We start from the raw sequence: 43,090 nt of genomic DNA on the forward strand, positions 1-43,090 counted from the left end.
CGAGGTCGAGGCCTGGATGGCGTCGCTGAAGAGCTGATACGGGTCCGACGGCCGGGTACCCGCGGGTGCCCGGCCTTCCTGTGCCGGGGCGCGGGTCCCGGACGTGCATTCACGTACCTAGGGGGAGGGTTCTCGTGGAGGACTTCTGGTCCGGTGCCGGGTTGGACCTGCATCTGGAACCGGACGCGGCGGCGGGCCGCCGGGCGGGGCTGGAGAAGGCGCTCCGCGACGCGGTGCGGGACGGGCGGCTGTCGCCCGGGACACGGCTGCCGGCGACCCGCCGGCTGGCCGCCGAACTCGGCATCTCGCGAGGCACCGCGAAGGCGGCGTACGACCAGCTGGTCGCCGAGGGCTATCTGACGGCGCGACAGGGATCGGGCACCCGGGTCGCCGCCCTGCCGGCCGTCGACGCGCAGGAGCCGGGAGCGGCGGCACGCGCGCGTGCTCCCCGTTTCGACCTACGGCCCGGCAGCCCGGACGTCGGCACCTTCCCGGCGGCGGCCTGGCTGCGGGCACTGCGCCGGGCCATCGCGACGGCACCCTCGCTGACGTACGACTACGGCGACCCGCGCGGCCGGATCGAGCTGCGCACGGCGCTGTCGGGCTATCTGGGGCGGGCGCGCGGGGTGATCGCTCCGCCCGAGCGGATCGTCATCACCTCGGGGTACGTGCAGGGGCTGGCGCTCCTCACCCGCGTACTGGACGGGGCCGAGGTCGCCATGGAGGACCCCGGGCTGCCCTTCCACCGGGAGGTGGTGCGGCGGGCGGGCGGCAGCGTGGCGCCGGTCCGGGTCGACGAACGCGGTGTGTGCGCCCAGGACCTGGGCGAGCAGAAGGCCGTCGTCGTCACCCCGGCGCACCAGTACCCGACCGGCGTGACCCTGCACCCGGAGCGGCGGCGGGCGCTGACCGACTGGGCACGCGCGCGTGGAGGGCTGATCGTCGAGGACGACTACGACGGCGAGTTCCGCTACGACCGCCAGCCGGTGGGCGCGCTCCAGGGCATGGCGCCCGGTCAGGTCGCCTATCTGGGCACCGCGTCCAAGACCCTCGGACCGGCCCTGCGACTGGGCTGGATGGTGCTGCCGCCGCACCTGGTCGACGCGGTGGCCGAGGCCAAGCTGCACAGCGACCACCACACCGAGACCATCGGCCAGTTGGCGCTCGCCGAGCTGATCGACAGCCACGCCTACGACCGGCACATACGCGCGTGCCGTCTTCGCTACCGACGCCGCCGGGACCAGCTCCTGGACCGCCTGGGCCCCCGCCGGGTGCGCGGGATCGCCGCCGGTCTGCACGCCCTGGTGGACGTCGCCGACGAAGCGGAGACGCTGGCCCGCGCGGAGGCGGTGGGCCTGGCGCTCGGCCGTCTGGCCGACCACTGGCACGCCCCCGGCGAGGGCCACCCCCAGGGCGTGGTCGTCGGCTACGGCACCCCCCGGGAACGGGTCTACCCCGAGGCCCTGGAGGCCCTGGCGAAGCTCCTGGCCGACGCCTGAGGGGGTTACGCCCCGCCGCCCGACCCGGGACACGCCCGCACTTCCGGCCGACGTCTCGCGCGGCCCTGCACCGCGACCGGCCGCGTTACACCGCCGCCAGCGGGGCGTCCTCGCGCCACTTGAGGATCTTGTCGAAGCTCACCACCGCGCCGCCCCGGCCCGGCCTGTTGCGGATGTGGACATGATCGGCGAGTTCCTGGATGAGATACAGGCCGCGGCCGTGCTCGGCCTCGGCGCGCGCGGCGCGGACCGGGCGGCGGCGGCCGCGGCCCGCAGGCGGGAAGCCGGGGCCCGCGTCGGCCACCTCGATGCGGCACTTCTCTCCGTCGAGAAAGGCGGTGACGCGGTACCCGCCGGAGGATTCGGTGTCCCCGCCGTGCTCCACCGCGTTCGCGCAGGCCTCGCTCAGGGCCACGGACAGGTCGTAGGAGATGTCGGGGTCGACGCCCGCGGTCTCCATCGTGCCGAGCAGCAGGCGCCGCGCGAGCGGCACGCTCGCGGCGTCACGCCGCAGATGGAGTGACCACCAGATGCTCATGCTCCAGCCTCCCGGCGCGGCTCGACATACCGTTACGTATTGCCCCGAGTGCCCTGCCATAAGCACGGCGTTGACACGACACGGTCCGATCGGCGGACGCGGCGGGGCGGGGAATCGGTGTATGTGCGGGCCGACGGCATCAGAACGTGACCTTCCGGATCTACCGCATCTTGTGGACCTGCCATACGGCGGGCCCGGGTCCAGTGGGATGATGAGGCCGTCATGTCTGCCCCCCGCCCGCGCACGGCACCCGCCGGACGCGGTCTCCGGATCTTGCGGGCCGCGGTGTTCGCCGCGGTCTGCGTCGTGCTGGCCGCGGCCGGGCACACGCTGGCCTCCTGCGCCGCGGTGCCGCTGTGGACGCTGGGCGCGGGGTTCCTGGGGGCGCTGGTCGTGGTGGCGCCCCTCGCCGGGCGCGCGCGTTCCCTGCCGGGGATCGCGACGCTGCTCGTGGTCGGCCAGACCGTGCTGCACAGCCTGTTCGGCATGGGGCAGAGCGGCATGGGCGCCATGGCCTCGGATGCCATGACCATGGGTTCCACGGGATCGACGGGACCGACGGGTTCGCCCGTGCTGTCCGACGCCGAACTCGTCCAGCAGGCCGCCCGGTACGTGTGCGGGGCGACCGCCGCCGCGATCAGCCCGGCCCAGGCCTACCGGATACTCGTCGACGCACACGCCTACGGCGGCGTCGGCACGGGCCCGAGCGCCCCGCACCACCCGGGGGGCTCCCCGTTCCCCATCGGAGCGGCCGCCGCGCTGCTGCCGTCCCTGCCGATGCTGCTCGTCCACGTCCTGGCCGCCGTCGCCACGGGCTGGGTGCTGCGGCGCGGCGACCTGGCCCTGCTGCGGCTGATCGAACTGTCGGCGCACGGAGTCGCCGAGGCCGCGCTCGTACGGTCCCTGCGCGGGGCGCTCGCCCTGGTGCGCGCCCTGTGCGCCGGGCTGCCCACGGCGGCCGGCACCGGCCCGCGCTTCCGGCGCACCGCCGACTCCGGGCCGCTCACCCCGCACACCACCGCACTCCAGCACACGGTGATCCGCCGCGGCCCGCCGGCCGCCGCCGCACTCGTCCTCGCTGCCTGACGCGACGCGACCACAGCCCACCGAGCGGGTTTCCGCCGGGGGAGCGGCCGCCGTCGTGCGGCACGCGCGCGTGCCCGTCCGACGGGAACACCGGGAGCACCGGTCCCGCCCCGCACGCGCACCCCCCAGACACCGGAACTCACCCGAAGCGGAGTGCACCCCTATGAAGGCTTCTCGACTCGTCGCCACCGCCGCCGTCGCCGGCTCGGCCGTCCTCGCCCTGTCCGCCCCCGCGTTCGCGCACGTCAGCGTCCAGCCGGAGGGCCCCGCCGCCAAGGGCGGCTACGCCGTCGTCGACTTCAAGGTCCCCAACGAGCGCGACAACGCCTCCACCACCAAGATCGAGGTCAACTTCCCGACCGACCACCCGCTGGCCTCCGTGATGCCGCAGCCGATGACCGGCTGGAAGATCGACGTCACCAAGTCCCAGCTGGACAAGCCGCTGGAGATGCACGGCAAGAAGATCTCCGAAGCCGTCACCAAGGTCACCTGGACCGCCGACGGCGACGGCATCAAGCCCGGCTTCTTCCAGAAGTTCCCGGTCTCCATCGGCACCCTGCCCGAGGACGCCGACCAGCTGGTCTTCAAGGCGATCCAGACGTACTCCAACAAGGAGGTCGTGCGCTGGATCGAGGTGCCGCAGAAGGGCCAGGCGGAGCCGGACAACCCGGCGCCGGTGCTTCAGCTGACCGCGGCCTCGGAGGGTGACGGACACGACGCGTCGGCCAAGGACGCCGCCGACACCAAGCCCGCCGCCCAGACCACCGCCGCCGACACCTCCAAGAGCGGCAGCGACACCACCGCCCGCGTCCTCGGCATCCTCGGCATCGTCGTCGGCGCGGCCGGCGTGGCCTACGGCGTACTCGCCGGCCGCAGGCGCACCACCGCCTGATCCGGCTCGTCCGTCACGCGCTCCGGGGGTCGTGCGACTCTCGCATACGGCCCCCGGCGCGCGCCGGAGTTCTCACATCTGGGACATTTCTCTATGCGCAACAAGACCTTCGTCGCGGCCGCCCTGCTCGCCGCGGCCACCATGACCCTCTCCGCGTGCGGCAGCGGCAGCGACGGCGGGAAGCCCGTCGCCGTAGTCTCCGAGGACACCTCGCAGAAGGCCGCGACCGTCCTCGACCAACCGTTCGAGAAGCCGGACCTGGTCCTCACCGACACCCGGGGAAAGCAGTACGACCTCCGCAAGGAGACCGCCGGCCACCCGACGCTGGTCTACTTCGGGTACACCCACTGCCCCGACGCCTGCCCGCTGACCATGAACAACATCGCGGTCGCCAAGAAGGCGCTGCCCAAGGCAGAGCAGGACGACCTGCGCGTGGTGTTCGTCACGACAGACCCGGACCGCGACACCCCGGCCGAGCTCGGCAAGTGGCTCAAGATGATCGACCCGCAGTTCATAGGACTGACCGGCGACTTCTCCACCATCCAGGCCGGCGCGCGCACCCTGGGCATCTCCATCGAGCCGACCTCGAAGGACAAGAACGGCAAGCTCGTCTCGATGCACGGCACCCAGGTGATCGCGTTCTCCCCGAAGACCGACGCCGGATACGTCCTCTACGGCGAGGACGCCACCGTCGACGACTACACAAAGGACCTCCCCAGGATCGTCAAGGGGGAGAACCCGTGAGGCGGCCGGCACCGGCGGCGGCACTCGTGGCCGCGGCCCTGACCGGTACCGCCCTGCTGACCGGTTGCGGCGCGTCCTCCGGGACCGGCGACGCGAAGGCCGAACTGTCCGTCCACTCCGCCTACATGCCCCAGCCGATGTCGGACGCGATGGCGGCAGGCTTCCTGACGATCGAGAACAAGGGCGGCGCCAAGGACGAACTCACCTCGGTCACCAGCGCCGAGGCCGAGGACGTCACCGTGCACCAGACCGCCGGCGGGGTCATGACGGAGGCCGGTCCCCTCACCGTCCCCGCCCACGGGCGGCTCGTGTTCGAGAGCGGCGGCAACCACCTGATGTTCGACAAGCTGAAGCGCGCGCCCCGGCAGGGCCAGACGGTCCTCGTCGAACTGCACTTCGCCGAATCCGGCACCGTCAAGGTCGAGATGCCGGTGAAATCGGCCACGTTCAACCCCGCGACCGGACACTGAGGGAGGGACCACCTTGTCGCAGACCATCGCCCCACGCTTCCGGGCCCTGATGCTGCTGTTCATGGCCGTCGCCGGCGTGCTCCTCGCCGGAGCCGCCCCGGCCTCCGCGCACGCCGCGCTGACCGGCAGCGATCCGCAGCAGGGGGCGGTGGTCGACAAGGCGCCCGCCCAGGTGTCGCTGACCTTCTCCGAGCAGGTTGCCCTGAGCAACGACTCGCTGCGCGTCCTGGACCCCAAGGGCAACCGCGTCGACACCGAGAAGCCCACCGAGGTCAGCGGGACGACGTACGCGGTGCGCCTGCGCAGCGGGCTGCCGGACGGCACCTACACCGTCGCCTACCAGGTGGTCTCGGCCGACAGCCACCCCGTCGGCGGTGCCTACACCTTCTCCATCGGCGCTCCCTCCAAGACGACCGCCGCGGTCGGCGACCAGACGGCGGGCGGCGGGATCGTCGGCGGGCTCTACGGGTTCGGGCGGTACGTGTCGTACGCCGGCTTCGTCGTCCTGGCCGGCGGTGCCGCCTTCGTACTGGCCTGCTGGCAGCGCGGCTCGGGAGTGCGGGCGGTGCAGCGGCTCGTCGTCTCCGGCTGGGTCGCGCTCACCGCGGCCACACTCGCGCTGCTGCTCCTGCGCGGCTCCTACACCTCCTCCGGAAAGATCGGGGACGTCTTCGACCTGACGCTCCTCGGGCAGGTGCTCCAGACCAAGACCGGGGCGGCCCTCGTCTCCCGGCTGCTGCTGCTCGCCGCGGCGGCGCTGTTCGTCGCGGTGCTCTTCGGGGAGTACCAAAAGCGCACGGACGACGAGAAGCGCGATCTGACCTTCGGGCTCGCGATCGGCGGCACCGTGGTCGCCGTCGGACTCGCGGCCAGCTGGGCCATGTCCGAGCACGCCTCGACGGGGCTCCAACCGGGCATCGCGATGCCGGTCGACGTCGTGCACCTGCTCGCCGTGGCCGCCTGGCTCGGCGGTCTCGTCGCCCTCCTGGTCGCGCTGTACCGGGCGCCCGCCGAGACTCCGGTCGAGACCGCGGCCGTACACCGCTTCTCGCAAGTCGCCTTCGGTTCCGTCCTCGCGCTGGTCGCGACCGGCACCTATCAGTCCTGGCGCCAGGTCGGCTCCTGGTCGGCACTCACCGACACCCGCTACGGACAGCTGCTCCTCGTCAAGATCGGTCTGGTGGCGCTGATGGTCGGCATCGCCTGGACCTCCCGCCGCTGGACGGGCCGACTGGCGCAGACGGCCGCCGCGAAGGCCCCGGCCAAGGCACGGGCGAAGGTCGCGGCGACCGCGGGCAAGAAACCCGGCCCGGACGCGAAGGCCGGGACCGGGAAGACCGGGGCCGGGAAGACCGAAACCGGGAAGGCCGGCGGCAACAAGGCCAAGCCCGGTGGGAAGGCGGCGAAGGGGGAGGCCGCCCGGCGGGCCGCCCAGCTCGCCCGGCAGCAGGCCGCCGTGGACACCGCACGGCAAAAGCGGCTGCGGGACGCCGACCCCCACCGCTTCGGGCTGCGCCGGTCCGTACTGATGGAAGCGGGTGTCGCCGTCGTGCTGCTCGCCGTCACCACCGTGCTGACGCAGACCGAACCGGGGCGCACGGAGACGGAGGCCAGGACCGCCACATCGTCGCCCACGTCCTCGTCCTCCGGGGTGGGCGCGGTCACCCTCGACATGCCGTTCGACACCGGCGGCAAGGACGGCAAGGGCGTCGTACGGATCGACATCGACCCCGCGCGCGTGGGCGGCAACGAGTTGCACATCTTTTCCCTCGGGCCGAACGGGCGCCTCCGCGACATCACCGAGCTCAAGATCGCCTTCACGCTGGCCGCGAAGGACCTCGGACCGCTCCCGGTGAACCCCGAACACGTCACCACCGGACACTGGGTGGCGAGCGGAGTGCAGATCCCCATGGCGGGCGACTGGCAGGTCGCCGTGACCGTGCGGACCTCCGACATCGACCAGGTGACCGTCACCAAGAACGCGCAGATCGGCTGAACCGCACCATGACCGACCAGTCCACCCCGGAGGCCACCTCCCCGACCCCCTCGCCCGTCGCGACGTCCACGCGGGCCGGCACCGCCGCAGGAGCGGCCGTGTCGCGCCGGCGGCTGCTCGGCACGGCCGGTGCCACCGGGCTCGTCCTCGGCGCGGCCGGCGCGGGCCTCGGCTACACGGCGGCGCCCGCCGGTGCCACCCCGCTCACCTCGCTCGGCGCCGACCGGGCGATGTTTCACGGGAAACATCAGCCCGGCATCACCGACGCCCTCCAGGCCCGCGGCCATGTCGTCGCCTTCGACCTCGCGCCCGGAGCGGGTCGCAAGGAGGCCGCCGCGCTGCTGCGCCGCTGGTCGGCGACGGCCGAGCGGCTGATGGCGGGTGAGCCCACCGCGCACGACGACACCGCCGTGGCACAGGACGCGGGCCCCTCGGCGCTGACGATCACCTTCGGCTTCGGCCACTCCTTCTTCGACCGGACGGAACTGCGCCGGCAGCGGCCCGGTGCTCTCGACCCGCTGCCCGACTTCTCCTCCGACCGGCTCGACAAGGCCCGCAGCAACGGTGATCTCTGGGTGCAGATCGGCGCGAACGACGCGCTGGTCGCCTTCCACGCCCTGCGCGCCCTCCAGAAGGACGCGGGCGGCGCCGCCCGCGTCCGCTGGCAGATGAACGGCTTCAACCGCTCCCCCGGAGCCACCGCGCGGCCCATGACGGCCCGCAACCTGATGGGGCAGATCGACGGCACCCGCAACCCGAAGCCGGCCGACCCGGACTTCGACCAGCGCCTCTTCGTGCCCGCGAACGGCGATCCGGCCTGGATGGCGAACGGCTCCTACGTCGTCGTACGCCGTATCCGGATGCTCCTGGACGACTGGGAGAAGCTGTCGCTCCCCCAGCAGGAGAACGTCATCGGGCGCCGCAAGTCCGACGGGGCGCCGCTCGGCGGCTCCACCGAGACGACCGCGATGGACCTGGAGAAGACCGGCAAGGACGGCACCTACGTCGTCCCGGTCAACGCCCACGCCCGGATCACCCGACCCGAACAGAACGGGGGCGCTGCCATGCTCCGGCGCCCCTTCTCCTACCACGACGGCTTCGACGCCGACGGCGCCCCGGACGCGGGCCTGCTGTTCATCTGCTGGCAGGCGGACCCGCTGCGCGGCTTCGTACCGGTGCAGCGCAAGCTGGACCGCGGCGACGCGCTGTCGGCGTACATCCGGCACGAGGCGAGCGGTCTGTTCGCGGTCCCGGGCGGGGCGGCGAAGGGCGAGTACGTGGGGCAGCGGCTGCTGGAGGGGTGAGCACGGCGGGAGCCGGCGCGATCACACCCGTCACACCCGGTTCACCCGGGGGAGGGGCTTCCGTGAGACACGCGAGCCGGGTCCCCCCGAGGCCATTAGGGTGAGGTCATGCCAGCGAGCTATGCGTATCTCGGCCCCGAGGGCACCTTCACCGAAGTCGCCCTGCGCACCCTTCCCGAGACGGCCACGCGGGAACTGGTCCCGTACGTGTCCGTGCAGTCGGCGCTGGACGCCGTCCGGGCCGGAGCGGCCGAGGCCGCTTTCGTGCCGATCGAGAACTCCGTCGAGGGCGGCATCACCACCACGCTCGACGAGCTGGTCGCGGGCCAGCCGCTGATGATCTACCGCGAGGTGCTGCTGTCGATCACCTTCGCGCTGCTGGTCAGGCCCGGCACGACGCTGTCGGACATCAAGACGGTCACCGCCCACCCGGCCGCCCAGCCGCAGGTGCGCAACTGGCTCTCGGCGAACCTCCCGGACGCCGTCTGGGAGTCGGCCGCCTCGAACGCGGACGGCGCTCGACTGGTCCAGGAGGGCCGCTACGACGCCGCGTTCGCCGGTGAGTTCGCGGCCGCGCGGTACGGGCTCGTGCCTCTGGAGACGGACATCCACGACGCGGAGAACGCGCAGACCCGGTTCGTGCTGGTCGGCCGGCCCGCACGGCCCGCCGCGCCGAGCGGCACGGACAAGACGTCCGTGGTGCTGTGGCAGCGCGACGACCATCCCGGCGGGCTGCGCGACCTGCTGGGCGAGTTCAGCACCCGCGGTATCAACCTGATGCTGCTGCAGTCCCGCCCGACGGGCGCCGGCATCGGCAACTACTGCTTCTGCGTCGACGCCGAGGGCCACATCAACGACCGCCGGATGGCGGAGGCCCTGATGGGCCTCAAGCGGATCTGCCTCCAGGTGCGCTTCCTGGGCTCGTACCCGCGGGCGGACGGTGACACGGCCGACGTACGGCCTCCGCTGACCGGGACCTCGGACCAGGAGTTCGTGGCGGCGGCGGACTGGGTGGCACGCTGCCAGGACGGCCGTTTCTAGCCGGTCGTGCCGCTTCCGGCCGGTGCTGCCCGCGGTCTTGGTTGTCCACAGAAGTTATCCACACCCTCCTCTCTCGACCTGGGGACAAGTCGACACCCAATGGGGGCTCGGTCGACAAATCGCCCTTCGGCCCTCAAGATCGGTCGAGGCCCCACAGGCCACCCTTCGTCCACTCGTCTCCTTTGGTTCATCTTTTGGGGCGACCCCTTTCCACCGAAAGTGGGCGTCTGGGCACTTCAAGACAGGAATTCCTCCCTCCGCACAACGCTTCCGGAGTGATCAATTCCGAAATCCACAGATCTTCCACACAGCCTGTGGATAACTCTCCGGGGGTGTGGATTCCTGTGGACAACCTGGCCTCAAGTCCCCTTCCGCACAAGGGAATCAGGTCAACCCGGCACCCGCCGCCTGCCTCGTTCCAGGGAGGCGAGGTCTCCCCCATTGACACCGGAAGCGATTCCCCCGTAGCGGCACGTAAGCCATGGTTCGGAATACTGGGTCGTGGGGTGGAACGTCGCACCGGTAGCCTTGACCGCGTGATTGACCTTCGTCTGCTCCGTGAGGACCCCGACCGTGTGCGCGCCTCGCAGCGTGCCCGTGGAGAGGACGTCGCGCTCGTCGACGCCCTCCTGTCTGCCGACGAGCGGCGCAGGTCGTCCGGCGTCCGCTTCGACGAGCTGCGCGCCGAGCAGAAGGCGCTGGGCAAGCTCATCCCCAAGGCCTCCGGTGACGAGAAGGCCGAGCTGCTGAAGCGTGCGAGCGGGCTCGCCGCCGACGTCAAGACCGCCGACGCCGAGCGCGACGCGGCCGACGCCGAGACCCAGGAGCTTCTCCTCCGGCTCGGCAACCTCATCCACCCCGACGTGCCCGTCGGCGGCGAGGAGGACTTCGTCACGCTGGAGACGCACGGCACGATCCGCGACTTCGCCGCCGAGGGCTTCGAGCCCAAGGACCACCTGGAGCTCGGCCAGCTCCTCGGCGCGATCGACGTGGAGCGCGGCGCGAAGGTCTCCGGCTCGCGTTTCTACTTCCTCACCGGTGTCGGCGCCCTGCTGGAGCTGGCGCTGGTGAACGCGGCGATCGCCCAGGCCACCGCGGCCGGCTTCACGCCGATGCTGACCCCCGCGCTGGTCCGCCCCCAGTCGATGGCGGGCACGGGCTTCCTCGGCCAGGCGGCCCAGGACGTCTACCACCTCGACAAGGACGACCTGTACCTGGTCGGCACCTCCGAGGTGCCGCTGGCGGCGTACCACATGGACGAGATCATCGACGCCGACCGCCTGCCGCTGCGGTACGCCGGGTTCTCGCCGTGCTTCCGCCGCGAGGCCGGCTCGCACGGCAAGGACACCAAGGGCATCTTCCGCGTCCACCAGTTCGACAAGGTCGAGATGTTCTCCTACGTCACCCCCGAGGAGTCGCAGGAGGAGCACCGCCGGCTGCTGGAGTGGGAGAAGCAGTGGCTGACCTCGCTGGAGCTGCCGTTCCGCGTGATCGACGTCGCCTCGGGCGATCTGGGCGCCTCGGCCTCGCGCAAGTTCGACTGCGAGGCATGGGTCCCGACCCAGGACAAGTACCGCGAGCTGACCTCGACCTCGGACTGCACCGAGTTCCAGTCGCGCCGGCTCCAGATCCGCTTCCGTGACGGCAAGGCGGTCCGCCCGCTGGCGACGCTCAACGGCACGCTGTGCGCCGTCCCGCGCACGATCGTCGCGATCCTGGAGAACCACCAGCAGGCCGACGGCTCCGTGCGGGTGCCGGAAGTGCTGCGTCCCTACCTCGGCGGCCGGAAGGTCCTGGAACCGGTGGCCAAGTGAGACCCGCCGCCGGGCCGTTCCCCTACACGCTGATCGCGACCGACCTCGACGGGACGCTCCTGCGCTCCGACGGGTCGGTCTCCCAGCGCACCCGTGAGGCGCTCGCCGCGGCCACCGCGGCGGGTGCCGCGCACCTCGTCGTCACCGGCCGCGCGGTGCCCTGGACCCGGCACGTCCTCGACGACCTCGGCTACCGGGGCCTCGCGGTCTGCGGCCAGGGCGCCCAGGTGTACGACGCCGCGGAGCACCGCCTGCTGACCTCGGTGACCCTGGACCGGCAACTGGCGGCGGTGGCCCTGGCCAAGATCGAGGCGGAGGTCGGTCCGCTGTACCTGGCGGCCAGCCGCGACGGCCTGGACGGCGAGGTGCTGGTCGGTCCCGGCTACGCGGTCGCGGGCCCGCTTCCTGCGACGCCGTTCACGGACGTCGCGGACCTGTGGAGCGCACCCCTCAACAAGATCTACGTCCAGCACCCGGACCTCACGGACGACGAACTGGCCGACGTGGCCCGCCGGACCGCCGGCGGTTTCGTCTCGGTGACCATGGCCGGCGAGGGCATCGTCGAGCTGCTGCCGCTGGGTCTGTCGAAGGCGACGGGGCTCTCGCTGGCCGCGCGGCGGCTGGGCCTGAAGGCGGCGGACGCCATCGCCTTCGGCGACATGCCCAACGACGTCCCGATGTTCTCCTGGGCGTCCCACGGCGTGGCGATGGCCAACGCCCACGAGGAACTGAAGGCGGTCGCCGACGAGGTGACGGCCTCGAACGACGAGGACGGCATCGCGGTGCTGCTGGAGAAGCTGGTGGGCTGAGCCCTCAGTCTCTGCGGAGGATGCACGGATCGAACGTGCGCGGGGGTGACCCCGACCGCGGCTTGAACCAAGCCGGTGCCTTGCCACTCGGCCAATCCTCCGGGTGGGCGGCCCACGCGAAGGAATTCGCGTGCTCGAAGCGGCCGCCCCGGGCAGCTCCCCGTGCGAGGCGGGCTCGACGGAGCCGGTAGTTACTCCGGAGCCCGCCGCGGGCTGCCCTGAAGGGAGCTCGGCGTACTGCCGTGCATCGACATCGCCCAGCTCCTCTCCCAGAACGTGGCGCCGATTCGGTCCGGCGCGGTGAACACCACCACTGTGCCGCTACGACGGCTTCGGTGCCACCGAATTACCGGGCGCCCCGGGCCCCTTCACCGCCGCCGCCACCGACGCCGGCGGGCCTTGCTGAAGAACCATCCGGCGGGCGGTTCGTCGGAGCGCCACGGCTGGGGCTCGGGCTCCTCGCGGCGCCAGCGCGCGGCGAGCATCCGTGCCCGGCCGGACGGCTCGGCGGTCCCGGCGGCGCGTATGAAGTCGGCGTCCAGGACGACGTCGTCCCAGGTGTCCCAGGTGTCCCCGGTCGTCCCCCGGCCCTCGCTCTCCGGCACTTCGCCCGCCATCACGCCCTCCTGCCGCTTCATCCGCTTTGCCCAGTGTGCCCGGGTGAAGGTGAAGCCTCCGTCAAGGCCGGGCAGGACCGCCCGGCCTCGATCGGATGCCTCACTCCTCGCCGGCGAGGGTCAGCGACCGCAGTTTCTGCCCGGCGTACCAGGTGGCCAGGACGGTCACCACCACCAGCAGCACCGTCGCCGTCGGCAGCCCGACGTCGGAGGTGACCATGTCCCCGCCGGCGACCTTGTGCGCCACGGCCAGCGCCCACTGCTGGATGCTCAGCGTGCGCGCCCCGGGCACCAGGGAGCCGAACAGCGCCTCCCAGACCAGCGCGTAGACGAGCCCGAAGACCACCGCGTGCCGGGAGACCGTGCCCAGCAGGAGGAAGAGGGCCGCGTAGGCGATGGAGGCGACCAGCGCGGCGACGGTGTAGGCGATGGCGATCTGCTGCCCGTTGCCGTTGAGGATCAGCCCGGCGACCAGGGTCGGCACCGCGGAGAAGACCATGGTCACCGCGATCGCCACGATCAGCTTGGTGAAGATGATCGTCGACCGCTTGAGCGGCTTGGACAGCAGGTACACCACCGAGCCGTCGTCGATCTCCGGCCCGATTGCTCCGGTGCCGGCGATGACGCCGATGATCGGCACCATGGTGGCGAGCGCGAACCCGCCCAGGACGTTCACCGCGGTCTGGTCGTCGGCTCCGGCGAGGGCGCGGACGGCCGCGGCGATCACGATGAGCAGCAGCGGCAGCGCGCCGAGGATGAGGGCCCGACGGCGGCCGAGCAGGGCCCGGTAGGTGAGCCGGGCGACTGTGGGGTCGTACATCTTGGGCCTCCTACGCCGCGACCAGGTACGAGAAGACGGACTCGAGGGACTCGTCGGAGGGCGAGACCGTGTGCAGCCGGATGCCGTGGTCCCGGGCCACCCGAGGGAGCAGGGTCGTGAACCGACCGAAGTCGACGGCCTGGATGCGCAGCGCGCCCTCGGCGAGGTCGACCTCGATGCCGGACGTCGACGGGTCGGCGATCAGCGCGGCCGCCAGGGCACGGTCGTCGCTGGAGCGCACCAGGTAGCGGTGCGGCCGGTCGGTCATCAGGCGGCGGATCCTGCGGAAGTCGCCGCTGGCGGCGTGCCGTCCGGCGACGACGACCTCGATGTGCCAGGCGAGCTGTTCGACCTCCTCCAGGATGTGGGAGGAGAACAGCACGGTGCGGCCCTCGTCGCCCATGCGCCGCAGCAGGTCCATCAGCTGCATGCGCTGGCGCGGGTCCATGCCGTTGAACGGCTCGTCGAGCAGGAGCAGCGAGGGATCGTGGACCAGCGCGGACGCCATCTTGACGCGCTGGCGCATGCCCTTGGAGTAGGTGGAGATCTTCCGGTCCTGCGCGTACTCCATCTCGACGGTGGCGAGCGCCTTCTGGGCGGCCTTGGCGCCCAGGCCGTGCAGTTCGGCGTTGGCGACGACGAACTCGCGGCCGGTGAGGAAGTCGTACATCGCCTCCCGCTCGGGGACGATGCCGATGTGCCGGTAGATCTTCTCGTTGCGCCACACCGGCTGCCCGTCGAGGGTCACCGTGCCGGTGGAGGGGGCGAGGAAGCCGGCCATCATGTTGATCAGCGTGGACTTCCCGGCACCGTTGGGGCCGAGCAGCCCGGTGACGCCGGGGCCGATCGTCATGGTGATGTCGTTGACGGCGACCACGTTGCCGAACCAGCGAGAGACGTGGTCGATGCTGAGGGTCGTCACAGTCCCACCTTCTTGTAGCGGCGCAGCAGGAGGCCGTATGCGGCGGCGATGAGGCCCAGGACGACGAGGACGTAGACGACGCCCTGTCCGCTGCCCGGGCCGGCGGCGCCGGGTGCCGAGGAGGTCGCGCCCAGGAAGGCGGTCTGCACGCCGTCGACGAGGGTGACCGGTGAGAACAGGCCGATCCAGGGGATGGCGCCGGAGTTGTTCCGGGCCTCCGCGATGGCCTGGAGGGTGGAGACGGCGCCGTAGGAGATGACCAGTACCGCGATCACGGCGGCGATGCCGAAGCCGCGGCGCGGGGTGACGGCGGCGATGACGAGGCCGATGCCGGCGAAGAGCAGTGAGAGCAGTGCCACGGAGACGACTCCCTGGGCGAATCCCTTGGTCTGGTCGGCGAAGTCCATCTTGGCCAGCAGCGCGCCCACGTAGAGCACGAGCAGCGGGGCGGCGGTCAGGATGAACAGCGCGGAGGCCAGCGCCGCGTACTTGGCGCGCACGTAGTCGGCGGTCTCGATGGGCCGTGAGAAGTACAGCGGCACGGTCTTGAAGCGCAGGTCGCGCGAGACGGACTGGGGTGCCTGCGAGGCGATGTACAGGCTGATGACGCCCTGCATGATGATGGCGTAGCGCGTGTACTCGATGGGCAGGCCCTTGGCCTTGGTAGCGACCGCGACGGCGACGATGATGGCCGCGGGCACGCACATCACCACGAACAGCAGTATCGGCAGCACCTTGGACTTCACCGAGCGGCCGAGGCCGTAGGCGCCGCGCAGGGACTGCGAGTACAGCGAGCGGCGGGCGTAGGCGCGGCCGAGGCGGGGGCCGTCGTAGCTGCGGTAGCCGATGTTGTGGATGCGGGTCTGGTCACCCTTGGGCGCTGCCGCGGTGGGTTCAACCGCCATGGCCGACCGCCTCCTTCCCCTGTGTCTCGCGCTGTTCGTCGCTGTCCCGGAAGACCTCCGAGATGTGGTGCCGCCGCTGCTCCATGCGCACCAGGCCGAGGCCGAGGTCCGCGATCACGTCCCGCACCAGGTCGTACGTCTCCTCGCCCTGGGCGGTGAGCAGCAGGACGTGTCCCGCGCCCGGCAGCCCGGTGCCGTCCTGGGTCTCGACCCCGCGCGCGTGGAGCGCGTCGCGCACCGCGCGGGTGCCGTCCGGGTGCTCGTCGCTGTCGGTGACCTCGATGGCGAGGGTGGTCGTGGTCTGGGTGAAGTCGGTGGTGGAGCTGGAGCGCAGGAGCTTGCCGCCGTCGATGACGACGACGTGGTCGCAGGTGCGCTCCAGTTCGCCCAGCAGGTGGGAGGTGACCAGGACGGAGATGCCGAAGTCGGTGTGGATGCGGCGGATCAGGCCGAGCATGTCGTCGCGGCCGACCGGGTCGAGGCCGTTGGTCGGCTCGTCGAGGAAGACCAGCTGCGGATCGTGCACCAGGGCCTGGGCGAGCTTCACGCGCTGCTTCATACCGGTGGAGTAGCCGCCGATGGGGCGGTAGCGCTCCTCGTACAGGCCGACGTGGCGCAGGGTGTCCGCGGTGCGCTCGCGGGCGGCGGTCGGGGGCAGACCGGACATGCGCGCCATGTGGACGACGAACTCGGTGGCCGAGACATCGGGCGGCAGGCAGTCGTGCTCCGGCATGTAGCCGACGCGCTCACGGATGGCGGCGCCCTCGGTGGCGACGTCGAGGCCGAGCACCTCGGCGCTGCCCTCAGTGGCGGGGGACAGACCCAGCAGGATCTTGATGAGTGTGGACTTGCCGGCTCCGTTGGCACCGACGAGTCCGGTCACACCCGGTCCGACGTCCACGGAGAGCCGGTCAAGCGCGGTCACCCGTGGGAACCGCTTGCTCAGGCTTTCGGTCGCGATCACAGTCACGTCTTCGACGGTAGTGATCCGGACCACGCCGGTCGTCAGACCCCAGAGCCGTCTTGGAGTCCGCCTCGAGTATTACGGGGACCTTAGGGGTCGGACCCCTGAGGGCCGGGCGGCCTGCGGGATTCCGGCATCCGGACCACACTGTTGACGACTGGTCTAACAACTGCCACAGTCGCCAGCGTCACAGCACAGGCACGTTCGGCAGCCGTGTCCGACCTCGGTGGAGGAGAGCGGAGGAGAAGTGACGACGCTGAAGGGCGCGCGGGAGCGCCGGGTGCGCACGGGCGGGGTCGAGCTGTGCGTGGCCGAACTGGGCGACGCACAGCGGCCCACGGTCGTCCTGGTGCACGGCTATCCGGACAGCAAGGAGGTCTGGTCGGAGGTCGCCGAGCGCCTCGCCGGCCGCTTCCACGTCGTGCTCTACGACGTCCGTGGCCACGGCCGCTCCACCGCGCCGCGGCCCCTGCGCGGGGGCTTCACCCTCGACAAGCTGACCGACGACTTCCTGGCGGTCGCGGACGCGGTGAGCCCCGGCAGGCCGGTGCACCTGGTGGGGCACGACTGGGGCTCGGTGCAGTCCTGGGAGTTCGTCAGCGTCCGGCGCACCGAGGGCCGGATCGCCACCTTCACGTCGGTGTCCGGGCCGTCCCTCGACCACTTCGGCCACTGGATCGCCAAGCGCGTCAGGCGCCCCACCCCACGCCGCGTGGGCCAGCTCCTCGGCCAGGGCGCCAAGTCCTGGTACGTGTACCTGCTGCACACGCCCAAGCTGCCCGAGCTGGCCTGGCGCGGTCCGCTCGGCAAGCGCTGGCCGGGCATTCTGAGGCGTGTCGAGAAGGTCCCCGGCGACGACTACCCGACCTCGTCGCTGCCCCGGGACGCGGCGCACGGCGCCTGGCTGTACCGGGACAACGTGCGGGCCCGGCTGCGCAGACCACGGGCGGACGCCCACGCGCACGCGCCGGTGCAGCTCATCACCCCCCTCGACGACGCCTTCCTCTCGGAGAGCCTGTACGACGACCTGGAGCAGTGGGCCCCCGGCCTGGTGCGCCGCACGCTCCCCGCCGGGCACTGGATCCCGCGCACCCGGCCCGACCAGCTGGCGGCCTGGATCACGCAGTTCGTCACGGCCACCGAGGACGGGCAGCCGCGGCCGGCCGCCACCGGGAGGTACGCCGAACGCTTCGCCGGGCAGCTCGTGCTGGTCACCGGCGCGGGCAGCGGCATCGGACGGGCCACGGCGTACGCCTTCGCCGGGGCCGGCGCACGGGTGGTGGCCGTCGACCGGAACGCCGAGGCCGCGGCCCGCACCGCCGAGCAGTCCCGGCAGCTCGGGGCGCCGGCCGCCTGGGCCGAGGCGGTGGACGTCTCCGACGAGCAGGCCATGGAGAAGCTGGCCGAGAAGGTCGACGCCGAGTACGGCGTGGTGGACGTCCTGGTGAACAACGCGGGCATCGGCCTGTCCGGCTCGTTCTTCGACCACACCCCCGAGGACTGGAGGAAGGTCCTCGACGTCAATCTCTGGGGAGTGATCCACGGCTGCCGGCTGTTCGGGAAGCGGATGGCCGAGCGGGGACAGGGCGGCCACATCGTCAACACCGCGTCCGCGGCGGCGTACCAGCCCTCCAAGGCCCTGCCCGCCTACAGCACCTCCAAGGCGGCGGTGCTGATGCTGAGCGAGTGCCTGCGCGCGGAGCTGGCCGGGCAGGGGATCGGCGTCACGGCGGTCTGTCCCGGCTTCGTCGACACCGCCATCACGTCCACGGCGCACTTCGCGGGCGTCGACGCGGAGGGGGAGAAGCGCCGGCGGCGCCGCGCGGCCCGCCTGTACGGACTGCGCGGCTACCCGCCGGAGAAGGTGGCCGACGCGATCCTGCGCGCGGTCGTGCACGACGAGGCGGTGGTACCGGTGACGCCGGAGGCCCGTCTCCTCCGCGCGATGTCCCGCTTCACTCCGCGGGCGCGGCGCCGGCTCGCACGGGCGAAGCCGCCGCTGGGTGCCGCGGATCCGGGCCAACACCCCTGAATCGGAGACCAGTTGTCCACAGCTTCGCACCTCTTGCCTGTGGACAACATCACTTGGCTGTGGATCAAACCTCCCGGGCGAAATTGACCTGCGTGATCCGCGTCTCTCCCGGCACGCTGGTGGCATGGACGAAAGACGCACCGTGAAGGTGTCGAAGTACCTCGCCAAGCACCTTCGCCACCAGCCCGAGAGGATCGGGCTCACGCTCGACGAGGGCGGCTGGGTCGAGATCGACGCGCTGATCGCGGCGGCGGCCGCGCACGGCTTCCGGTTCAGCCGCGGGGAACTGGACCATGTGGTCGCAACCAACGACAAACGGCGCTTCGCGGTCGAGGGCAGCCGTATCCGTGCCAGTCAGGGCCACAGCATCGGGGTCGACCTCGGATTGCCGGCCGCGACCCCGCCGCCGTACCTCTACCACGGGACCGTGGCCCGCAACCTGGAGGCGATCCGCAGCGAGGGGCTGCGGCCGATGAACAGGCATGACGTGCACCTCTCGCCCGACCGCGAGACCGCGACCCGGGTCGGCGCCCGCCGCGGTCGCCCGATCGTCCTCGCGGTGGACGCGGCCGCCATGCACCGCGACGGCCATGTCTTCCATGTCAGCGCCAACGGTGTGTGGCTGACGCAGTCCGTGCCGCCCCGGTACCTGCGGTTTTCCGAGGCCCGTTGATCCACTTCAGTCCATGGCCGCCGGCCGGCTGCGGTGACCGTTTCACGTGAAACAGCCACGGGTGTTTAGGCTCGGGGTCATGAGTCTGCGTCTGAGCACCGTGATCCTTCCCTACCGCCGCTGGCACGAGGGCGGCCGTTCGGCATGGACACGTGCCGAACAGCTCGGCTTCCACGCCGCCTACACCTACGACCACCTGTCCTGGCGCAGCTTCCGGGACGGCCCGTGGTTCGGGGCCGTGCCGACGCTGACCGCCGCCGCGGCCGTGACGGACCGAATGCGGCTGGGAACCCTGGTGACCTCGCCGAACTTCCGGCATCCGGTCACCCTCGCCAAGGAGCTGATCTCTCTCGACGACATCTCCGGGGGCCGGATCACCCTCGGCATCGGCGCGGGCGGCACCGGCTTCGACGCCACCGCGCTGGGTCAGGAGCCGTGGACGCCGCGGGAGCGGGCCGACCGCTTCGCCGAGTTCGTTCCGCTGCTCGACCGGCTGCTGACCGAGGACACGGTGTCGTACGAGGGCGACTTCTACTCGGCGCACGAGGCGCGCAACATCCCCGGGTGTGTGCAGCGGCCCCGGCTGCCCTTCGCCGTGGCCGCGACCGGGCCGCGCGGACTGCGGCTCGCCGCACGGTACGGGCAGGCCTGGGTGACCACGGGTGATCCGAAGCTGTACGAGAACGGCACGCCGGAGCAGTCCGTTCAAGCCATTCGCGCCCAGACCGAGAAGCTCGCGGACGCGTGTGCCGCGGCGGGCCGTGACGCCTCTGCGCTCGACAAGGTCCTGCTCACCGGATTCACCCCCGACCGCGGTCGTCCGCTCGAGTCCCTCGACGCATTCGTCGACTTCGCGGGCCGCCACCAGGAGCTGGGTTTCACCGAGATCGTGATCCACTGGCCGATCCCCGACTCGGACTTCGCCGCGGACCAGAAGGTCTTCGAGCGGATCGCCATGGAAGCCCCCTCCCAGCTGACGTGACCGAGACAACCCCTCAAATGTGCGAACTCTCGCACGATCGTGCGGACATATAGATGACAATGACGCGGTGACCTCAGCGACTCGACGGCCCGAGACCCCGGCCTCACCCCAGCTCTCGACCTCGTTCGAGCCGGGGGGCACTCCCGGCGTTCCGCCTCGGCTGATCGCCACCGATCTCGACGGCACCCTGCTGCGCGACGACAAGTCGCTCTCCCCGCGCACGATCGCCGCCCTGGCCGCGGCCGAGGAGGCGGGCATCGAGGTCTTCTTCGTCACCGGCCGCCCGGCCCGCTGGATGGACGTGGTCAGCGACCATGTGCACGGCCACGGCCTGGCGATCTGCGGCAACGGCGCCGCCGTGGTCGACCTGCACGGCGGTTCCGGCGCCCACCGCTTCGTGAAGGTGCGGGAGCTGGCCCGGGAGAACGCGCTGGACGCCGTGCGGCTGGTGCGCGAGGCGGCACCGGGCACGGTGTACGCGGTCGAGCAGACCTACGGCTTCCATCAGGAGCCGGTCTATCCGAAGCTGCACATGGAGATGGCCGACGTCCTCGCGCCGGCCGAGGAACTGCTGGCGCCGGACGGAGCCGGAGCCGGCCAGCCGATCCTGAAGATCCTCGCCTACCACCCCACGCTGGATCCCGACGCCTTCCTCACCGTCGCCCGCCTCGCCGCCGGCGAGCACGTCACCATCACCCGGTCCAGCCCCAGCGCCCTGCTGGAGATCAGCGGTCCGAACGTCTCCAAGGCGAGCACTCTGGCCCTGTGCTGTGCCGAGCGCGGCATCTCGCAGGAGGAGGTCGTCGCCTTCGGCGACATGCCGAACGACGTGGAGATGCTCACCTGGGCAGGCCGGTCCTACGCCATGGGCAACGCGCACCCCGCCGCGATCGCCGCGGCGTCCGGACGGACGGTCGCCAACAACGAGGACGGGGTCGCGATCGTCATCGAGCGGCTGCTGGGGGAGCGTCCGTAGCGGGCGGACCGCCCGCCGGGGGAGGCCACGAACGGGTCGCTACGGCGCGCCCACCAGCAGCTCCGTCTGCGCCTCCCGTTCGGCCATCCGACGCAGCGGTCCCGGCAGCGCGGCCAGCTCGGCATACGGTCCCCGCTGGACGACGCGCCCCTCGTCGAGGACGATCACCTCGTCCACGGCCGCCAGCCCGGCCAGGCGGTGGGTGATGAGCAGCGTCGTACGGCCCTCGGTGGCGGCCAGCAGATCTCCGGTGAGCGCGTCGGCGGTCGCCAGGTCGAGGTGTTCGGCGGGTTCGTCGAGCACCAGCACCGGGAAGTCGGCGAGCAACGCGCGGGCCAGGGCCAGTCGCTGACGCTGTCCGCCCGACAGCCGGGCACCGTGCTCGCCGACGAGCGTGTCGAGTCCGTCGGGCAGGGCGTCCACCCAGCCGAGCAGCCGGGCCCGGGCGAGGGCGTCCCGCAGTTCGGCCTCGGTCGCGTCCTTCTTCGCGAGCAGCAGGTTCTCGCGGACCGAGCTGTCGAAGAGATGCGCGTCCTGGGCGCACAGCCCGACCAGCCGCCGTATGTCGTCGCCGTCCACAGCGTGGGCGTCGACGCCGCCGAGGGTGTATGTGCCCGTCTCCGCGTCGAGGAAGCGCAGCAGCACCTGGGCGAGCGTCGTCTTGCCGGAGCCGGACGGCCCGACCACGGCGACCCTGCGGCCCTCCTGGAGCGTCAGGTCGAGTCCGGCGAGCGCCGCCCGGTCCTGCCCCGCGTACCGCGCCGTCAGGTTCCTGACGGCAAGCGGGAACGGCGAGGCGGGCGCCTGCCGGGGCCGCTCCGGTTCACGGACGGGCTCGGGGGCGTCCAGGACCTCGTACACCCGCTCCGCGCTGCGGCGTACCCGGTGCCGGTAGCGCACGGCGAGCGGCATGCCGAGGACGGCTTCGAAGGCGGCCAGCGGGGTGAGGACGACGACGGCCATGGTCACGCCGCCGAGCCGTCCGTCGGTGACCGCCTGGGCGCCGACGAGGGCGGTCGCCGCGACGGTCAGTCCGGAGATCAGCGCGGTGAGCCCGTCGCCGAGGGCGGTGGCGGTGGCGGCGCGCGAGGCGATCCGGGTGAGCAGCCGGTCGGCCCGCCGGGTCTCGGTGATGCGGGTGGGCAGGGCGCCCGCGACGGCCAGTTCGGCGGTTCCGGTGAGCAGTTCGGTCACGCGGGTGGCGAGGGCGCCGCGCGCGGGAGCGAGCCGGTGCTCGGCACGCCGGGCCACGGCCCCGGTGACCAGCGGGACGCCTGCCCCGGCCGCGAGCAGGCCGGCCGCGAGCACCGCCCCGGCCTCCGGCAGCAGCCAGGCCGTGAAGGCGACGGAGGCGGCGGACACGGTCAGGGCCGCGCCGGCGGGCAGCAGCCAGCGCAACCAGTAGTCCTGGAGCGCGTCCACGTCGGCGACGAGCCGCGTCAGCAGATCGCCGCGGCGCATCCGACGCAGCCCGGCGGGCGCCAACCGCTCCAGCCTCCGGTAGACGGCCACCCGAGTGTCGGCGAGCATCCGCAGCACCGCGTCGTGCGAGACCAGCCGCTCCGCGTACCGGAAGACCGCACGCCCGATGCCGAAGGCCCTGGTCGCCGTGACGGCCACCATCAGGTAGAGCACGGGCGGCTGCTGGGACGCCCGTGAGATGAGCCACCCGGAGGTCGCCATCAGCCCGACCGCGCTGCCGAGCGCCAGACTGCCCAGGAGCAGGGCGAGGGCGAGTCGGCCGCGCCGGGGACCGGACATCGCCCGAACCCGGGCGAGGACGCCGCGCGCGACGGTGGTGGCCTCGGTCCCGGGTTCGATCGGAGCCGAGGCCGGTCCGGGTTCGGCCGTTCGCACGGGGCGTGCCTCGGCGGTGCGGGCCACAGCCGGCGCCGCCCCGCGGGACTCCGTCCCGTCGAGACGCACGACCCGGTCCGCCACGTCCAGCAGTGCGGGCCGGTGCACCACCAGGAGCACCGTCCGGCCCGCGGACAGCCGCCGCACCGCGTCCACGACCTCCGCCTCGGTCGCTCCGTCCAGGGCCGCCGTCGGCTCGTCGAGCAGCAGGACGGGACGGTCGGCGAGGAAGGCCCGGGCGAGCGCGAGCCGCTGCCGCTGCCCGGCGGAGAGCCCGGCCCCGTCCTCTCCGAGCAGGGTGTCCAGTCCCTCCGGCAGCGCGTCCACGAACTCCAGCGCACCGGCGTCGGCCAGCGCTCCGCGTACGGCGGCGTCGTCCGCGTCGGGCCGCGCCAGCCGTACGTTCTCGGCGATCGTTCCCGCGTACAGGTGCGGCCGCTGCGGCACCCAGGCGATGCGCGAACGCCACTGCTCCAGGTCGACGTCGGCGAGATCGGCTTCCGCGACGCGCACCCGGCCCGCACTGGGCTTCACGAACCCCAGCAGGACGTTCAGCAGCGTCGACTTGCCCGCACCGCTCGGGCCGACGAGCGCGACCGTCTCCCCCGGCCGCACCGAGAAGGACACATCCGTCACCGCGTCCGCGGACCGACCGGGATAGCGGACGCTCACGTCCTCGAAGGTCAGGGCCCCGGCGTCCACGGTCCCGGTGCCGGACTCCGGCACCGGGGTCTCCAGCACCGCGAAGATCTCCTCGGCGGCCGCCAGCCCCTCCGCCGCCGCGTGGTACTGCGCGCCCACCTGACGCAGCGGGAGATAGGCCTCGGGCGCGAGCACGAGGATGACCAGCCCGATGTAGAGGTCCATGTCGCCGCTCACGAGCCGCATGCCGATCGTCACGGCGACCAGCGCCACCGACAGCGTGGCAAGCAGCTCCAGGGCGAAGGAGGACAGGAAGGCGATCCGCAGCGTGCGCATGGTCGCCCGCCGGTACTCCCCGGTGATGCGCCGGATCGACTCCGCCTGTGCCTTGGCCCTGCCGAACACCTTCAGGGTCGGCAGTCCCGCGACGACGTCCAGGAAGTGCCCCGACAGCTGGGACAGCAGCCGCCACTGACGGTCCATGCGGGACTGCGTGGCCCAGCCGATCAGCATCATGAAGACGGGGATGAGGGGCAGGGTGGCGACGATGATGGCCGCCGAGACCCAGTCCTCCGTCACGATCCGGACGAGCACCGCCACCGGGACGGCCACGGCCAGCCCCAACTGCGGCAGATAGCGCGAGAAGTAGTCGTCCAGGGCGTCGACACCGCGCGTCGCCAGGGCCACGAGCGAGCCCGTGCGCTGCCCGCTCAGCCAGCCGGGGCCGAGCGCCGCCGCCCGCTCCAGCAGGCGCCCGCGCAGCTCGGACTTCACCGCCGCGCTCGCCCTGTGGGCGGCCAGCTCGGTCAGCCAGGAGACCAACGCACGGCCGCAGGCGACGACGGCCAACAGCAGCAGGGGAGTGCGGAGTTCGGCGACCGGCATCCGGTGCTGGAAGGCGCCCACCACCACCTCGGCGATGAGCATCGCCTGAGCGATGACCAGGCATGCCCCGATGGCGCCCAGCCCGACGACGGCCACCAGGAAGAGCCGGGTGGCACGGGCGTGACGCAGAAGTCGCGGATCGATCGGTTTCATGGAGAACATGCCCTTCGGCCCAGAGGGTGTGTTTCACGTGAAACACACCCTCACCGGACTCAGTGCGCGGGTTCGGCGATGTGCTGCGTGCCGATCCGCTTACGGAACACCCAGTAGGTCCACCCCTGGTAGAGCAGGATGATCGGTGTGGCGATCCCGGCGCACCAGGTCATGATCTTCAGGGTGTACGGGCTGGACGAGGCGTTGGTGACCGTCAGGCTCCAGTCCGCGTTGAGCGTGGACGGCATGACGTTCGGGAAGAGCGACAGGAACAGCATCGCCACGGCGGCCACGATGGTGACGCCCGACAGCGCGAACGCCCAGCCCTCGCGCCCCGCCTGGTTCGCCGCGAGCGCGGACACCAGGGTGACCACCGCCACGAGAAGCGCCACCAGGCTCCTGCCGTTGCCCGTGTGGGCCTGGGTCCACAGCAGGAAGGCCAACGCCGCCACGGCCGTCACCAGACCCACGCGCAGAGCCAGCTTCCGCGCCCGCTCGCGGATGTCACCGACGGTCTTCAGGGCCGTGAACACCGTGCCGTGGAAGGTGAACAGCGTCAGGGTGACCAGTCCGCCGAGGAGCGCGTACGGGTTGAGCAGGTCTCCGACACCGCCGACGTACTCGAGGTTCCGGTCGATCTTCACACCGTGCACGATGTTGCCGAAGGCCACACCCCACAGGAAGGCGGGGATCAGCGAGCTCCAGAAGATCGCGTTCTCCCAGTTGCGCTGCCAGTTCTCCTCCGGCCGCTTGGCCCGGTACTCGAAGGCGACTCCGCGCACGATCAGGCAGACCAGGATGACGAGCAGCGGCAGATAGAAGCCGGAGAAGAGCGTGGCGTACCACTCCGGGAAGGCGGCGAAGGTGGCACCGCCCGCCGTGAGCAGCCAGACCTCGTTCCCGTCCCAGACCGGGCCTATGGTGTTGATCAGGACCCGCTTCTCGGGCCGGTTCCGGGCGAGCAGCTTGGTGAGGATGCCGACCCCGAAGTCGAAGCCCTCCAGGAAGAAGTAGCCGGTCCACAGGACGGCGATGAGGACGAACCAGACGTCGTGCAGTTCCATGACTGTGCAGCTCCCTCGGCCTAGTACGAGAAGGCCATCGGCTTGTCGGCGTCACGCTCGTCGCCGCCGATCTTCGTGGGCGGGTTGAGGTCGGCCTCCGTGAGCTCGGGCGGACCGCCCTTCACGTACTTCACCAGCAGCTTGACCTCGATCACGGCGAGAACGGCGTAGAGCAGCGTGAAGACGGTCATCGAGGTGAGGACCTCGCCCTGGGAGACACCGGGGGAGACCGCGTGCCGGGTCTGCAGCACGCCGTAGACGACCCACGGCTGGCGGCCCATCTCGGTGAAGATCCAGCCCCAGGAGTTGGCGATCAGCGGGAAGGCCAGCGTCCAGATGGCGATGCGCCAGTACCAGGTGGTCAGCCGCGGGCCGAGTGCCTTGTTCGGCAGCAGCACCAGATGGGGCACCTCGTCGTCGCCGACCCGCAGATGCCGGGGCAGCAGGAACTTCTTGCGGGTCAGCCACAGTCCCGCGAGGCCGATGGCGAAGGACGCCATGCCGAACCCGATCATCCAGCGGAATCCCCAGTAGGCGACGGGGATGTTGGGCCGGTAGTCGCCGGGCCCGAACTGCTCCTGCTCGGCCTTGTTGACGTCGTTGATGCCGGGGACGTAGGAGGTGAAGTCGTCGTTGGCCAGGAAGGACAGCAGGCCGGGGATCTCGACGGCCACCGTGTTGTGGCCCTTGTCCACATCGCCGTAGGCGAAGACCGAGAACGGCGCCGGCTCCTGTCCGTCCCACAGCGCCTCGGCCGCAGCCATCTTCATCGGCTGCTGCTTGAACATGACCTTGCCGAGGACGTCACCGCTGACCGCGGTGAGCAGTCCGGCGATGACGACCGTGACCAGGCCGAGCCGCAGCGAGGTCTTCATCTCGCGCACGTGCTTCTTGCGGGCAAGGTGGTAGGCGGCGATGCCGACCATGAAGGCGCCACCGGTCAGGAAGGCGGCGGAGAGTGTGTGGAAGGCCTGGCTGAGTGCCGTGTTCTGGGTCAGCACCGCCCAGAAGTCGGTGAGTTCGGCGCGGCCCTTGGTCTCGTTGATCCGGTAGCCGACGGGGTGCTGCATCCACGAGTTGGCCGCGAGGATGAAGTACGCCGACAGAATCGTGCCGAGCGACACCATCCACATGCAGGCCAGGTGGATCTTCTTGGGCAGCTTGTCCCAGCCGAAGATCCACAGTCCGATGAACGTGGACTCGAAGAAGAACGCGATCAGTGCCTCGAAGGCGAGCGGGGCACCGAAGATGTCACCGACGAAGCGCGAGTAGTCCGACCAGTTCATGCCGAACTGGAACTCCTGCACGATGCCTGTGACCACGCCCATGGCGATGTTGATCAGGAAGAGCTTGCCCCAGAACTTGGTGGCCCTGAGGTACTTCTCCTTCTCCGTGCGCACCCAGGCGGTCTGCAGACCGGCCGTCAGGGCGGCCAGCGAGATCGTCAGGGGAACGAACAGGAAGTGGTAGACGGTCGTGATGCCGAATTGCCAGCGCGCCAGTGTCTCCGGCGCCAACGCCAGGTTCACGTCGTCACTCTCCTTACGTCACCGCGATCACGGCGGCGGTTCATCCCGATGTGTCCTGCACAACAGGCAACAATCGGACCCGCTTGTGAACGCGTTCACATTCACAAGCAATTATGGCGCACCTGTTTTCGAACAACGACGGGGGGGTCCCCCCAAGCCCTGGGGGGACCCCCTCCTCGCGAACGCCGCGACGCTCTCGGCCGGCCGAGAGCCGGCTCAGGCCCGACCGGATCAGACCTGCCGACCCAGACCTGACCGGATCCAGCCCGACCGGATCAGGCCTCCTTGCGGAACGCCTCCGCCGTCTTCAGGAAGATGTCGTTCGCCTCGGTCTCCCCGACGGTGACCCGCACGCCCTCACCGGGGAACGGCCGGACCACCACGCCGGCCCGCTCGCAGGCCCCGGCGAAGGCGACCGTCCGCTCCCCCAGCCGCAGCCACACGAAGTTGGCGTGCGTCTCGGGCACCGTCCAGCCCTGGGCGCGCAGCGCGTCGACCACACGGGTGCGCTCGCACACCAGCGAGCCGACCCGCCCCAGCAGCTCGTCCTCGGCGCGCAACGAGGCGATCGCCGCCTCCTGCGCCAGCTGGCTCACGCCGAACGGCACGGCCGTCTTGCGCAGCGCCGCCGCCACCGGCTCGTGGGCGATGGCGAAGCCGACGCGCAGCCCGGCGAGCCCGTAGGCCTTCGAGAACGTGCGCAGCACGCAGACGTTCGGCCGGTCGCGGTAGAGCGTCACCCCGTCCGGCACCTCGGCATCGCGGATGAACTCGCGGTAGGCCTCGTCCAGGACCACCAGCACATCGGAGGGCACGCGGTCGAGGAACCGTTCCAGCTCGGCCCGCCGCACCACCGTGCCGGTCGGGTTGTTCGGGTTGCAGACGAAGATCAGGCGCGTGCGTTCGGTGATCGCGTCCGCCATCGCGTCCAGATCGTGCACATCGCCCGGCGTCAGCGGGACCCGCACGGACGCCGCCCCGCTGATCTGCGTGATGATCGGGTACGCCTCGAAGGACCGCCAGGCGTACATGACCTCGTCGCCGGGGCCGCTGGTGGCCTGGATCAGCTGCTGGGCGACACCGACGGAACCGGTGCCCGTGGCCACGTGCGAGGCCGGCACGCCGAAGCGCTCGGCCAGCTCGTTGGTCAGGGCCGTGCACGCCATGTCCGGGTAGCGGTTGAAGGAGGAGGCGGCCGCCGTCACCGTCTCCATGACCCCTGGCAGCGGCGGGTAGGGGTTCTCGTTCGAGGACAGCTTGTACGCCACCGGACCGCCGGCCGCAGCGGGCTTCCCCGGCTTGTAGGTGGGGATACCCTCCAGCTCGGCGCGCAGCTTCGGGCTTGTCTCGCTCACCGCAGTCCTCCTCGTGACCACCACCGGCATCCAATACTGCACACCTTATGAGGATTGGGCGCCGCTGCGTATGGGTCGGAAGCCATCACTCGTGCGCGAGGCCGGCTTCGTCCGTCACACCGACATCAGCGACGTCTTCATGCGAATGCATACGAAATGGGGGGCGCGTCCACATATATCTATGCGCCGGTGGCTTGCGCCGTGGCGCGCATCCCTCGTGAAGGTGAGTTGAGACCTCTTCGAGACATCGAGGGGTCGGCAGGCCCATACGCGCCACCGCGTCACGTCCTAACATGACACCGGGTAACTGCCATGGTTTCAAAGGCACTTGGACCACAACGACCATGCAGAAACGTGCCTGTCAACGCGTGCATATGCGTCCGCACTACCCCACCGCAAGAGCCCTACTATCGGCTCGCCATGACAGCAGCAGGGAAGCACCAGGTGAGCCGCGCGGAAACCTCACGCCGAGGGAGCCGGCCGGGCCGGGCGGGCATCAGAGACGTGGCCGCCGCCGCCGGAGTATCCATCACGACCGTCTCCGACGCCCTCAACGGCAAGGGGCGCCTCCCCGACGCCACCCGGCGCCACGTCCGCGAGGTCGCCGACCGGCTGGGGTACCGCCCCTCGGCCGCGGCCCGCACTCTCCGTACCGGCAAGTCGGGCCTCATCGGCCTGACCGTGACGACGTACGGGGATGAACCTTTCACCTTCACCGAGTTCGCGTACTTCGCCGAGATGGCCCGCGCCGCCACCTCGGCCGCGCTCGCCCGCGGCTACGCCCTCGTCATCCTGCCCGCGACCTCGCGCCACGACGTGTGGTCGAACGTCGCCCTGGACGGCACGGTCGTCATCGACCCCTCCGACCAGGATCCGGTCGTCAGCGAGCTGGTGCGGCAGGGCTTACCGGTGGTCAGCGACGGCCGCCCGGCCGGCCCGCTCCCGGTCACCGCCTGGGTCGACAACGACCACGAAGCCGCCGTCCTCGGCATCCTCGACCACCTCGCCGAGGCCGGCGCCCGCCGTATCGGCCTGCTCACCGGCACCACGACGGACACCTACACCCACCTGTCGACGACCGCCTACCTCCAGTGGTGCAAGCTCGTCGGCCAGGACCCGGTGTACGAGGCCTACCCCGCCCACGACCCGTGCGCGGGCGCCGTCGCCGCCGACCGGCTGCTGGCCCGCCCCGACCGGCCCGACGCCGTCTACGGACTGTTCGACCCCAACGGCACCGATCTGCTCGCCGCCGCCCGCCGCTACGGCCTGCGCGTCCCCGACGACCTGCTGCTGGTGTGCTGCAGCGAGTCCACGGTGTACGCCAGCACCGACCCGCCCATCACCACGCTCTCCCTGAAGCCGCGCCGGATCGGCACGGCGGTCGTCCAGCTCCTCATCGACGCCATCGAAGGGGTCGAGTCGGACCAACCGGTCGAGCAGGTCATACCGACCGAGCTGATCGTGCGGACCTCGTCCCAGCGGCGTACCCAGCGCAGGACGGTCAGCCCGCCCCGCGTGTCGGAGGACCGTTAGGACACGGGTGGCCGCGGGATTGCCGAAGTCTGTCCAATCGGGGCGAAAGCCACGGTGAACCGGAGTCCAGTCCCGATTCACCACCCCTGGGTCATCACATGGCGCGATCCGCGTTCCTATGATGGGCCCACGACACCGCGGGCCGCTGCGACCAGGCAGTCCGAAGCGGTGCACAGGCGGCGCGATGGTGGAGGGGTCGATGACTCAGGGGGCCGGTCAGGGACCCGAGGTGGAGCGGACGGCTACGCTGCGCGACTTCCGGGTTCCCGCGTACGTGAACGAGACCGGTCCGTACGCCCACGGCACGCAGCCCGCCGAAACGGTCCGGCCGCCCGAGGAGGCCCCAGCGGCGCCCGCGGCGCCCAAGGAGGGCTACCCGGCCGCGTACACGCCCACCGAGCGCGACCTGCCGGTCATCAAGCGCGGTGACACGCTTCAGGTGGCGGTCGACCCGGTCTCCGCGCCGACCCGGCAGTCCGCCACCGGCCCGGGCCCCCTCTACGTCGTCGGTGACGTGCACGGCTACCTGGATCAGCTGGTCGCCGCGCTCCAGGAGAAGGGACTCGTCGACTCCGCCGGCCAGTGGTGCGCGGGCACCGCGCGGCTGTGGTTCCTCGGCGACTTCACCGACCGCGGCCCGGACGGCATCGGCGTCATCGACCTCGTGATGCGGTTGTCCGCGGAGGCGGCCGCGGCCGGCGGCTACTGCAAGGCCCTCATGGGCAACCACGAGCTGCTGCTGCTCGGCGCCAAGCGGTTCGGCGACACCCCCGTCAACTCCGGCGCGGGCACCGCGACCTTCCAGGCGGCCTGGCTGCTCAACGGCGGCCAGAAGTCCGACATGGACCGTCTCCGGGACCACCACCTCCAGTGGATGGCCCGTCTCGACGCCGTCGAGGCGGTCGACGGCTACCTGCTCGTGCACTCCGACACCACCTCCTATCTCGACTACGGTGCCTCGATCGAAGAGGTCAACGACACCGTCCGCGAGACGCTCACCCGCAACGACGCGAACGAAGTCTGGGATCTGTTCCGCAAGTTCACCAAGCGCTTCTCCTTCCGCGACGAGGGCGGCGCCGACGCCGTGCGCTCCCTGCTCGATACGTACGGCGGCACCCGTATCGTTCACGGCCACAGCCCCATTCCCTATCTGCTGGGCGAAGTCGGTTCCGAGGACGGTGAGGAGTCCGCGGGTCCGGTCGTGGAGGGACCGCACATCTATGCCGACGGACTCGCCATCGCCATGGACGGCGGCGTAACCATGGCCGGAAAGCTGCTGGTCCAGCAACTGCCCCTCGACATCTGACCGTTCACCGGGCAGCCCGCCTGTCGAGACGACCGCGCAGGTCGGCATCCAATTTGTGGAAACCCCCTGTCACCGCGCGCCGTCACGGCTCTACCATCGGCTTATCCGTAGCAGGCTCCCCTCCGTTTCTGCCCGACGGCTCGCCGCCATGCGAGCCCCAAGCCCTACGGAGCATCGGGGGATGCACATGAACAGCGTTCCGCAGCACCTGCTGAGCGAGGACCGCCAGGAATACGAGCGGATCCTCGATGAGGCGCTGCGCTCCGCCCCACACCACCCGGAACTGGCCGCTGCCGGGCAGCGGCTCAACTCGGAACAACTGCGCACCATGGCGCTGAGCGCCACCGCTGTCATAACGGCGGCCGCGTCGACCGAGTACCACCACTACGTCAAGGTCCGCGAGGAACTGCGCCGGCCGGCGCCGGCCGTCCCGTCCTCCCTCATCGAGGCCGACTCGGCCGAGTCGGGCGGGCCCGCCCGACCAGCCGCCACCTTGGGCGAGGTCACCGAGGCCCACGGCGCGGGCGCGGGCGCCGTCGTCGCGGTGCTCGCTCCTGTCCTCGCCGGGACCGCCGCGGCCCTCTTCCTGCTCGTCGGCTACATCCTGAGGATGCTGGACCCGACCCAGGCGTTCGCCCAGTCCATGATCACCGCGGGCTGGGTGTTCGGTGCCCTGACCGCGGCCGCGATCCTCGCCGCCGCCGCCGGGCTGCTGCTCACCGCGCTGCGCAACCGCCCCTCGCTCGACAGCGGCGCCTACGCCGAACTGGGCGAAGAGGTCGCCCAGGCCAGGGAAGCCTGGGAGGAGGCCCTGCTCGAACGGGGCATCCTGCCGTTCCTGCGCGACGCGCTCGCCGACCCGCGCTCCCCCGCACCGGGGCATACGGGCCCGGCGTCGCCGACCGGTCGCATGCCGCAACTCGGCTACGGCCGACCAGGTTTCAGCAGCCCGGACGACGGAGCCCCGAGCCGCCGCCCGCGCTTCTCCAGTCCCGACTTCAGCAGCCCGGACTACGGAGGCCCGGAACACCAACCGGAGTAACCAGCGCCCCGCGCTCTCACGCCGAGGGCGGCACCTCGCCCCCGAAGGCCCGGCGCGCACCCCGCCACCCCGTCCCGCACCCACCGGGCCGGGGCGCCGGGGACGCCCGCACACGCCGAGACTCAGTCCGCGATCGGCAGGTACACCCGGTTCCCCGCCTGCGCGAACTCCTTCGACTTCTGCGCCATCCCCTCGGCGATCCCAGCCCGGCTGGCACCGTGTTCACGGCGGATGTCCTGCGAGATCTTCATCGAGATGTGGCCACACGGGACGAGGTCGTCAGCAGGCTTCGAGGTGTGCCGGCCGACGTGCTGTCAGTGGCCGAAGTCCAGGCGATGCTGGCCGCGGACCCGGCGCTCAAGTGCGTCGTCTGCTACGCGCGCATCTCCTTCGACGGACGCGCAAAAGATGCTCACGGCATCGAGGACCAGCACCGCGAGCTTATGGCCAAGGCGAAGGCGCTCGGTTGGCTGGTCGTCTACCGGTACACGGACAACGACAAGAGTGCCAGCAAAGAGGAAGTAGTCCGGGACGACTTCGAGCAGATGCTTGTGGACCTGAACACAGGCCGCACCCCAGAGGGCTACCCCATCCACGGCGTCATGGCGATCAACGATGACCGGCTGTACCGGCGACTGGGAACGGTACCTCCGCGCCTTCACCGCCTACCCTGAGCGGGTCTACTTCGACTCCAACGGGCTCCAGGACCTCTACGCCGAGGGGTTTGAGGTCAAAGGGCTGGTGGGCGTCGCCATGTCGCTCGCCGAGACGAGGAAGAAGCAGCGCCGCAGTCGCACCAGCCATCACAACCGTGCGATCCGGGGACAGTCGGTTTCCGCGTGGCGCCCGTTCGGCTGGGACGATGACAAGATCACGCTTCGACCCAAGGAAGCGGATGCGATCCGCAAGGCCGTCAAGGACGTGATCGCTGGGGCATCGGTCAGCGAAGTCACCGCGCAGTGGAAAGAGGCGGGGTTCCTCACCAGCCGGGGCAATCCGTTCCAGTACGCCACCGTGAAGCAGGTACTCCTCAACGCCCGACTCTGCGGTTACCGCGAGATCAAGGGCGAGTTGGTGCGCGGCGACGATGGGCAACCCATCGTGGGTGAGTGGGAAGCCATCATCACTGCCAAAGAGTGGTTCGCCGTCGCGGCCACGATCAGAAAGCGCGGCCGAGGCACCGGCCAGCCTCGCGGCGGTCTTGTCCACAAGTACTTGCTGACCAGCATCCTTCGCTGCGGCAGCGTGCTGGACGACGGGACCACCTGCAACAACAAGATGATCGGCATCAAGGCAAACGACTGGGTCAGCTACAAGCACGCGTACATGTGCAAGAAGACCGTGGACGGTGGCTGCAACAAGACGTACAAGCGCGGCGATGAGACGGACAAGCACATAGAGCGGCTGGTCCGGGCGAAGCTCAAGAAGGATGCCACCGCCGCTGCTCAGGAGGTCCCCGACTGGACGAGGGGCGACGAGCTGGGGGCCGCTGTCAGGCGAAGGAATGCTCTCGAACAACGTTGGCAGACCGGCGAGATCGACGACGAGGCCTTCTTCCGCAATCTCCCCGCTCTCGACTCGCTCGTCAAGGAGCTGCGCGCCGACCAGGCCGCGCATCAGGCACTGGTCGCGGCTGCCGAGCAAGCCACTGCGGATATCGACGTGGAATGGGAAGGGAAGACGCTCACCCAGAAGCGAGAGATGATCAAGCGTGTGCTTCACGCCGTCATCGCTGAGCCGAGCGGCAAGGGCCGGAAGCTGTTCGACGTGGACCAGCTCAGGCCGGTGTGGCGTTCTGCCGAGTGAGAGAGACTCCGAGGATCTCCCCTATCCGGCGAAGCTGGGAGTCACCGAGTGGCGGTGCGTCCCGCAAGCAGCGCTCAATCCAGCGGTCGACGGCTTCTTCATCACACGTCATCAACCGCCGCGCGGGAGACTCGGTCGCGGTAGTCACCTCCATACCTCTCCTTCTGTCTTGACTCGCTCGGCTTCGTCGCGCGCTTGGGCGATGTCGTGGCGGATTTGGGCGGCGAGTAGTTCTTCGCCGGGGCGGTAGCCGCTGGCGAGGTAGGTCCAGGAGGAGTTGGTGACGAGAGTGGTGTCGTCGGTGGTGGGGTGGCCGGCGCGGGCGCGGGCGGCTTCTGCTTGGGCCAGTCGCCAGGCGCGGCGTACGTCGCGGAGAGCGCCGAGGGTGGTGGAGTAGGCGCGGGATTTGCTGGAGAAGTGGCCGCGGAAGCCGAGCATGTGGGCCCACTTCCAGAGCTTGAGTTCGGCGAACTCCGGCAGGTGGCCGAGGGCCCAAGCGGCGCGGATCATCTGGCGTACGTGCTGCTGGACGGGCAGGGCCTTGATGGGTTCGGCCTGTCCGGTGCCGCCGCAGTCGGCGCACCGGTCGTGGAAGCGGTCGGGTCCGCGTACGTAGCCGCGTCCGGAGCAGGGACGGCACATCAGGGTGCGGTCCACGGTGCCCGCACCTTCAGCATTCTTGGTCGCGTACTTGGCGACGTATCCGGCGACCTTGGCGTCTGTGAGTTCGCCGTCGCCCAGGGCGGAGATGGAGTCGACCTTGTACCGGCCGCCCCAGGCGATGACGCGTTCGCCGATGGCGTCGGACTCGATGGTGAGCCGGGCGCGGTCAACTGCCAGACCCACGGCGACGCGGAGGGCGTCGAAGGTGGCCCAGCGCGGGGGCGGGTACTCCGCGCGCCTGCTGCCGGGCGGGCCTTGCGGTGCCACTGCGTCACGGCGGACGGGGAGGAGGTCCGTCGCGTTCTCGTCGGCGACGTGCGACCACCGTCCCCGACCACGCCCAGCGGATCCTCGCCGACCGGCCTGGTCGGCGCTCGCCACCGTCCTCGCCCACGCCGATGTCCGGCCTTGTGGAGTAAATGAAACCTGCTTGTGGAGCGCATGTAACCGGCCAACCTCGGGCGTCCGAGGCGGCTGTTTCGCACCTTTGGGACTGACGGAATCGAACGGTCCATTCAAGGTGTTGTATTCCGCTTGCCGTATTTTTCAGCAGATCAGGCTCGATGTCGGGAGGGCTGGAGCGCGCTCCCGACAGCGGGCCGTGGGGCGGATTGCGGCCCGTAGAGCCTGCCGTACCTGCGTGTTCGTGGCGGGGTGGCTGGTGCGTGGTGCGCCGCTGTGCTCACACGTGCGACATGGCCGGTCACTTTGCGCCATCCACGATCAACTTCGTTGCCTCCCGCTTCGGGGCCACTTACGTTCTCTCTTCGCACCGGTCGATCACGGCCGCGAGGTCGCTCGACTGTGCAACACCCCTGGAAATCAGCGGGTGTTGAGCAACCCAGCATCTTCGGGAGGGAACTTCATGCGCATCAGAAACCTGGCCATCGCCGGAACCCTGGCCCTCGCGGGCCTCGGCACCGGTCTCGCCACGGCGGGCACCGCCAGCGCCGCCGGGGAGCCCTGCACCAGCGGTTACGCGTGCCTGTACTACAACAGCGACTACAAGGGCGCGTTCTACCGGCAGTACTTCAACATCCCCAACTACGCCAGCTACTACTTCAGCGCCAGCGCTGCAGGTAGCAACGGTGCCGGTATCGCCGTCAAGAACAACACCGCGTCGGTGGACAACTGGGACTTCTACAACGGCATCCGCCTGTATTTCAACAGCAGCTACTTGGGCGCTTCCCAGTCCATCGGCGCAGGCGGTGCGGCCAACCTGAATACCACGCTCAAGAACGACAACGCGTCCGGCAAGTTCTACTAGGCCGACGTCTGTAGTTCCCGCTTGATCCGTTCATCCGCGTTCCGGTGGACGGCGAGAAAAAGGGGTGTGCTGCCCAATGCAGCTGGGCAGCACACCCCTCCCGCAGTGTAGCGACGACCACCTCAACGTCACCTCAAGGATGAGCATCAGCATGCGCAGGCGCCTTCTTCCCCCGTTCCTCGCCGTGCTCGGCAGTGCCGTTGCCCTGGCCACCATGGTCGGCTGCAGTTCGTCGTCCGACTCGGGCGACTCGGGCAAGGGCGGGTCGACTCCGAAGGTCGCCTCCACACCGAAGCTCAGCTCGGTGACCGACCAACCGCTGCCCATCGAGGCGTACCTGCTCAGCAAGGACCAGACGGACCAGATGGACAAGGCCGTCGTGGTGCTTCGCCAGAAGTGCATGCAGCGGTTCGGCCTCACGTATCAGGACCAGTCCATGGAGGGGGCGTTCCAGCCCAAGAGCATCACTCAGTTCCGATACGGCGTCACGGACGCCGAAGCCGTGGCCGTGCACGGCTACAAGCCCGCCGGCTCCGAGAAGCCGGTGGTCAAGCCCAGCCCGCAGAAGATGTCCCCGGCGGCGACCATGGTGCTCACCGGGACCACCGACCCCAAGGTGAAGCCGGGCTCGGCAGCGGCCAAGGGCGGTCAGGACTACAACGGGCAGAAGGTCCCGGCAGGCGGTTGTCTCGGCGAGGCCGACCGGAAGGTGGGTGTCTCTGGACCGAACCGCTACGGCGACGCGGAGATCGTGGTGAAGGTCAACACCGAGAGCTGGGACAAGTCGTACACGGACTCGCGGGTGCGCGCGGTGTTCGCCAAGTGGTCGCAGTGCATGAAGGAGAAGGGGTACACGTACGCCGACCCGATGAAGGCCGGCGACGACCCCGAGTGGCAGAAGACCGTCACGGCCACCTCGCGCGAGCAGCAGGTCGCCTCGGCCGACGTCGCCTGCAAGCAGAAGTACAACGTCCTGGGCATCTGGTATTCGGTCGACGTCGCCTACGAGAAGCAGATGATCGAGCAGAACGCCGAGGCCTTGGCCGAGGTCAAGAAGACGATCGAGAAGCAGCTGAAGCTGGCTGCCGAAATTTCGTAACGCATCGGGTCCCTCAACGCGTCCAAGAACCAAAAGAGTCGGCCTGGAGAGGCACAGTGTTGGAACCCGATGCCCCTGACGTACCTCGCGCGAGCGGTATAGCCGATGTGTCCGATACGCCTGCCTCCGTGGCCGGCTCCGGCCTGTCCCGGCGTCGCAGGTGGGTGGCCCTGGTAGCGGGTGGCGCGCTGCTGCTGACCGGCGCCGGGATCGCCGCCTCGTTCGTGGTGAAGTCCCCCGCGCAGGCCGCCGCCGAGGCCAAGGCGCCCGAGGAGGACGTGCTGACCGCACCGGTGGAGAAGCGCGTGCTGAAGGACTCCGTCATCCTGCGCGGAACAGTGGTCGCGGGACAGTCCGTCGACGTCACCGCGTCCGGCTCGGGCGGTACCGGCACCAGCGGAGCCGTGGTCACCAAGGTGCCCAAGCGGGTGGGCACCGAGATCAGGGCCGGACAGGTCCTGGTCGAGGTCTCGGGCCGCCCGGTCTTCGCGCTCAAGGGCAAAGTGCCGGTCTACCGCGACCTCAAGCCCGGCGCCACCGGTGACGACGTGGCCCAACTCCAGTCCGCGCTGGCGGGGGTGGGGTATGCAACGGGCTCCGACGCCCGGGGCACGTTCGGGGCCGGAACCCGGCAGGCGCTGGCCGCCTTCTACGCGTCGATCGGATACAGCCCGGTGTCCGCCGAGAGTGACGCCGCCACCGTCGTCCAGGACGCGCAGGACGCCGTGACGGCAGCCGAACGGGCCTGGCAGGACGCGAAGGACGCCCGGGACAAGACCCCGACCGACGAAACCCGCCGCGCCGTGGACCGCGCCGCCCAGGACCTCGAGCGGGCGAGAGGCCGGCTGACCCAGGCCCAGACGGCGGCGGGCCCCATGCTCCCCGCCTCCGAAGTGGTCTACCTGTCCGGGTTCCCCGCCCGCGTGGACGGTGTCTCCGCCGTCCTCGGGTCCACGGTCACCGGCAAGGTCATGACGGTCTCGGCCGGCCGGCTCGTCGTCCAGGGCTACCTCCAGGAAGCCCAGAAGGGGCTCGTACGGGCCGGGCAGAAGGCGGAGGTCCTCCAGGAGCAGACCGGTGCGCGAACCGCCGCGCATGTACGGGCGGTGGCGGACACCCCGGCCGCGGCGCAGCAGGCCTCCTCGGACGGTACGGGCCAGGACGCCGGGAGCGGCGACGGCCAGTCGGCCGGTGGCCAGGGCTACCTCATGGTCGTGGAGCCCGACAAGGCACTGTCGGTGACCTCGGTCGGCCAGGACGTACGGCTGACCATCGAGGCGGGCACCACCAAGGGCGCGGCGCTGGTGGTGCCGGTCACCGCGGTCTCCGCCGCTTCCGACGGCGGCACCGTCGTCACCGTCGTCGGAGCCGGCGGTGAACAGCGCCGAGTGGAGGTGACGACCGGCACCACCGGTGACGGCTACGTCGAGATCAAGCCGGTGGGCGGTGCGCGCCTGGCCGAAGGCGACAAGGTCGTCACCGGCGTCAAGTCCGGCGCTGCGGGCGGCCGGTGATGGCATACTGTACGCCGCCGGTCATCGAGTTCCGGCAGGTCGCCCTCACCTATCCGGGACCGCCGCCGGTACCGGCACTCAGGCCCTGCGACCTGCGCATCGAACAAGGCGAGTTCGTCACGGTGGTCGGTCCGTCCGGCTCCGGGAAGTCGACGTTCCTCAACATAGCCGGACTGCTCGACGCCCCGACCGAGGGAACGTACCTCCTCGACGGTATCGACATCGGGGCGCTCAAGGACGGTGACCGCACGGCGCTGCGGGGCCGCCGTATCGGCTTCGTCTTCCAGTCCTTCCATCTGCTGCCGCACCGCAGCGCCCGCGAGAACGTCCTGCTGGCCATGGTCTACAACGGCACCCCGCGCGCCGACCGCACCCACCGCGCCCGCGAGGCCCTGGAACAGGTCGGCCTCGGCCACCGCGTCGACGCCCTGCCCACCCGCCTGTCCGGCGGTGAGCGCCAGCGCGTCGCCATCGCCCGGGCCCTAGTGTCCCGGCCGTCGCTGCTCCTGTGCGACGAACCCACCGGCAACCTCGACAGCAGGAACGCCGAGTCGGTCCTCAGCCTGCTCAAACAGCTCCACCGCGGCGGAATGACGGTGCTGGTCATCACCCACGACCAGACCGTGGCCGCCCGCGGCGCCCGTACCGTCGCCATCCGCGACGGCGTCCTGCACGAGCAGGTGACCGCATGAACCACCGTCGGCCCCGCAGGAAGCTGTGGCCCCTGCGACCGAGACGCCGCGACCGCTTGGCCGCATCCTCCGTCGAGCCGTCCGTCTTCACGCCCAGGGACCTGCTGGGCGAGTCCCTCGCCGGCATCCTGCAGCGCCCGGCCCGCTCCGCGCTCACCGCGCTCGGGACCGTCCTCGGCGTCGGCACGTTCGTGGCGATCCTCGGGCTCACCGCCACCACCTCGTCGCAGATCGACTCCCGGTTCAACATGCTGACCGCCACCGAGGTCAACGTCGAGGACATCGGTATCGAGCAGAACGAGTTCGTCCACCTCGCCTTCCCGAAGGGCGCCGACGCGCGCATCGAGAGGCTGGGCGGTGTCGAGCACGCCGGCGTGTACTGGACGGTGGACACCCGCAACATCGACGCCAGGGTGCGTTCCTCACCGGTCGGCGACGCGGCGAGCGGCGAGCAGGCGAGCATCGTCGCCGCGACCCCGGGAGTCATCGAGGCGGCGGTGCCGCATGTGGCGCAGGGACGGCTCTACGACGCCTACGCGGAGAAGACCGCCCAGCCCGTCGTGCTGATCGGTGCCTCCATGGCCGAGCGACTCGGTATCACCACCCTGGAGACCCGGCCCGCGTTGTTCATCGGCGACCAGCCGTTCACCGTGGTCGGCATCATCGACGACGTGAAACGCAAGGCTGACCTGCTTCTGTCGGTCGTCGTGCCCCGCTCCACCGCGCTGAAGCTGTGGGGCGAGCCGACCGCGGGCGGCGCGAAGATGCTGATCTCCACCAAGATGGGCGCCGCCCGCCAGGTGGCCCGGCTCGCTCCGACCGCACTACGCCCCGACCACCCCGAGTACTTCAAGGCGATACCGCCACCCGACCCCAGGACCCTGCGCGGAAACGTGACCGACGACCTGCAGCAGCTCTTCCTGTTGCTCGCCGCGATCTGCCTGGTCATCGGCGCGGTGGGGATCGCCAACACCACGCTGGTGGCGGTGCTCGAACGCACCGGGGAGATCGGGCTGCGCCGCGCTCTCGGCGCCCGCGGCGGGCACATCACCGTGCAGTTCCTCGCCGAGTCGGGGGCGATGGGGGCGCTCGGCGGGCTGATCGGGACCAGTCTGGGCACGCTGATCGTGGTCGGGGTCGCCATCGTGCGGGACTGGACACCCGTGGTCCATCCGACGACGGTCGCGGCCGCCCCGGTCATCGGCCTGGTGACCGGCCTGGTGGCCGGCCTCTACCCGGCGTGGCGGGCATCCCGCATCCAACCGGCGGAAGCGCTGCGGCGATAGCTGCGGAGCGTGCGCGAGGGCCTCGGACCGGCACCGGTCCGAGGCCCTCGTTTTTTTGTAACGCGACGTGCGGTCCAAGGCGTCAACTAACCAGAGCGGACGCATTGTTCGGGAGGGGACACACATGCGCAGGTCGTCACGTCGGGCCGAGGAGATCGAGGGGTTCATGCGGACCGTCAGCCCGCGCCTGTTCCGGGCGGCGCTGCTGGTCTGCGGTGACTACCACCTCGCCGAGGACCTGGTGCAGACCACCCTGGGCAAGGTGTTCGTGTCCTGGGGACGCGTGCGCAAGGCCGACAGCCCACAGGCGTATGTGCGCTCGATGCTGATGCGCACCTACCTCTCGTATGTCCGGCTGCATCGGACGTACGAGAAGCCCGTGGGCGAGCTGCCGGAGCAGCAGGCCGCGACGCGCGACCCGGCCCTGCGGCTGGCGCTGGCGAACGCGCTGGCGCAGCTGTCGCCGCAGGACCGGGCCGTGGTCGTCCTGCGGTACTGGGAGGACCGCAGCGTCGCCCAGACCGCCGCCGAACTGGGGATGAGCGAGGGCAATGTGCGTATCCGCAGCCTGCGTGCGCTCAAGACGCTCCGGGCGTCGCTCGCCGGTGAGCACGACGCCCTCGCCGGGCACTGAGGGGAAGAGGAAACTTTCATGGAGCGAGAACAGCGGGACGACGGCGTGGAGTTCGGCGCGCGCGTGGGGCAACTGCTCGACGGCTACGCCCGGGAGCTGCCCGCCCCGACCGACACCCTGGTCACCGAGGGTCTGGTCCGGGGCCGCCGGATGAAGCGCCGCCGCCAGACCCTGTGGGGAGCCGCTGCGTTCGCGGGCGTGAGCGCGCTCACCGGTGCGGTGGTGCTGAGCGGCGGCGGCACGACCGGCGGACGGGCCACCCAGGCCGACGGCGTGGTCATCCCGGCGTTCAAGCCGGTCGCCGCGACGTCGGGGGCACCGGACGGCAAGGTGGCGCTGACCGGCAAGCAGGCCGTCGCGACCCTGCGCGGGCTACTGCCCGGCACGCCCGCGACCAGCGGCTACAGCTTTTGGGACGGGCCGAAGGAGCCCCTGCAGGTCAGCGCCGGCGGACGCCTCCTCGTGGACGGAACCGAAGTGGCCGTCAGCCTGCAGGGCAACTTCCAGCTGACCAGTGTCGGCGCCCTCTCCAAGGACCGGGCCCGCGCCGCCGCCGGATTGGGCGTCCGCCAGGACAAGACCGGCACCGCGGCACCCGACAAGTCCGCCGCCAGAAAGGCACAGCAGGACGGGACCGGCAAGGGAACCAAGTCGATGCACCCCGCCACCCGCTTGGAACTGCAGAAGTTCTACTCCTGCCAGGGGCGCACAGCACCCGGCACTACCCTGAGCGCCTGCACCGCGCGCAACCTCGGCGACGGCTCCGTCCTCATCACGTACGAGGAACACCAGGGCAAGCTGGTACGCCGCACCGCCGACCTCCTGCGCAAGGACGGCACCCGCATCGTGCTCACCGCGGCCAACGCCGCCGACGGCAAGCGGGGCCCCGCAAGCACCGCCACGCCCCCGTTGACGGAGGCCCAGCTCGCCCACGTGGTGGGCAACGCCGCCTGGCAACCGTGGGTGAAGCCGGGCAAGGACACCAAGAGCCTCGGCTGAGCCCGGCGCTCGGCCGGTGTCGTCCACCCGCTCCGCCACCCGACGCGTCGGCCGGTGGCGCCCTCGGCGTCGAGGCAGCCGATCCACCGGGCCTCGCCGCAAACGCCACGGCCTGGGGGTTAGCCCCAATGCCGTGTAGTTAGCGGCGGGTGTGTGGTGTCAAGGGGTGCCGGTGAGGATGTCGAGGCTGATCGTGGCCTTGTAGCTGGTTCGGTCGACGATGCCTTTGGCGTTGTATCTCGAGATGGCGCGTTTGACGACGCGTGGTCGGGTGCGGATGCGCCGGTCGGGCATGAGGTCGGCCAGGACCCGGCGGCCGATGGTGCCGACGAGGTCGACAGCCGTGTTGATGACGCCCGCGGCCTGTATGAGCAGGTCGCGGGCGGTGTTCAGGGCGATGGAGAAGCTGGCCCGGTCGGGGTCGGTACCCGCGTGGGTGGCGGTGGCATCCGCCATGGCCAGTCGCAGGAGCTGGTAGGTGACGAGCAGTGCGAAGACTTCCTGGGTGACGCCGGCAGGGGTCCGGGAACGAAGGACCCGACCGCCGAGAATGGTGGACTTGATCTCCAGGTAGGAGGTCTCGACCTGTCGGGTAGGTGCGGCGCATTGCTGCGCCGCACCCCCCTCAGAACCGGACGGGCGGCGTTAACCGCATCCGGCTCAAGCAGGCCCTGAAGGCC

Annotated in this window: 39 protein-coding genes, 1 tRNA gene and 1 pseudogene (1 of these 41 cut by a window edge); 27 read left to right on the forward strand and 14 right to left on the reverse strand. The window is 70.7% G+C overall.

The window, feature by feature from the left end:
* Window positions 1–37, forward strand: partial view of an aminopeptidase P family protein gene (locus tag ACIQFZ_RS28215; RefSeq protein WP_402692444.1) — the 3' end only. 1,445 nt of this gene lie to the left of the window's left edge; only the last 37 of its 1,482 coding nucleotides appear in the window; its start codon lies off the left edge, out of view; it ends in the stop codon at window positions 35–37.
* A gap of 97 nt (window positions 38–134) precedes the next feature.
* On the forward strand, window positions 135–1,499 hold the full coding sequence (locus ACIQFZ_RS28220) for a PLP-dependent aminotransferase family protein (RefSeq protein WP_402692445.1): 1,365 nt from the start codon (window positions 135–137) through the stop codon (window positions 1,497–1,499).
* Between the two features lie 85 nt (window positions 1,500–1,584).
* On the opposite strand, the gene ACIQFZ_RS28225 is transcribed toward ACIQFZ_RS28220, so the two are convergent.
* Window positions 1,585–2,037 (reverse strand): ATP-binding protein, encoded by a 453-nt coding sequence (locus ACIQFZ_RS28225; protein WP_365429601.1) that lies wholly within the window; start codon window positions 2,035–2,037, stop codon window positions 1,585–1,587.
* A gap of 222 nt (window positions 2,038–2,259) precedes the next feature.
* Between ACIQFZ_RS28225 and ACIQFZ_RS28230 the strand changes: the two genes are divergently transcribed.
* The 9 genes from ACIQFZ_RS28230 to ACIQFZ_RS28270 all read left to right on the forward strand — a co-directional run bounded on the left by ACIQFZ_RS28230 (window position 2,260) and on the right by ACIQFZ_RS28270 (window position 12,193).
* Window positions 2,260–3,123 carry a hypothetical protein gene (locus ACIQFZ_RS28230; protein ID WP_383056735.1) on the forward strand — a complete coding sequence of 288 codons (864 nt, stop codon included), beginning with the start codon at window positions 2,260–2,262 and terminating at the stop codon, window positions 3,121–3,123.
* A gap of 163 nt (window positions 3,124–3,286) precedes the next feature.
* On the forward strand, window positions 3,287–4,015 hold the full coding sequence (locus ACIQFZ_RS28235; protein WP_365429605.1) for a YcnI family protein: 729 nt from the start codon (window positions 3,287–3,289) through the stop codon (window positions 4,013–4,015).
* A gap of 93 nt (window positions 4,016–4,108) precedes the next feature.
* Window positions 4,109–4,759, forward strand: coding sequence for an SCO family protein (locus tag ACIQFZ_RS28240; RefSeq protein ID WP_365429607.1), 651 nt, complete (start codon window positions 4,109–4,111; stop codon window positions 4,757–4,759).
* On the forward strand, window positions 4,756–5,229 hold the full coding sequence (locus tag ACIQFZ_RS28245; RefSeq protein WP_365429609.1) for a copper chaperone PCu(A)C: 474 nt from the start codon (window positions 4,756–4,758) through the stop codon (window positions 5,227–5,229). Before ACIQFZ_RS28240 ends, ACIQFZ_RS28245 begins: the two co-directional genes overlap by 4 nt.
* A 13-nt stretch (window positions 5,230–5,242) precedes the next feature.
* Window positions 5,243–7,225: a copper resistance protein CopC gene (locus ACIQFZ_RS28250; RefSeq protein WP_365429611.1), complete on the forward strand. Its 1,983-nt coding sequence runs from the start codon at window positions 5,243–5,245 to the stop codon at window positions 7,223–7,225.
* An 8-nt stretch (window positions 7,226–7,233) separates the two neighbouring features.
* The gene (gene efeB / locus ACIQFZ_RS28255) at window positions 7,234–8,529 is read left to right on the forward strand and encodes an iron uptake transporter deferrochelatase/peroxidase subunit (protein ID WP_365429613.1); all 1,296 of its coding nucleotides are present in this window, start codon (window positions 7,234–7,236) and stop codon (window positions 8,527–8,529) included.
* 108 nt (window positions 8,530–8,637) lie between these two features.
* Entirely contained in the window at window positions 8,638–9,570 is a 933-nt protein-coding gene (gene pheA / locus ACIQFZ_RS28260) for a prephenate dehydratase (protein WP_361421124.1), read from the forward strand.
* 536 nt (window positions 9,571–10,106) lie between these two features.
* Window positions 10,107–11,384: a serine--tRNA ligase gene (gene serS / locus ACIQFZ_RS28265; protein WP_376546984.1), complete on the forward strand. Its 1,278-nt coding sequence runs from the start codon at window positions 10,107–10,109 to the stop codon at window positions 11,382–11,384.
* Complete coding sequence (locus ACIQFZ_RS28270; RefSeq protein WP_376652783.1) at window positions 11,381–12,193, forward strand: HAD family hydrolase; 813 nt, start codon at window positions 11,381–11,383, stop codon at window positions 12,191–12,193. Before serS ends, ACIQFZ_RS28270 begins: the two co-directional genes overlap by 4 nt.
* A 14-nt stretch (window positions 12,194–12,207) precedes the next feature.
* Here ACIQFZ_RS28270 and ACIQFZ_RS28275 read toward each other — a convergent pair.
* The 6 genes from ACIQFZ_RS28275 to ACIQFZ_RS28300 all read right to left on the reverse strand — a co-directional run bounded on the left by ACIQFZ_RS28275 (window position 12,208) and on the right by ACIQFZ_RS28300 (window position 16,421).
* Window positions 12,208–12,294: transfer RNA gene (locus ACIQFZ_RS28275), tRNA-OTHER, on the reverse strand.
* A 267-nt stretch (window positions 12,295–12,561) separates the two neighbouring features.
* On the reverse strand, window positions 12,562–12,810 hold the full coding sequence (locus tag ACIQFZ_RS28280) for a hypothetical protein (protein ID WP_402692446.1): 249 nt from the start codon (window positions 12,808–12,810) through the stop codon (window positions 12,562–12,564).
* Window positions 12,811–12,910: 100 nt separating this feature from the next.
* Complete coding sequence (locus ACIQFZ_RS28285; protein WP_365423937.1) at window positions 12,911–13,630, reverse strand: ABC transporter permease; 720 nt, start codon at window positions 13,628–13,630, stop codon at window positions 12,911–12,913.
* Between the two features lie 10 nt (window positions 13,631–13,640).
* A complete protein-coding gene (locus ACIQFZ_RS28290; protein WP_365423940.1) occupies window positions 13,641–14,552 on the reverse strand; it encodes an ABC transporter ATP-binding protein in 912 nt (303 codons plus the stop codon).
* Entirely contained in the window at window positions 14,549–15,457 is a 909-nt protein-coding gene (locus tag ACIQFZ_RS28295; RefSeq protein ID WP_383056739.1) for an ABC transporter permease, read from the reverse strand. The genes ACIQFZ_RS28290 and ACIQFZ_RS28295 overlap by 4 nt, the downstream gene beginning before the upstream one ends.
* Window positions 15,447–16,421 (reverse strand): ABC transporter ATP-binding protein, encoded by a 975-nt coding sequence (locus tag ACIQFZ_RS28300; protein ID WP_361421178.1) that lies wholly within the window; start codon window positions 16,419–16,421, stop codon window positions 15,447–15,449. The genes ACIQFZ_RS28295 and ACIQFZ_RS28300 overlap by 11 nt, the downstream gene beginning before the upstream one ends.
* A 247-nt stretch (window positions 16,422–16,668) precedes the next feature.
* Between ACIQFZ_RS28300 and ACIQFZ_RS28305 the strand changes: the two genes are divergently transcribed.
* The 4 genes from ACIQFZ_RS28305 (at window position 16,669) to ACIQFZ_RS28320 (ending at window position 21,084) form a co-directional block, all read left to right on the forward strand.
* The gene (locus tag ACIQFZ_RS28305; RefSeq protein WP_402692447.1) at window positions 16,669–18,453 is read left to right on the forward strand and encodes an SDR family oxidoreductase; all 1,785 of its coding nucleotides are present in this window, start codon (window positions 16,669–16,671) and stop codon (window positions 18,451–18,453) included.
* A 124-nt stretch (window positions 18,454–18,577) separates the two neighbouring features.
* Complete coding sequence (locus ACIQFZ_RS28310; RefSeq protein ID WP_402692448.1) at window positions 18,578–19,126, forward strand: RNA 2'-phosphotransferase; 549 nt, start codon at window positions 18,578–18,580, stop codon at window positions 19,124–19,126.
* A 79-nt stretch (window positions 19,127–19,205) separates the two neighbouring features.
* Window positions 19,206–20,108, forward strand: coding sequence for an LLM class flavin-dependent oxidoreductase (locus ACIQFZ_RS28315; protein WP_384082707.1), 903 nt, complete (start codon window positions 19,206–19,208; stop codon window positions 20,106–20,108).
* Window positions 20,109–20,175: 67 nt separating this feature from the next.
* The gene (locus ACIQFZ_RS28320) at window positions 20,176–21,084 is read left to right on the forward strand and encodes a Cof-type HAD-IIB family hydrolase (RefSeq protein WP_365774831.1); all 909 of its coding nucleotides are present in this window, start codon (window positions 20,176–20,178) and stop codon (window positions 21,082–21,084) included.
* A gap of 39 nt (window positions 21,085–21,123) precedes the next feature.
* Here ACIQFZ_RS28320 and cydD read toward each other — a convergent pair whose 3' ends face one another.
* The 4 genes from cydD to hisC form a co-directional block, all read right to left on the reverse strand.
* A complete protein-coding gene (cydD, locus tag ACIQFZ_RS28325; RefSeq protein WP_402692449.1) occupies window positions 21,124–24,621 on the reverse strand; it encodes a thiol reductant ABC exporter subunit CydD in 3,498 nt (1,165 codons plus the stop codon).
* Window positions 24,622–24,680: 59 nt separating this feature from the next.
* Window positions 24,681–25,685, reverse strand: coding sequence for a cytochrome d ubiquinol oxidase subunit II (gene cydB / locus ACIQFZ_RS28330; protein ID WP_365423960.1), 1,005 nt, complete (start codon window positions 25,683–25,685; stop codon window positions 24,681–24,683).
* Window positions 25,686–25,705: 20 nt separating this feature from the next.
* Entirely contained in the window at window positions 25,706–27,214 is a 1,509-nt protein-coding gene (locus tag ACIQFZ_RS28335; protein WP_365423963.1) for a cytochrome ubiquinol oxidase subunit I, read from the reverse strand.
* Window positions 27,215–27,489: 275 nt separating this feature from the next.
* Window positions 27,490–28,569: a histidinol-phosphate transaminase gene (gene hisC, locus ACIQFZ_RS28340; RefSeq protein WP_365774829.1), complete on the reverse strand. Its 1,080-nt coding sequence runs from the start codon at window positions 28,567–28,569 to the stop codon at window positions 27,490–27,492.
* 420 nt (window positions 28,570–28,989) lie between these two features.
* Between hisC and ACIQFZ_RS28345 the strand changes: the two genes are divergently transcribed.
* From ACIQFZ_RS28345 to ACIQFZ_RS28355, 3 genes are all read left to right on the forward strand, one after another.
* A complete protein-coding gene (locus ACIQFZ_RS28345; protein WP_365423969.1) occupies window positions 28,990–30,102 on the forward strand; it encodes a LacI family DNA-binding transcriptional regulator in 1,113 nt (370 codons plus the stop codon).
* 184 nt (window positions 30,103–30,286) lie between these two features.
* The gene (locus ACIQFZ_RS28350) at window positions 30,287–31,408 is read left to right on the forward strand and encodes a metallophosphoesterase (RefSeq protein WP_365774828.1); all 1,122 of its coding nucleotides are present in this window, start codon (window positions 30,287–30,289) and stop codon (window positions 31,406–31,408) included.
* Window positions 31,409–31,589: 181 nt separating this feature from the next.
* Complete coding sequence (locus ACIQFZ_RS28355; protein ID WP_365774827.1) at window positions 31,590–32,450, forward strand: hypothetical protein; 861 nt, start codon at window positions 31,590–31,592, stop codon at window positions 32,448–32,450.
* Window positions 32,451–32,572: 122 nt separating this feature from the next.
* Here ACIQFZ_RS28355 and ACIQFZ_RS28360 read toward each other — a convergent pair.
* Window positions 32,573–32,704 (reverse strand): annotated as a pseudogene (locus tag ACIQFZ_RS28360) (thiamine biosynthesis protein ThiC); the annotation flags it as partial.
* Window positions 32,705–32,746: 42 nt separating this feature from the next.
* Here ACIQFZ_RS28360 and ACIQFZ_RS28365 point away from each other — a divergent pair.
* Window positions 32,747–33,124, forward strand: a complete 378-nt coding sequence (locus ACIQFZ_RS28365; protein ID WP_402692450.1) for a recombinase family protein — start codon at window positions 32,747–32,749, stop codon at window positions 33,122–33,124.
* On the forward strand, window positions 33,066–34,256 hold the full coding sequence (locus ACIQFZ_RS28370; RefSeq protein WP_402692451.1) for a recombinase family protein: 1,191 nt from the start codon (window positions 33,066–33,068) through the stop codon (window positions 34,254–34,256). Before ACIQFZ_RS28365 ends, ACIQFZ_RS28370 begins: the two co-directional genes overlap by 59 nt.
* A 144-nt stretch (window positions 34,257–34,400) precedes the next feature.
* On the opposite strand, the gene ACIQFZ_RS28375 is transcribed toward ACIQFZ_RS28370, so the two are convergent.
* Window positions 34,401–35,186 (reverse strand): replication initiator, encoded by a 786-nt coding sequence (locus tag ACIQFZ_RS28375; RefSeq protein ID WP_402692452.1) that lies wholly within the window; start codon window positions 35,184–35,186, stop codon window positions 34,401–34,403.
* A gap of 598 nt (window positions 35,187–35,784) precedes the next feature.
* Between ACIQFZ_RS28375 and ACIQFZ_RS28380 the strand changes: the two genes are divergently transcribed.
* The 7 genes from ACIQFZ_RS28380 (at window position 35,785) to ACIQFZ_RS28410 (ending at window position 42,410) form a co-directional block, all read left to right on the forward strand.
* Entirely contained in the window at window positions 35,785–36,186 is a 402-nt protein-coding gene (locus ACIQFZ_RS28380; RefSeq protein WP_376652776.1) for a peptidase inhibitor family I36 protein, read from the forward strand.
* 151 nt (window positions 36,187–36,337) lie between these two features.
* The gene (locus tag ACIQFZ_RS28385) at window positions 36,338–37,285 is read left to right on the forward strand and encodes a hypothetical protein (protein ID WP_402692453.1); all 948 of its coding nucleotides are present in this window, start codon (window positions 36,338–36,340) and stop codon (window positions 37,283–37,285) included.
* 128 nt (window positions 37,286–37,413) lie between these two features.
* Window positions 37,414–38,799 carry a peptidoglycan-binding protein gene (locus tag ACIQFZ_RS28390; protein ID WP_383056745.1) on the forward strand — a complete coding sequence of 462 codons (1,386 nt, stop codon included), beginning with the start codon at window positions 37,414–37,416 and terminating at the stop codon, window positions 38,797–38,799.
* Window positions 38,799–39,491: an ABC transporter ATP-binding protein gene (locus ACIQFZ_RS28395; RefSeq protein ID WP_402692454.1), complete on the forward strand. Its 693-nt coding sequence runs from the start codon at window positions 38,799–38,801 to the stop codon at window positions 39,489–39,491. The genes ACIQFZ_RS28390 and ACIQFZ_RS28395 overlap by 1 nt, the downstream gene beginning before the upstream one ends.
* A complete protein-coding gene (locus ACIQFZ_RS28400) occupies window positions 39,488–40,777 on the forward strand; it encodes an ABC transporter permease (RefSeq protein ID WP_376652772.1) in 1,290 nt (429 codons plus the stop codon). The genes ACIQFZ_RS28395 and ACIQFZ_RS28400 overlap by 4 nt, the downstream gene beginning before the upstream one ends.
* 124 nt (window positions 40,778–40,901) lie before the next feature.
* A complete protein-coding gene (locus ACIQFZ_RS28405; RefSeq protein WP_376652771.1) occupies window positions 40,902–41,411 on the forward strand; it encodes a SigE family RNA polymerase sigma factor in 510 nt (169 codons plus the stop codon).
* An 18-nt stretch (window positions 41,412–41,429) separates the two neighbouring features.
* A complete protein-coding gene (locus ACIQFZ_RS28410) occupies window positions 41,430–42,410 on the forward strand; it encodes a hypothetical protein (protein WP_383056747.1) in 981 nt (326 codons plus the stop codon).
* Window positions 42,411–42,569: 159 nt separating this feature from the next.
* On the opposite strand, the gene ACIQFZ_RS28415 is transcribed toward ACIQFZ_RS28410, so the two are convergent.
* Complete coding sequence (locus ACIQFZ_RS28415; protein ID WP_383056748.1) at window positions 42,570–42,866, reverse strand: hypothetical protein; 297 nt, start codon at window positions 42,864–42,866, stop codon at window positions 42,570–42,572.
* Between the last annotated feature and the right edge of the window lie 224 nt (window positions 42,867–43,090).

The organism is Streptomyces sp. NPDC093064, from assembly GCF_044754605.1.
Lineage (GTDB): Bacteria > Actinomycetota > Actinomycetes > Streptomycetales > Streptomycetaceae > Streptomyces.

Coding starts and splice junctions, on each gene's coding strand:
- ACIQFZ_RS28225 (WP_365429601.1), bottom strand. CDS start 2,037: ATGAGCATCTGGTGGTCACTCCATCTGCGGCGTGACGCCGCGAGCGTG.
- ACIQFZ_RS28230 (WP_383056735.1), top strand. CDS start 2,260: ATGTCTGCCCCCCGCCCGCGCACGGCACCCGCCGGACGCGGTCTCCGG.
- ACIQFZ_RS28235 (WP_365429605.1), top strand. CDS start 3,287: ATGAAGGCTTCTCGACTCGTCGCCACCGCCGCCGTCGCCGGCTCGGCC.
- ACIQFZ_RS28240 (WP_365429607.1), top strand. CDS start 4,109: ATGCGCAACAAGACCTTCGTCGCGGCCGCCCTGCTCGCCGCGGCCACC.
- efeB (WP_365429613.1), top strand. CDS start 7,234: ATGACCGACCAGTCCACCCCGGAGGCCACCTCCCCGACCCCCTCGCCC.
- pheA (WP_361421124.1), top strand. CDS start 8,638: ATGCCAGCGAGCTATGCGTATCTCGGCCCCGAGGGCACCTTCACCGAA.
- ACIQFZ_RS28280 (WP_402692446.1), bottom strand. CDS start 12,810: ATGGCGGGCGAAGTGCCGGAGAGCGAGGGCCGGGGGACGACCGGGGAC.
- ACIQFZ_RS28285 (WP_365423937.1), bottom strand. CDS start 13,630: ATGTACGACCCCACAGTCGCCCGGCTCACCTACCGGGCCCTGCTCGGC.
- ACIQFZ_RS28295 (WP_383056739.1), bottom strand. CDS start 15,457: ATGGCGGTTGAACCCACCGCGGCAGCGCCCAAGGGTGACCAGACCCGC.
- ACIQFZ_RS28310 (WP_402692448.1), top strand. CDS start 18,578: ATGGACGAAAGACGCACCGTGAAGGTGTCGAAGTACCTCGCCAAGCAC.
- ACIQFZ_RS28315 (WP_384082707.1), top strand. CDS start 19,206: ATGAGTCTGCGTCTGAGCACCGTGATCCTTCCCTACCGCCGCTGGCAC.
- cydD (WP_402692449.1), bottom strand. CDS start 24,621: ATGAAACCGATCGATCCGCGACTTCTGCGTCACGCCCGTGCCACCCGG.
- cydB (WP_365423960.1), bottom strand. CDS start 25,685: ATGGAACTGCACGACGTCTGGTTCGTCCTCATCGCCGTCCTGTGGACC.
- ACIQFZ_RS28345 (WP_365423969.1), top strand. CDS start 28,990: ATGACAGCAGCAGGGAAGCACCAGGTGAGCCGCGCGGAAACCTCACGC.
- ACIQFZ_RS28350 (WP_365774828.1), top strand. CDS start 30,287: ATGGTGGAGGGGTCGATGACTCAGGGGGCCGGTCAGGGACCCGAGGTG.
- ACIQFZ_RS28355 (WP_365774827.1), top strand. CDS start 31,590: ATGCACATGAACAGCGTTCCGCAGCACCTGCTGAGCGAGGACCGCCAG.
- ACIQFZ_RS28370 (WP_402692451.1), top strand. CDS start 33,066: ATGACCGGCTGTACCGGCGACTGGGAACGGTACCTCCGCGCCTTCACC.
- ACIQFZ_RS28380 (WP_376652776.1), top strand. CDS start 35,785: ATGCGCATCAGAAACCTGGCCATCGCCGGAACCCTGGCCCTCGCGGGC.
- ACIQFZ_RS28385 (WP_402692453.1), top strand. CDS start 36,338: ATGCGCAGGCGCCTTCTTCCCCCGTTCCTCGCCGTGCTCGGCAGTGCC.
- ACIQFZ_RS28395 (WP_402692454.1), top strand. CDS start 38,799: ATGGCATACTGTACGCCGCCGGTCATCGAGTTCCGGCAGGTCGCCCTC.
- ACIQFZ_RS28400 (WP_376652772.1), top strand. CDS start 39,488: ATGAACCACCGTCGGCCCCGCAGGAAGCTGTGGCCCCTGCGACCGAGA.
- ACIQFZ_RS28405 (WP_376652771.1), top strand. CDS start 40,902: ATGCGCAGGTCGTCACGTCGGGCCGAGGAGATCGAGGGGTTCATGCGG.
- ACIQFZ_RS28410 (WP_383056747.1), top strand. CDS start 41,430: ATGGAGCGAGAACAGCGGGACGACGGCGTGGAGTTCGGCGCGCGCGTG.
- ACIQFZ_RS28415 (WP_383056748.1), bottom strand. CDS start 42,866: ATGGCGGATGCCACCGCCACCCACGCGGGTACCGACCCCGACCGGGCC.